44 protein-coding genes and 1 other RNA gene are annotated in these 48708 nt (G+C 68.5%); 30 read left to right on the plus strand and 15 right to left on the minus strand.

What is annotated here, in order from left to right; all coding sequences use genetic code 11:
* Positions 1-644: hypothetical protein (locus VGC18_RS04300; RefSeq protein ID WP_331094578.1), on the minus strand; the 644-nt coding region annotated here is incomplete at its 3' end.
* A 268-nt stretch (positions 645-912) separates the two neighbouring features.
* On the opposite strand from VGC18_RS04300, the gene VGC18_RS04305 reads away from it, so the two are divergent.
* Both VGC18_RS04305 and VGC18_RS04310 read left to right on the plus strand, forming a co-directional pair.
* A complete protein-coding gene (locus VGC18_RS04305) occupies positions 913-1188 on the plus strand; it encodes a hypothetical protein (RefSeq protein ID WP_331094580.1) in 276 nt (91 codons plus the stop codon).
* 104 nt (positions 1189-1292) lie between these two features.
* Positions 1293-2246 carry a sigma-70 family RNA polymerase sigma factor gene (locus tag VGC18_RS04310; RefSeq protein WP_331094582.1) on the plus strand — a complete coding sequence of 318 codons (954 nt, stop codon included), beginning with the start codon at positions 1293-1295 and terminating at the stop codon, positions 2244-2246.
* On the opposite strand, the gene VGC18_RS04315 is transcribed toward VGC18_RS04310, so the two are convergent.
* The 3 genes from VGC18_RS04315 to VGC18_RS04325 all read right to left on the minus strand — a co-directional run bounded on the left by VGC18_RS04315 (position 2243) and on the right by VGC18_RS04325 (position 5457).
* Positions 2243-2428 (minus strand): hypothetical protein, encoded by a 186-nt coding sequence (locus tag VGC18_RS04315; RefSeq protein ID WP_331094584.1) that lies wholly within the window; start codon positions 2426-2428, stop codon positions 2243-2245. The genes VGC18_RS04310 and VGC18_RS04315 overlap by 4 nt on opposite strands.
* Positions 2429-2576: 148 nt before the next feature.
* On the minus strand, positions 2577-2897 hold the full coding sequence (locus VGC18_RS04320; protein ID WP_331094586.1) for an ATP-dependent DNA ligase: 321 nt from the start codon (positions 2895-2897) through the stop codon (positions 2577-2579).
* 115 nt (positions 2898-3012) lie between these two features.
* A complete protein-coding gene (locus tag VGC18_RS04325) occupies positions 3013-5457 on the minus strand; it encodes an ATP-dependent DNA ligase (protein WP_331094588.1) in 2445 nt (814 codons plus the stop codon).
* 101 nt (positions 5458-5558) lie between these two features.
* On the opposite strand from VGC18_RS04325, the gene VGC18_RS04330 reads away from it, so the two are divergent.
* The 19 genes from VGC18_RS04330 to VGC18_RS04420 all read left to right on the plus strand — a co-directional run bounded on the left by VGC18_RS04330 (position 5559) and on the right by VGC18_RS04420 (position 22757).
* Positions 5559-6416, plus strand: a complete 858-nt coding sequence (locus VGC18_RS04330) for a Ku protein (protein ID WP_331094590.1) — start codon at positions 5559-5561, stop codon at positions 6414-6416.
* A gap of 6 nt (positions 6417-6422) precedes the next feature.
* The gene (locus tag VGC18_RS04335) at positions 6423-6689 is read left to right on the plus strand and encodes a DUF7218 family protein (protein ID WP_331094592.1); all 267 of its coding nucleotides are present in this window, start codon (positions 6423-6425) and stop codon (positions 6687-6689) included.
* A gap of 19 nt (positions 6690-6708) precedes the next feature.
* Positions 6709-7194 carry a DUF6328 family protein gene (locus tag VGC18_RS04340; protein WP_331094594.1) on the plus strand — a complete coding sequence of 162 codons (486 nt, stop codon included), beginning with the start codon at positions 6709-6711 and terminating at the stop codon, positions 7192-7194.
* 135 nt (positions 7195-7329) lie between these two features.
* On the plus strand, positions 7330-7494 hold the full coding sequence (locus tag VGC18_RS04345) for a hypothetical protein (protein WP_331094596.1): 165 nt from the start codon (positions 7330-7332) through the stop codon (positions 7492-7494).
* A gap of 160 nt (positions 7495-7654) precedes the next feature.
* Positions 7655-8584: a DMT family transporter gene (locus tag VGC18_RS04350; RefSeq protein WP_331094598.1), complete on the plus strand. Its 930-nt coding sequence runs from the start codon at positions 7655-7657 to the stop codon at positions 8582-8584.
* Positions 8577-11159, plus strand: a complete 2583-nt coding sequence (locus VGC18_RS04355) for a purine-cytosine permease family protein (RefSeq protein ID WP_331094600.1) — start codon at positions 8577-8579, stop codon at positions 11157-11159. Before VGC18_RS04350 ends, VGC18_RS04355 begins: the two co-directional genes overlap by 8 nt.
* Before the next feature lie 43 nt (positions 11160-11202).
* Positions 11203-12021 carry a Nif3-like dinuclear metal center hexameric protein gene (locus VGC18_RS04360; RefSeq protein WP_331094602.1) on the plus strand — a complete coding sequence of 273 codons (819 nt, stop codon included), beginning with the start codon at positions 11203-11205 and terminating at the stop codon, positions 12019-12021.
* Positions 12022-12042: 21 nt separating this feature from the next.
* Positions 12043-12783, plus strand: a complete 741-nt coding sequence (locus VGC18_RS04365; protein WP_331094604.1) for a zinc ribbon domain-containing protein — start codon at positions 12043-12045, stop codon at positions 12781-12783.
* Between the two features lie 41 nt (positions 12784-12824).
* Positions 12825-13231: RNase P RNA component class A (gene rnpB / locus VGC18_RS04370), an RNA gene on the plus strand.
* 71 nt (positions 13232-13302) lie between these two features.
* The gene (locus VGC18_RS04375; RefSeq protein ID WP_331094606.1) at positions 13303-13728 is read left to right on the plus strand and encodes a hypothetical protein; all 426 of its coding nucleotides are present in this window, start codon (positions 13303-13305) and stop codon (positions 13726-13728) included.
* Between the two features lie 163 nt (positions 13729-13891).
* The gene (locus tag VGC18_RS04380) at positions 13892-14716 is read left to right on the plus strand and encodes an ABC transporter ATP-binding protein (RefSeq protein ID WP_331094608.1); all 825 of its coding nucleotides are present in this window, start codon (positions 13892-13894) and stop codon (positions 14714-14716) included.
* An 11-nt stretch (positions 14717-14727) separates the two neighbouring features.
* Entirely contained in the window at positions 14728-15588 is an 861-nt protein-coding gene (locus VGC18_RS04385; protein WP_331094610.1) for an ABC transporter permease, read from the plus strand.
* 168 nt (positions 15589-15756) lie between these two features.
* Positions 15757-16866, plus strand: a complete 1110-nt coding sequence (locus tag VGC18_RS04390; RefSeq protein WP_331094612.1) for an ABC transporter substrate-binding protein — start codon at positions 15757-15759, stop codon at positions 16864-16866.
* Positions 16867-16913: 47 nt separating this feature from the next.
* Positions 16914-17978: an LLM class flavin-dependent oxidoreductase gene (locus VGC18_RS04395; RefSeq protein WP_331094614.1), complete on the plus strand. Its 1065-nt coding sequence runs from the start codon at positions 16914-16916 to the stop codon at positions 17976-17978.
* Complete coding sequence (locus VGC18_RS04400; RefSeq protein ID WP_331094616.1) at positions 17975-18634, plus strand: isochorismatase family cysteine hydrolase; 660 nt, start codon at positions 17975-17977, stop codon at positions 18632-18634. Before VGC18_RS04395 ends, VGC18_RS04400 begins: the two co-directional genes overlap by 4 nt.
* Positions 18631-19965 carry an NtaA/DmoA family FMN-dependent monooxygenase gene (locus VGC18_RS04405; protein WP_331094618.1) on the plus strand — a complete coding sequence of 445 codons (1335 nt, stop codon included), beginning with the start codon at positions 18631-18633 and terminating at the stop codon, positions 19963-19965. The genes VGC18_RS04400 and VGC18_RS04405 overlap by 4 nt, the downstream gene beginning before the upstream one ends.
* Before the next feature lies 1 nt (position 19966).
* The gene (locus VGC18_RS04410; RefSeq protein WP_331094620.1) at positions 19967-21757 is read left to right on the plus strand and encodes an MDR family MFS transporter; all 1791 of its coding nucleotides are present in this window, start codon (positions 19967-19969) and stop codon (positions 21755-21757) included.
* 20 nt (positions 21758-21777) lie between these two features.
* Positions 21778-22251 carry an NAD(P)H-dependent oxidoreductase gene (locus tag VGC18_RS04415; protein WP_331094622.1) on the plus strand — a complete coding sequence of 158 codons (474 nt, stop codon included), beginning with the start codon at positions 21778-21780 and terminating at the stop codon, positions 22249-22251.
* A gap of 5 nt (positions 22252-22256) precedes the next feature.
* Complete coding sequence (locus VGC18_RS04420) at positions 22257-22757, plus strand: flavin reductase family protein (protein WP_331094624.1); 501 nt, start codon at positions 22257-22259, stop codon at positions 22755-22757.
* A gap of 20 nt (positions 22758-22777) precedes the next feature.
* Here the strand turns inward: VGC18_RS04420 and VGC18_RS04425 are convergent, their stop codons facing one another.
* The 4 genes from VGC18_RS04425 to map form a co-directional block, all read right to left on the minus strand.
* The gene (locus VGC18_RS04425) at positions 22778-23911 is read right to left on the minus strand and encodes a hypothetical protein (RefSeq protein WP_331094626.1); all 1134 of its coding nucleotides are present in this window, start codon (positions 23909-23911) and stop codon (positions 22778-22780) included.
* A gap of 70 nt (positions 23912-23981) precedes the next feature.
* The gene (locus VGC18_RS04430) at positions 23982-24671 is read right to left on the minus strand and encodes a response regulator (RefSeq protein ID WP_331094663.1); all 690 of its coding nucleotides are present in this window, start codon (positions 24669-24671) and stop codon (positions 23982-23984) included.
* 228 nt (positions 24672-24899) lie between these two features.
* Entirely contained in the window at positions 24900-25649 is a 750-nt protein-coding gene (gene ppgK / locus VGC18_RS04435) for a polyphosphate--glucose phosphotransferase (protein ID WP_331094628.1), read from the minus strand.
* Between the two features lie 18 nt (positions 25650-25667).
* Positions 25668-26534, minus strand: a complete 867-nt coding sequence (gene map, locus VGC18_RS04440; RefSeq protein WP_331094630.1) for a type I methionyl aminopeptidase — start codon at positions 26532-26534, stop codon at positions 25668-25670.
* Positions 26535-26568: 34 nt separating this feature from the next.
* Between map and VGC18_RS04445 the strand changes: the two genes are divergently transcribed.
* Positions 26569-26739, plus strand: coding sequence for a methionine aminopeptidase (locus tag VGC18_RS04445; RefSeq protein WP_331094632.1), 171 nt, complete (start codon positions 26569-26571; stop codon positions 26737-26739).
* A 15-nt stretch (positions 26740-26754) separates the two neighbouring features.
* Here VGC18_RS04445 and panB read toward each other — a convergent pair whose 3' ends face one another.
* The gene (gene panB / locus VGC18_RS04450; RefSeq protein ID WP_331094634.1) at positions 26755-27591 is read right to left on the minus strand and encodes a 3-methyl-2-oxobutanoate hydroxymethyltransferase; all 837 of its coding nucleotides are present in this window, start codon (positions 27589-27591) and stop codon (positions 26755-26757) included.
* A 13-nt stretch (positions 27592-27604) separates the two neighbouring features.
* A complete protein-coding gene (locus VGC18_RS04455) occupies positions 27605-29380 on the minus strand; it encodes an NAD+ synthase (protein ID WP_331094636.1) in 1776 nt (591 codons plus the stop codon).
* A 69-nt stretch (positions 29381-29449) separates the two neighbouring features.
* On the opposite strand from VGC18_RS04455, the gene VGC18_RS04460 reads away from it, so the two are divergent.
* From VGC18_RS04460 to VGC18_RS04480, 5 genes are all read left to right on the plus strand, one after another.
* Positions 29450-30805, plus strand: coding sequence for a glutamine synthetase family protein (locus VGC18_RS04460; protein WP_331094638.1), 1356 nt, complete (start codon positions 29450-29452; stop codon positions 30803-30805).
* 19 nt (positions 30806-30824) lie between these two features.
* Positions 30825-33785 carry a bifunctional [glutamine synthetase] adenylyltransferase/[glutamine synthetase]-adenylyl-L-tyrosine phosphorylase gene (locus VGC18_RS04465; protein ID WP_331094640.1) on the plus strand — a complete coding sequence of 987 codons (2961 nt, stop codon included), beginning with the start codon at positions 30825-30827 and terminating at the stop codon, positions 33783-33785.
* A 508-nt stretch (positions 33786-34293) separates the two neighbouring features.
* The gene (locus VGC18_RS04470; RefSeq protein WP_331094641.1) at positions 34294-35814 is read left to right on the plus strand and encodes a glycosyltransferase family 2 protein; all 1521 of its coding nucleotides are present in this window, start codon (positions 34294-34296) and stop codon (positions 35812-35814) included.
* Positions 35801-37225 carry a glycosyl hydrolase gene (locus VGC18_RS04475; protein WP_331094643.1) on the plus strand — a complete coding sequence of 475 codons (1425 nt, stop codon included), beginning with the start codon at positions 35801-35803 and terminating at the stop codon, positions 37223-37225. Before VGC18_RS04470 ends, VGC18_RS04475 begins: the two co-directional genes overlap by 14 nt.
* 57 nt (positions 37226-37282) lie before the next feature.
* On the plus strand, positions 37283-38713 hold the full coding sequence (locus tag VGC18_RS04480; protein WP_331094645.1) for a UDP-glucose/GDP-mannose dehydrogenase family protein: 1431 nt from the start codon (positions 37283-37285) through the stop codon (positions 38711-38713).
* Positions 38714-38792: 79 nt separating this feature from the next.
* On the opposite strand, the gene glnA is transcribed toward VGC18_RS04480, so the two are convergent.
* Positions 38793-40217, minus strand: coding sequence for a type I glutamate--ammonia ligase (gene glnA, locus VGC18_RS04485; RefSeq protein ID WP_331094647.1), 1425 nt, complete (start codon positions 40215-40217; stop codon positions 38793-38795).
* 136 nt (positions 40218-40353) lie between these two features.
* On the opposite strand from glnA, the gene VGC18_RS04490 reads away from it, so the two are divergent.
* A complete protein-coding gene (locus tag VGC18_RS04490; RefSeq protein ID WP_331094649.1) occupies positions 40354-40824 on the plus strand; it encodes an RDD family protein in 471 nt (156 codons plus the stop codon).
* A gap of 65 nt (positions 40825-40889) precedes the next feature.
* Here the strand turns inward: VGC18_RS04490 and VGC18_RS04495 are convergent, their stop codons facing one another.
* Complete coding sequence (locus tag VGC18_RS04495; RefSeq protein WP_331094651.1) at positions 40890-41603, minus strand: DUF4191 domain-containing protein; 714 nt, start codon at positions 41601-41603, stop codon at positions 40890-40892.
* A 147-nt stretch (positions 41604-41750) separates the two neighbouring features.
* Between VGC18_RS04495 and VGC18_RS04500 the strand changes: the two genes are divergently transcribed.
* Positions 41751-43265 (plus strand): hypothetical protein, encoded by a 1515-nt coding sequence (locus VGC18_RS04500; RefSeq protein WP_331094653.1) that lies wholly within the window; start codon positions 41751-41753, stop codon positions 43263-43265.
* Between the two features lie 2 nt (positions 43266-43267).
* On the opposite strand, the gene sucB is transcribed toward VGC18_RS04500, so the two are convergent.
* The 3 genes from sucB to VGC18_RS04515 form a co-directional block, all read right to left on the minus strand.
* Entirely contained in the window at positions 43268-44788 is a 1521-nt protein-coding gene (gene sucB / locus VGC18_RS04505) for a 2-oxoglutarate dehydrogenase, E2 component, dihydrolipoamide succinyltransferase (RefSeq protein ID WP_331094655.1), read from the minus strand.
* A 57-nt stretch (positions 44789-44845) separates the two neighbouring features.
* Positions 44846-46219 (minus strand): dihydrolipoyl dehydrogenase, encoded by a 1374-nt coding sequence (lpdA, locus tag VGC18_RS04510; protein WP_331094657.1) that lies wholly within the window; start codon positions 46217-46219, stop codon positions 44846-44848.
* Between the two features lie 126 nt (positions 46220-46345).
* On the minus strand, positions 46346-47851 hold the full coding sequence (locus VGC18_RS04515; RefSeq protein ID WP_331094659.1) for a leucyl aminopeptidase: 1506 nt from the start codon (positions 47849-47851) through the stop codon (positions 46346-46348).
* Positions 47852-47976: 125 nt separating this feature from the next.
* Here VGC18_RS04515 and VGC18_RS04520 point away from each other — a divergent pair.
* Positions 47977-48708 (plus strand): PAC2 family protein (locus VGC18_RS04520; RefSeq protein ID WP_331094661.1); only part of this gene is annotated, 732 nt, incomplete at its 3' end.

The raw sequence follows: 48708 nt of genomic DNA on the forward strand, positions 1-48708 counted from the left end.
GTGTAGTGCCAGTGCGCCCCGTTGGCGTAGTGACTGCTCGCCCAGGGCGATGCCCAGATGGCCTGCTCGATGACCTCCGTCGGCGCCGAGGCGGCGAAGGCCGCAGCGATCGCGCGGAAGACCGAATTGCGATGGAGGTTCTCCGCCGCCATCTGCGCGGCGACCACGAGGTTCGGGTAGGTGCCGGTTCCGCCGCCGCCGCCCGAGCCCCAGCCATTGTTGAGCGGGTTGTTGCGGTTCCACCAGCTGCTGGTGCCGTTCTCCTGGCGCATCCAGCGCACCAGCACCGTGACGTTGCTGTCGGACAACGGCCAGCCGGCGGACTGGAGCACGAGCTTCGCCCAGTCGTAGTTGGTACCGCTCGCCGCCAGGGTGACCATGCCGGGTGTCGCCGAATAGCCGTCACGGTTGGTCTCGGCGGCCGCCACCTTCTCCGAGGCGGTCAGCGTCTGGGCGCGGCCGGTCGAGGAGTCCACGAGCGTGATCCTGCCCGTCGGCATCGGCGGGGCGAGGGCGAAGGTCGCGAGCAGCGCCAGCGATCCGGCGGCCGCCCCCGCGGCGAGCCGCCTGCTCGTGCGTCGTGGCGCGCTCGGCGGTCGCAGCGCCGCACGGAGGGCGACGAGGAAACGAGGAGAGTGTGTCATGAGGCGTGCTGTCCTATGCCGGCGGATCGAAGCGGCATGCCCGAAGGCGGGTCAGGGGTCGAGGATACCAGGAGGGTCTGGCCCCTCCCTGGGCGAGCGCTTGTCGTCGCGCCCCCGCATCGGCCGGGCCGCGGGACGAGCACATCACCCCCGTATGGGGGAGGACATTAGGGCGCCCGTCGTTCCCTGTCAACCCCTTGCCGGGCGGTGCCACTTCTTTTTAGCCTGGCTAAGCGACAGGACGAGACTAGTCAGTCTCGTCTCATTAATGGATCGAAGCACGGTCGAGGAGGTCGGTGTGATGGAGGAGGCAAAAACCCTGGTCGTCCGCCACGGGGGTCGGGAGTACCCGACGAGCGAGGAGATGGCTCACATCTTCCGTCGTCAGGCCGATCGTGTGATCGGGGCGGGCCAGCCCGATCTGGTGGTCCTGCGTCATCTGGCCGGTGTCGACCTGCTGTTGATCACCGGTCGTGACTGCTACACGATCTATCGCTCCCGCACGGAGGTCCACACGGACCGGCCGGTGCTCGCCAGGGGGTGACCGCGGCCTTTTAGTTGGCCGACGGTCCGCTGTCAAGGCCGTCGCCGTGAGGGAATGTCGTCCAATACGCTATCTGTAACCATTTTGGGGGTCAAAAAATGAGTATGACAACGTACGAAGCCTTTGAGGGAACCGCAGCACTCCAGAGGGGACCGGCCCAGGTATCCACCGATCCGTTGCGCGACTATCTGCAGAGGATCGGTCGCGCACCGCTCCTCACCGCGGACGAGGAGGTCGCCCTCGCCAAGCGCATCGAGATCGGCGTGCTCGCCGGCGAACGGCTCGAGACCAGCCCGGACCTCGACGGCAAGGCGAAGCGCGAACTGCAGTGGCTCGTCAGGGACGGCGAGAACGCCTACAACACCTTCATCTGCTCCAACCTCCGGCTCGTGGTGAGCATCGCGAAGCGCTATGCCGGGCGGGGCCTGCCGATTATGGATGTCATCCAGGAGGGCAACCTCGGCTTGGTTCGTGCCGTCGAGAAGTTCGACTACACGATCGGGAACAAGTTCTCCACCTACGCCACCTGGTGGATCCGGCAGTCGGTGCTGCGTGGCATCGCCGACTCCAGCCGGATCATCCGCATTCCGGTGCACACGGTGGAGAAGATGGACAAGCTCGATCGTGTGCGCCGCGACCTCGGAGCAGAGCTGGGCAGGACCCCCACCGTCGTCGAGGTGGCGGACGCGGCCCAGGTGACCGTGGAAGAGGTGCTCAAGCTCGCCAAGACGGAGCATGACACCATCTCGCTCGGCATCCAGATCGGCGACGACGGGACGACCGAACTGGGCGATCTCATCGAGGACACCGACATCCCCGAGCCTTTCGAGGCGGTTGAGCTCGATCTGCGGCACGACGACATCCGCCGCAGGCTGGATGCCCTGCCCCAGCGGGACGCGACGGTCATCCGTCTGCGCTTCGGCCTCGAGGGGCGTCCGGCGATGACCCTGGACGAGGTGGGGGAACTGTACGGGATCACGAGGGAGCGGGTCCGTCAGCTCGAGACCCGCAGCCTCAAGCGCCTGCGTTCGCCCGAGCTGCAGGCCTATCTCGCCTAGGAGTCGGTCCGCTTGCTTCTCCGGAGGTAACCGGGATGCTCCTGCTCCTCGGCGGCCTGCTCGAAGGAGACGTCATCCGGATGCTCCGGCGGGGTCTCGGAGACCTCGTCCTCCGCCGGTTCCCGTTCGCTGTCGGGCTTCGGCTGGATGTTCTCGTGGCGGTCGTCGACGTCATCGGCCATGCGCCTCGGCTCCCTCTCGCTCTACCCTCGACGATCGGTGACATCGCCCGTTCGATAGAGGCTAAGCGGCCCCGATGAGGTCATCAACCACCTTGACGCGGAGTCGGATGCATGATGCGCCGGATGCATGATGCGCGGGGGAGCGGCGTCACTCCTCGGTGGTCTTGCCCAGCGCTCCGACCTCTTCCGTCAGCTGCAGCCCCTGCGCGCTGTTCGAGGACAGGGTCAGCACCTCGAGCCACTCCCGGTTGATCTTCGGCATCCGGCCGCCGTTGTACCGGAAGACCATGGGGATCGCCGGGTCCAGCCAGATCGCGCTGCGGCCGTCCCCCACGCTCTGCTCGTCACGCCAGGAGAAGAAGAAGCTCTCCCCCCGGCGAAGCTTCAGTCCGATGACAAGCTGCAGGTGGGCGAGGACACGATCGTCGAAGATGACCTCGATGGTCGGACCGTACAGTAGCTTCCCCAACGGATTCTCCATTTTTCATCGCTCGAGAGGGATCCCTCTGCCGACGTGACGGACCGCTCATGGCGCCCGCCACGGTGTGGTGGTGCCCGGGAACGGGCATATCCGATGGTAGCCCTTACTCGGCTCTCACCTCGTCGGGGCCCTTGTCCGGTCGCCATCCCCGCCACGACGGCTGGCGCAGACGGCCCGTCGACGTCCACTCCGCGAACTCCACCTCGCCGACGAGATCGGGGGTGACCCACCGGGCATCCCTGGCATCCGATGCCGGGACGCCCGATAGGGTCGCCTTCCGGCTCGCCAGCGGGGGAAGCACCCGGTTCAGCTCCTCGAGCTGGCGGTCGCTGAAGCCGGTGCCGACCCGTCCGACATAGCGGAATCCGTCCCCGTCGGGGATGCCGAGCAGCAGCGAGCCGACGCCGGAGTCGCGCCGACCGTTGCCCGGTCGCCACCCGCCCACAACGACCTCCTGGGTGCGGTGGTGCTTGATCTTGATCCACGATCGCGAACGGCGACCGGACTCGTACCGACCGTCGCGCTGTTTGGCGACGACACCCTCCAGGCCGAGCTCCCTGCTCGTGGTGATGGCCTGTTCGAGATCGCCGGTGAAGGCCGGGGGAAGCCGCATCGGGCCGCCGGGGACCTCCTCGACGATCCGCTCGAGGGTGGCCCGACGCTCGTCGTAAGTCCGACGGATCAGCGATGCGCCATCGGTCTCGAGGACGTCGAAGACGATGAAATGCACGGGCGCGGCCGCCGCGGCCCGCGCGACATCGGCTGGGCCGGTCAGGTTCATTCGGGTCTGGAGAAGACCGAAGTCCGGGCGTCCGCGTCGATCCAGTGCGACGATCTCGCCGTCGAGGATCGCCGCGTCGACGCTCAACGCCTCCGGGATCGCGGCCAGCTCGGGATAGGTCGCCGTCATGTCCTTGTCGTTCCGGCTGGCGATCCGGACCGCCCCGTCGTTGGCGGAGACGATCGCCCGGATGCCGTCCCACTTCATCTCGAAGGTCCAGTCCTCCTCCTCCGAGATGTCCCGTGGCGAGCCGAGCGTCGCGAGCATCGGCCGGATCGTCGACACCTGCGGCCGAGGGACGCGTTTCCCGGGCGCGGTCGCTGCGGCCGCGGTCTGCGGCTTCATCAGATGGATGAGCCAGTTCTGCGCCGCCTTCCCCTCACCTCCCGTGTGGATGAGTGCGAGCCTGCGAGGTCTGCCGAGGCCGCCATCCGGTCTGCCGTGCAGCGTCACGATGATCTCGTCGTCACTCCATTTCTCCAGGTCGTAGCTGCCGGCGTCCCAGATCTCGACCTCTCCGGCACCGTATTGACCGGCCGGGATGGTGCCCTCGAAGGAGCCGTAGGCGAGCGGGTGATCCTCGGTCTGGACGGCGAGATGATTGACGGCCGGTTCCGTGGGTACTCCCTTCGGCAGCGCCCAACTGACGAGCACGCCGTCGTGTTCGAGGCGGAAATCGTAGTGCAGTCGGCTCGCGTGGTGCTTCTGGATCACGAAGGACCGTCCGTGGCCGGCGATCGCCGGTTCGGAGGGAACCGGCTCGGGGGTCTTGCTGCCGTCGCGCATGCTCCGGTACTTCTCCAGCCGATCCCGTTTCGGGGCATCGGCGAAGCCGCGCATCCGGTCCGCCGTCGGTTCGAGGGAATCCAGATGCCCCGCGATCAAGCCGGCGAGCGGGTCACCGCGCCGCTTCACCCTGCGGAGCACCTCCCGGTAGTCGAGCTGGGCGAGATCCTTGTTCGCGAGTTCCCGCCAGGTGCGTGGTGCCGCGACGGTGGGCTCGAAACGGCCGCGCAGGGAATACGGGGTGACCGTCGTCTTCGAGCCGTTGTTCTGGCTCCAGTCGAGCAGCACCTTCCCCGGACGCAGCGCCTTCTTCATGTCGCTGACGACGAGATCCGGATGGTCGGCCTCGAGTGCCCGCGCCAGCTCATGGGCGACCGCCGATACCTGCTCGGAGGTCTGCTTGCCGTCGAGCGCCGCGTACAGGTGGATGCCCTTGCTCCCGCTCGTGACGGGCATGGCCGTCAGCCCCATGTCGGTGAGGATCGCGCGGACCAGTCTCGCCACCTCCGCGCACTCGGCGAGCCCGACCCCCTCTCCGGGATCGAGGTCGAGCACCAGACGGTCGGGATTGCGCCGGATACCGGTTCGCCCGAACTGCCACTGCGGGACGTGAACCTCGAGCGTCGCGATCTGGCCCAACCAGATGAGCGTCGCGCTGTCGTTGACCAGCGGATAGTCGTTGCTGTGATCGCTGTGCTCGATGGTGCGCCGCGTGACCCACGACGGGGTCGAGTCGTCCAGATTCTTCTGGAAGAACATCTGGCCGGGCTTCTCGGGTGTACCCACCCCGTTGACCCACCTCTTGCGGGTGGCGGGCCGGTTTGCGGCATGGGGAATGAGCACCTCCGCGATCTCCGCGTAGTAGGCCAGGACATCACGTTTGGTTGTGCCCGTCGAGGGATAGAGCACCTTGTCGAGGTTGGTCAGCGAGATTCGATGGCCATCGACGGTGACGGTCTCCGACGTCGAATTCGATGCCACTGGTCCTCACTCGGGTCGTGTCAGCCTGGCCGCGAATTTACACCGAATCGAGGCGGCGTCAAGGCCGCGCCTTCCCGGGCGGTTTGTTGTGCAATGGAGGGATGCGAGCGATCTGGACGGGAGCGATCACCTTCGGTCTCGTGAATGTGCCGGTCAGGGTCTACAGCGCGACCCAGGATCACGATCTTCCGCTGCATCAGGTGCACGACAAGGACGGCGGACGAATCAAGTACCAGCGTCGCTGCGAGGTCTGCGGAAAGATCGTGGCCTACGACCACATCGACCGGGCATTCGAGGATGGAGACAAGACGGTCGTCCTCACCGAGGACGAGTTGTCCACACTCCCCGCGGAGAGAAGCCGCGAGATCGAGGTCGTCGAGTTCGTTCCGAGCGATCAGCTCGACCCGATCCGATTCGATCGGAGTTACTTCCTGGAGCCGGATTCGAAGTCGCCGAAGGCCTATGTGCTGCTCCGGCGCACCCTCGAGGAGACCGATCGCACCGCGATCGTGCACTTCTCGCTCCGGCAGAAGACCCGGCTCGGCGCGTTGCGGGTCACGGGCAAGGTGCTCGTCCTCCAGTCGCTGCTGTGGGACGACGAGGTCAGGGAGGCCGACTTCCCTTCCCTGGACGAGCCGGCCAGGGTATCGGCCAAAGAGCTGCAGATGTCGTCCTCGCTGGTCGACAGCTTCGCCGCGGACTTCGATCCGACGAAGTTCGGCGACGAGTATCAGCAGGAGCTGAGGAAGCTGATCGACGCGAAGCTCACGGAGGGCGAGGCGATCGACACGGCCGGGACCTTCGGCGAGGAGGAGGACCAGGGCGAGGGCGGTGGAGAGGTCCTCGACCTCATGGACGCGCTTCGCAAGAGCATCGAGAAGAACCGGGGCGGCGGGGCCGCCCCGAAGAAGACCACCGCGCACAGGACCGCACCACGCAAGACCGCACAGAAGGGATAACTCGTCATGCCCGGTTCGAACAATCCGTCTCTCAAGGACCCGAAACTCTACGAGGAGCTGCGCGACGACGGCGCCTCGAAGGAGAAGGCGGCCCGCATCTCCAACGCGGCGGCGAAAAAGGGACGGTCCGCCGTCGGACGCACCGGCGGCCGGTCCGGTGACTACGAGGAGTGGACCGTCACCGATCTGCGCAAGCGGGCGAAGGAGCTGGGGCTCTCCGGTTATTCGGGCAAGACCAAGTCGCAACTGATCACTCAGCTGAGGAACCACTAGACCCAGGAGCGAGGCGCCGATGGCGAGGCAGGACCCGGATGCCGACATCCAGCGGGATGGTCGACAGGAGACGGCGAACGAACGATCCGATCGCAACTGGAACGAGATCGTCCAGGAGCTACGGGTCACCCAGACCGGAACCCAGATCCTCACGGGATTCCTGCTGACGGTGGCGTTCCAGGCCCGGTTCGCGATGCTGGATCCCTTTCAAAAGGGGACCTACCTCGTCCTGGTCGGACTCGCGGTGGCGGCGACCGCGCTCGGCCTCGCGCCGGTGAGCCTGCATCGTGCGCTGTTTCGGAGGCGCGCGAAGGGGGAGGCGGTGAGAATGGCCGACCGCTTCCTGCGGGCGACGCTGACGGCCGTCGCGATCCTCGTCGTCGGTGTTGTGCTGTTCATCGTCGACGTCGTGGTGGGACGGACGGCGGGGGTCGTGGCCGGGGCCGCCACCGTCGTCGCGATCGCCTCGGTCTGGCTGCTCGTACCGCTCCGCGCCAGACGGTAGCTGGGAGCCTGGGCAGGGCCCGTACGCCCTGTCACCGGGAAATCAAGCCCCTGTCCAGGCGACACCGGGGTCCATACAGTTGTGGGGGTCCGGAGCGCGATCGCGCACCGGGCACCGACAGAAAGGCTCAAACTCGTGAATCTCCTCTTGGTCATTATTGCGATAATCGCCGTTGTCCTTCTCGTGACGGGCGGTTTCGTCCAGTCGCTCAACTTCCTCCTCTGGGTTGGAATCGTTCTCGCGATCATCGCGATCATCGTTTTCCTCGCGAGGGTCATCACGGGCCGCCGCAGCCTGTAGTCCATTTCTCGTGGTGGGGCGGTCGGCCGTTCGCCGAGCGCCCCACGGCTCGTTAAATCCCCGCGGGGCCCTCTCCGGCGGACCCCTGTCTCGCGGACCCGGTGGTCTCATGAGCAGATCGTCCCTCCGCTCGGTGCCGGTCGCCCTAGAGTCGGTGTTTATGGATGCAGGGATCACCGTCGGCGATCGGCGCACCGGGGTTCCCGCGCTGGTCGCCGCGTCCGTTCTCTGGGGCACGACGGGGACGGCGGCCAGCCTCCTCCCGCCGAGCGTGAGTCCCCTCGCCGTCGGCGCCGCGACGATGACCGTCGGCGGCCTGCTCCTCTTCGCCTTCTCCGCGAGGAGCGCCGTGCGCGCCCTGCGCGCCCGGGCATCCCGGCCGTGGCTGCTGTTGGGGGCAGTCGGCGTCGTCGTCTATCCACTGGCCTTCTACTCGGCGATGGGCCTGGCCGGCGTGGCGGTGGGGAACGTGGTCAGCCTCGGCTCCGGCCCGGTCTTCGCCGCGCTGTTCGAGTGGGTGTGGGAACGCCGTCGCCCTACCTCGTCGTGGTTCGCCTGCACGCTGGTCGCCGTGCTCGGCATCGGCCTGCTGGCCTGGTCGGGGGCGGCCGCGGATTCCTCGCGACCGGCAGGGGTGGCTCTCGGCCTGCTCGCCGGACTCTGCTACGCGTTGTACACCTACGCGTCGTCCCGGGCGATCGGCCGGGGCGGGAGCGCGCGCGGGGTGATGGGAGGTCTGTTCGGGGCCGGCGCGGTCCTGCTGGTCCCGGTGCTTCTCCTGCTCGGCGCACCGCTGCTCCAATCGTCGGCGACCGTGGCCATCGGCCTTTATCTCGCCATCGGCCCGATGTTCGTCGCCTACCTGTTCTTCGGAGTGGGTCTGAGGTCGATCCACAGCAGCAGGGCGACGACGATCACACTCATCGAGCCGATCGTCGCGACGGTGCTCGCGGTCCTCGTGGTCGGGGAGCGGCCGTCACTCGGCGGGTGGATCGGTCTCGCGCTCGTCCTCGGCGCGGTCGCTGTGGTCGCGACGGCCCGTCAGCCGGACGAATCCCCGTCGGCCCCGTATCATGTGGGGCATGGCTGACGACGACGAGGACGGTCCGTTCGGCTCGCCAAACCCCCCGACGGGCCCGCGGAGATCGACATACACGCCTCCGCCAACGGGAGCGTTTCCTCCCATTCCTCCCGTTCCCGCTGCGGAGCCGGAGGCCTACGACGACGACGATCTGGCGAATGCCCTCGCCGAAGAGGTGTTCCGGATCACCCATCCCGGTTCGCGTCCGCCGACCCCGCCGGCCGAGCCGGCGCGGTCGGCCCCCACCCCGGACGAACCGCTCCCGACCGTGCCCCTTTCTGCGCCCGAGGCCGTTCTTCCCGTCCCGCCGAAACGGCGTTCCCTGCCCGACACCGACCTGATCCGTTCGCTGGGGGAGGAGGCCGACCGCTCGAGCGATACCGGAAGCCTCATCGACAGGCTGGAGGCCGAGCTGAGGCTGCGGCAGGCCGAGGCGCGGGAGATGCAGACCTGGACCCAGTCGATGCTCGCGATCGGGAGCCCGGAGGCGCTCGCTTCCGTCGACGAGACCCGCGCCGACCCGACGACCTCGGAGGGTCCGCACCGGTTCCGCAGTTCCTTCGCGCCGCCTGAGCCGGGAGAGCTCGCACCGGCGCGATCCGGGGAGGGCGTGCCGTCTGCCGCCGAACCGCTTCCCTCCGCGGAGGGGCAGGCGCCGACACCCGACACGCAGCCGCCCGTCTACGACCTGATCGAGCCGGCCGTTCCGGAGCCCGCCGACCTCGGCGAGGTCGTCCCGCCCCTTCTGGACTCCCTGTTCCAGCCGCCGACTGCGTCCGTCGTCGAGCAGCCGCCGGCGCCACCCGAGCCGCAGACCGCCGTATCGGAGCCGGACTTCGAGGCCCTGATCGCCGGCGCGAGTGCCGGCGTGGCCATGCCGGCCGAACCGATCGACTACGTTCCCGCACCCCGGGTGGAGGGTCTCGTCGGCGCGGCCGGTCCCGTCTTCCGGGAGCCGACCGGCCTGCCCCTCGACGATGTCGACGATTTCGACGACGTCGATGAGACGGACCGCGCGCCGGAGGAATCCGTCCCGCTCGCAGACACACCGGACGCCCGCAGCGCTCTCTCCGCCGTCGCGAGCGGATCCGTCCTTCCCGACGTGCTGCCGTCTGAGGATCCCGCCGAGGTGGCGGAGCTCCGCCGGACGCCGGTATTCCGGGTGGAACGGATCGGAGCGGAGCCGACCCCGATCGACCATCGTGTCGGGAGGGCCGCCCGCCTGTTCTGGCTCTGGTTCGCGGTGAACTCCTCCGTGCTCGGCCTCGCCTTCGGCGGCGTTCTGTTCTCGCTCGGGATGAGCCTGCGGCAGACGATCGTCGCGGCCTTCGTCGGGGTCGCCCTCTCCTTCCTTCCGCTCGGCCTCGGAACCCTCGCCGGCAAGTGGAGCGGCCAGCCGACCATGATCGTCTCCCGCGCCTCGTTCGGCCTCGTCGGCAACGTGGTCCCGGCGGTGCTCGCGGTGATCTCGCGGCTGTTCTGGGGTGCGGTACTGCTCTGGCTGATCGCCGCATCCACCGCCCATATCCTCGTCGGCGCGGATCTCTCCGGCCCGCTCGACGAACGGCAGCTCATGCTCATCGTCACGGCCGCCGGTTTCCTCATCGCCCTGGCCGTCGCGGTTCTCGGTTATGGGCTGGTCGCGCGCATCCAACTCGTCCTGAGCATCGTCTCCGGCCTCCTGATCGTCGGGCTGGTGGCCATGACGTGGTCGTCGATCGACATCGGCACCGCGCTGACCGTGGGCGACGGACCGTGGATCCTCGTGGTCACCGGCGTGGTGCTGGTGTTCAGCTTCGTCGGCCTCGCCTGGGCGAGTGCGAGCTCCGACGTCGCCAGGTACCAACGCCCGGGGAGCTCCGGTGCCACCTCGATGCTGTGGGCCTCCTTCGGAAGCGCGCTGCCCGCGTTCCTGTTGATCGGCTATGGGGCCCTTCTCGCGGCATCCGATCCGACGCTGGCGGACGGCCTCGCCGGGCATCCGCTTGATGCGATGGCCGGACTGCTGCCGTCGTGGTACCCCGTTCCCCTCATCGCGGCGACCGCGCTCAGCCTCCTCTCCGGTGTTGTCCTCAGCATCTACTCCGGTGGATTCGCCCTGCGGGCGATCGGGCTCCGTCTCGGGCGCTCCTGGTCGACGGCGATCGTCGGAGTCCTGTTGTTCGCCGCCGCGATGGTCATCGGCCTCACGGTGACGGACGTCACCTCCGTCTTCCGCGACCTGGCGACGACTCTGGCCGTCCCGGTCGCGGCCTGGGCCGGGATCTTCGCCGCGGAGATGATCCTCCGACGCCGGCGATTCGATGCCGAATCGCTCCTCCACCGGGGCGGGATCTATCCCGCCGTGAGCTGGGTGAACCTCTCGATGCTTGTCGTCGCGGCTGCGGTCGGCTTCGGATTCACGAGCGCGACCGTCGGCTGGCTCGGCTGGGAGGGATACCTGTTCACCGTTCTCGGTGTCCCGCTGACCGGCCAGCTCGCGGGCACGGACCTCGGGGTGATCGTCGCCCTCGTGCTGGGGCTGCTCACCCCCTTCGTCTCCGGTCTCCCGCGGATCAGGCGTCAGGAGAGCTCGATCGGCTGAATCGGGCGGCTCGGACACCGGGCCGGAAAGTAGACTTGCCTGCATGTCTCACACCGTCGCCGACGTCAACACGGTCGTCGAACGACTCTGGCCGCTGGCCGGTGCCGAACCCTGGGACGCTCCCGGTTTCCTCTCCGGCGATCCGGCGGCGACGGTCGACTCGGTCCACCTGGCCGTCGATGCGGTCGTCGAGGTGGCCGACGAGGCCGTGGCCGCTGGGGCGGATCTCCTCGTCGTGCATCACCCGCTCCTGCTGCGCGGGGTGACGAGCGTCGCGGAGGATCGGTACAAGGGTGCGGTGCTGGCCCGGCTCATCCGCGGCGGCTGCGCGCTCATCGCCGCCCACACCAACGCCGACGTGGTCGAGACGGGGACCTCCGCCGCCCTGGCCGAGCGCCTCGGGCTGGTCGATCCGCGTCCCATCGTCCCGTCGGACGTGCCCGGCCGCGGGATCGGCAGGCAGGGGCGCCTCATGGAGCCGACCACCCTGGGCAGGCTGGCCCGCCTCCTCGGCGAGATCCTGCCCGCGACGGCATCCGGCATCCGGGTCTCCGGCGACTACGACAGCCCGGTCGCGACGATCGCCCTCTGCGGCGGCGCCGGCGACTCCCTGCTTCGCGAGCCGGCCGTGCTCGCCGCCGACGTCTACATCACCTCCGACCTGCGCCACCATCCCGCCTCGGAGTTCCGCGAGAACGCGAGGCTCGTTGGCGGCCCGGCGCTCATCGACGTCTCCCACTGGGCCAGCGAATGGCTGTGGCTGGAGACCGCGGCGGAGCAGCTCGCGGCGGCGCTTCCCGGTCTTGCCGTCACCGTCAGCGACGTACGCACGGACCCCTGGGACTTCACGATTGTCCAATAACCGAACACGAACGAGGCATCAATGGCACTGAAAGCCGCACCCGACGCTCAGGCTCACCTTCTCGAGCTGCAGGCGATCGACACCCGCCTTCAGCAACTCGACCACCGGGCGAAGATGCTGCCGGAGGTCGCCGTGTTGGCCGGCCTGTCAAGCGAGGCCGACGCCCTGCGGGTCGAGATGCTCGGCGCGACGGGCGCGGTCGAGGATGCGCGGCTCGAGCTGTCCAGGGTGGAGGCCGACGTCGCCGTCGTCGAGGCCCGCATCAAGCGGGACACCGATCGCCTGCAGGCATCCAGCTCGCTGAAGGACGTCGCGGGCCTCGAGAGCGAGCTGGCCGGGCTGAGGAAGCGCCAGCTCGACCTCGAGGAGATCGAGCTGACCGTCATGGAACGGCTCGACGTCCTCGAGGCGGCCGGCGCGGCGCTTCAGGGGCGATACGACGAGCTCCAGGCGAGGATCGCGGAGGTCACGGCCGAGCGGGACGCGGCGCTCGGCACCCTGACCGGCGAACGTGCGCACGCCGTGGCCAACCGCACGACGATCGCGAGCAAGCTGCCGGAGGACCTGCTTGCGCTCTACGAACGGCAGCGACAGCGGTACGGCACCGGTGCCTCGCTCCTGCGCGGCGGCGTCTCCAGCGCGAGCGGGGTGAAGCTCAACGCGGACGACATGGCGCAGATCCGCGCCGCGGCGCCCGACGACGTGCTGCTCTGCCCCGACAGCAGCGCCATTCTCGTCCGCACGGCGGAGTCCGGTCTCTGAACCAGCGGGGCCGCAGCCGGTGCCGTAGGCTGACATCAGAATGGGTCGGCAAGACGGTCGCGTCGATTCCCGTGCCTCTCGGGGTACGGGGGTCGCCGAGGAACGTCCGGGCTCCACAGAGCAGGGCGGTGGGTAACACCCACCCGGGGTAACCCGCGAGAAAGTGCAACAGAAAGCAGACCGCCACGGGCCTGGGCCTTCGGGTCCCGGTTCGTGGTAAGGGTGAAACGGTGGTGTAAGAGACCACCAGCGGCCCGCGTGATCGGGTCGGCTAGGTAAACCTCGCCCGGAGCAAGGTCAGACAGAAAGCGTTACGGGCGGCTCGTCCAGCTTTCGGGTAGACCGCTAGAGGTGTGCGGTAACGTACATCGTAGATAGATGGCCGTCGAGGGTGCCTCTTCTCGAAGAGACACCCAGACAGAACCCGGCGTAACAGCCGGCCCATTCCCCGGGTTCGGCGGACGACCGGGGCCTCCGACCGGAAACACGGGCGAAACGCGTCCTTCCTAGACTGAGCGCATGCCTGCGACCAACGCGCCCGCTTCTCCGGAGTGGCGGCGCTTCGCCGCCGGCTCGGTGGAACGGCGCATGCTCCTGGCGATGAGCGCCGAATGCGGAGTCGAGTTGCGTCCGCGGCCCCTTGTGCTGGGGAAGAACAGCCGCATCGAGGCGGAAGGCATCGACCTCGACGGACGGATCGTCGTCCAGCTCGTCGCGAACCAGGGGGCATACAAACCCTCGTACCGCAACAAGGTGATGGCCGATCTGTTCAAGCTGCTGTGGTTGCGCTCGAGCATCCCCAGTGCCCGCCGCGCCGTTCTCGTCGTCACCCAGGTGGTCGCGCAGGCGCTAGGCGGATGGGTCGCCGTCGCCGCGAACGACCTGGGGATCGACGTGTACGTCTTCGACGGCGACCGGGTGGAGCGACTGCCCAGCGAGAGTTAACCTGCGCGCAATCTGGACGGGCGATTTCCCGAAACATGATCCGGATAGCGTCTTCACCAAGACGCGGATTCCGCGTGGCAGACTTCGAACTCGCTACGCACGCTCTCCGCCATATAAGAGCAGGCATTCGTGCCCGCAGACGGTATGGAGGGTGTTTATGGCGATGCCAGCTGTTGAATTGAGTTCGGTCGGCAAGGTGTACGGGTACGGACCGTCGGCGATGGTCGCGCTGAACGACGTGGGGCTCTCGATCGAGCCTGGCCGTTTTGTCAGCCTCATCGGTCCGAGCGGGTGTGGCAAGTCCACCCTGCTGCGCATCGTCGCCGGCCTCGAGGCGGCCGACCGAGGCACGGTCCGTGTCCACGACGTCAGCCCGGAGGAGGCCTGCGCGGCCAAGCTCATCGGCTTCGTCCCGCAGTCCCCGGCTCTGCTGCCGTGGTTGCCGGTGCTCGGCAACGTGACCCTTCCCCAGAAGATCAATCGCGACGCGCCCAGCAGGCGCGAGCGCATCGGTCAACTGGCGGACCACGGGCGCGGCAAGACGCAGCCGGACATGATGGCGCTGCTGATCCGGGCCGGGCTCGGGGACGCGATCCACAAGCTGCCCGCCCAGCTCTCGGGCGGCATGCAACAGCGGGCCGCCATCGTCAGGGCCTTCGGCCTGCAGCCGGATGTGCTGCTCATGGACGAGCCGTTCTCCGCCCTCGACGAGTTCACCAGGGAGAGCCTGCAGGACCAGCTCCTCGACCTGTGGGACGAGCTGAAGACCACCGTGCTGTTCGTCACCCATTCCGTCTCGGAGGCGGTGCGGATGTCCGACACCGTGGTGGTGATGGCCCCCCGCCCCGGTCGCATCGTCGACCTCATCGACATCGATCTGCCGAGGCCGCGCAATCAGCGTTTGTTCGAGGAACGCCGGTTCCACGAATACGAGGATCTGATCCGGGATCGGCTGCACAGCGCCTGGCGATCCACCGATGCGGCGTGAGGGGAGACGAGATGAGTGTCGCAACCGAACGAGTCGGAGTGTCGTCGTCCGCCACCCTCGAGCCATCCGCCGAACCGTCTCGGTTCAGCCTCGGCCACCCGCGGTCGCACCTCGGCTGGGTCCGTCCCCGCATCTGGCTGCCGCTGGTCGTCATGCTGGCCGTCCTCGGCGGCCTGTGGCAGTGGGGAGCGGCGGCCATGCCGTATCTCCTCCCGCCGCTTCCGGCGATCGGCGAATCGCTGTCGACCAACATCGGTTACTACCTCGGCAACGCCGTCGTCACGCTCGGCGAGGCGGTCGCGGGGCTCGCGATCGGTTTTCTGGTCGCCTTCGGCATCGCCGTGCTCATCAGTGAGCTGCCGGTGGCCCGCCGCGCGATCATGCCGATCGCCGTTGTGCTCAACGTCACGCCCCTGGTGGCCATCGCCCCGGCCCTCGTGGTCGCCTTCGGCTTCGGCCCGCTGCCGAAGCTGATCATCACGGCCTTGATCTGCTTCTTCCCGATCCTGATCAACACCGCCGTAGGACTCCGCTCCGTTCCGCAGCAGGTGCTGCAGGTCTACAAGACCATGAACGCGAGCCGCCTGGAGATGCTTGTGCACCTGCGCATCCCCAATTCGCTTCCGTACCTCTTCGCCGCCCTACGGATCGTGTTTCCCCTGTCCATCATCGGGGCCGTGGTCGCCGAGCTGTCGGCATCCGGATCCACCGGGGGCCTCGGCACCGTCATCAGCGTCGCATCGTCGATGAACCAGCTGGCAGTCGTGTACTCCGCGATCTTCGTGCTCGCGGTCATGGGCGTGCTCCTCCTGGCCATCGTCACCCTCATCGAGCGCCGCCTGCTGCACTGGCATGAGAGCTCGACCGACTAGCCGCCCCTCGACCCGCTGACCTTCGACTCGCAGTCCCTCGGCCCGCCGATGCGGGAAGGTCTGCCGCCCGTCCTCTCCCGCTTGACGCGGTGTCTCGGCGTCCCCCGACCATCCGCGCAGAGAACACCCCTGTACCCACCACTGCACCCACCCCTGAAGGAGCGTCCCATGCAGCACCGTCTCATCACGACCGGCCTCGCCACCCTCGCCGCCGCCGTGCTCACCCTCGGCCTGGCCGCCTGCGGCTCCGGGTCCGATTCCGGGTCGAAAGACACCGGCTCGGCCATATCCTCCAAACGATGCGCGGAGAACAAGGCGGCCGGCACCATCGCCTATCTGTCCGGCTACCAGTTCCAGTCCTCCGCATCGATCCTCGAGTACATCGCGGCGAGCAAGCTCGGCTACTTCAGCGACCTCTGCCTGGATGTGCAGCTCAAGCCGGGCACGGGCGACACCGCCCAGAACACCAAGCTTCTCGCCAGCGGACAGGCGACCGTCTCCGCCATCGCGCAGCAGGACCTCATCCAGGCGAGGGCCAATGGGATCGATATCGAGGGCATCTCGTCGTATTCCAACGCCGGGCTCGACATCCTCATGACCAACCCCGACATCACCGACCTGAAGCAACTCGACGGCCAGGTCGTCGGCCACAAGGGATATGTTCCCGCCGCCGTCGAGGCGATGATGGTCAAGGAGGGCGTCGACTGGGACTCGCTGAAGCTGGTCAAGGAGGGTTACGACCCCACGGTGCTCCCGCGCAAGCAGGACGGGCTCGCCGCCCTCACCGGCTTCGTCTCCAATGAGCCCAACCAGCTGGCTGCGGCCGGTGACAAGGTCACGGTCTGGCAGCCGGTCAAGTACGGCATTCCGAGCTCGCTCGGTGCGATGGCCGTGAACCCGGCCTTCGCCAAGGCGCACCCCACGGCGGTCCAGGACGTTCTGCGTGCGGCCATCCACGCCTACGACTACTGCTCCTCGAGTGACGCCCACGTCCAGCAGTGTGTTGGCTATGCCGCGGACCTGTCCGGCGCGACCTACGACAAGAAGCTCAACGCGACGATCTGGAAGACCGAGACCACGGTGGCGAAGGACAATCCGACACCCGGCCAGCCCTTCGGCGGAATCGACGAGAACAACGTCAGCAGCCTCGTCGACATGCTGCACCAGTTCTCCATCATCCCCGCCTCGGTCACGAGCGCGAAGGCCGCCGGGTGGTTCGACAACTCGTTCGTCACGGCGATCTACGACGGCGACAAGCTCATCTGGCCCGCGCCGTGACCGCCGGACCCCGCGCATCCTCGAACCCCAACGGAAAGGCCAGCACGATGCCAGCGAAAGAATACGGAATCTTCCTGCCGATCGGCAACGGAGGATGGATGCTCTCGACGACCGCGCCGCATCCGGAGGCGACCTATGCCTGGAACCGGCGCGCGGCGGTGCGTGCAGAGGAGATCGGCCTCGACTTCATCATGTCGATGGCGAAATGGCGCGGCTTCGGGGGAGCGACCGACCACTGGGGGCGCTCCCTGGAGTCGATGACCCTGATGTCCGCACTCGCGGAGGCGACCAGTCGGGTCAAGATCTGGGCGACCATGCATGCCAACGTGCACAACCCGGCCGTCGCCGCCAAGATGTATGCCACGCTCCAGGACGTCTCCGGCGGGCGCGCGGGGATGAACATCGTCAACGGCGCCTACGCCGCTGAGTTCGAGCAGTTCGGCATCTGGGACGCCGAGCTCAGCCACGCCGACCGCTACGCGATGACCGAGCTGTGGACCGAGGCGGTGACCCGGCTGTGGAGCGAGGACTCCGTCACCATGCACACCCCGTACTTCGATCTGGTCGACTGTCAGTCCCGGCCGCACCCGGCCACACCGCCGACGATCATCAGCGCGGGAAAATCCGAGGATGCCCGGGCCTTCCAGGCTCGCTTCGCCGACGGGGCCTTCCTCGCCGGCGACAGCCTGGAGGAGATGAAGGCCCTGTCCCTGGACGTCCACGAGCGTGCCGCCGCGAACGGACGGGCCTGCAAGACCTACTCCATGCTGACGGTGGTGCAGGCGGAGACGGACGCCCTGGCCGAGAAGAAGGTCAAGGAGTGGGGTGCCGGCGTCGATCGCGAGGCCCTCGCTCTCATGCGGGCCTCATGGGGCATCCCGGCGGAGCAGGCGCGAGCCTGGGCCTCGGACGCCGTCGGCGAGGCGGCGTTCCAGACGGCCTATGTCGCCGGCTCCGCTCAGACGGTCACCGAGCACATCGAGTACATCGTCGGCGAGGCGGACCTCGACGGGCTGATGCTGATCTTCCCGGAGTACGACGAGGACATGGCGCTGTTCGGCGAGACCGTGCTGCCCGCCCTCCGCGCCCACGACGAAGCGAGTCTCCGATGACGTCGTTGAGGCAGGCGCAGCTGGCCCAGCTGGCCACCGCTGGCCGCCGGCCGGCCCTGGTCGTCGTCGACGTGCAGCACGATTTCGGCGATCCGGAGCGTCTGACCGACTACGGATTGACCGACGAGGCGCTGGCGGCGCTGGACCGGACGGTGACCCGCATCGGCGGCCTCGTCAACGCCGCGCGCCACACCGGTGTGCCCGTGGTGTGGGTGGAGCTGGGAAGCGATCCGGCACGTCCGTGGAGGTCGAGCAACTGGCTGCGCGAGGGCGACTACGACGCCCCCATGAGCGACTCGGAGCCGTGCCGCATCGGAAGCATCGGCGCCCAGTGGTACCGGATGGAGCCGGCCCTTGGGGAGCTCCGTGTGGTGAAGCGCGGCTACAGCGGCTTCCTGGGAACCGGACTCGACGAGAAGCTGCGCGCCGCCGGACACGACTGGCTGACAATCGTGGGTCTGACCAGCGAGTGCTGTGTCGACGCCACCGCTCAGGATGCGATGCAGCTGGACTGGCCGGTCGTCGTCCCCCGGGACGCCACGACGGCCTACGACCTCGCCGTCCACGAGGCTGCCCTCGTTCAGCTCGAGCTGAACGTCGCCGTGCTCTCCGATGCCGACGAGGTCGTCGACCTCTGGAAGCGGGCGGTCGCATGAGCGGGATGCATCTGGCCTACGACCTCTCCTTCACCCACACGGAGGGCCGGTGGGCGCAGCCCGGTTCCTGGGTGGGTCAAGACTTCCCGGACGTGCGGATGTACATGGAGGTGGCGCGCGTCGCCGAACGCGCCGGCGTCGACATGCTCTTCTTCGGCGACGGCTCCGGGGTGCCGAGCACCTGGCGCGGCAGCATCGATCCGGCGGTCGAGTGGGGCATCCAGTGGCCCCGGCACGACATGTCGCCGATCATCACCGCCATGTCGACGGTGACCGAGAACATCGGCTTCGGCCTGACCTACTCGTCCACCTTCATGCACCCGTTCTACGTGGCGAGGCTGCTCAACTCGCTCGATCACGTCACCGGCGGACGCATCGCGTTCAACGTCGTCGCCTCCAGCCGGGGGGCGGATGCCGCGAACTACGGATACGCGCAGCTGATCGACCACGACCTGAGGTACGAGCGGATGGAGGAGTTCATCGGCGTCTGCCGCGCGCTGTGGGACTCCGTGGCACCCGACGCGATCCTCCGCGACCGGGCCACCGGACGGTTCGCCGATCCGACCAAGGTGCGGTCGATCGACCACGCCGGCCGGTTCTTCACGGTGAAGGGACCGCTCGCCTCCGTGCCGAGCCCACAGATCCACCCCGTCATCGTCCAGGCGGGCAACTCGCCGAGGGGGATCGCCGGCTCCGCCTCCTTCGCCGACCTCGTCTTCGGCTTCGGCGGGAATCTCGGCGGCCAGCAGCGGCACCGGGCGATGCTCGATCAGGCGCTGATCGCCGAGGGAAGGGATCCCGCGCACGTCGGCATCCTGTGGGCGACCCAGATCATCGTCGGCCGCACGGATCGGGAGGCTCAGTCGCGCCGGGACGCGGTCATGGAGTTCTGGACGGATGAGGCGGTGGGCACCATGCTCTCGCACAACGCCGGCTACGACTTCTCGACCCTGCCGACGTCGTTCCGGGTCGGTGAGCTCCGCGACGAGATCGCCGCCACGGGCGCGAGCCCGGCCGGCTTCGTCGGCGCCCTCGTCGAGGAGTTCGGCGCGGAGCACAGTCTGACCCGGACCGAGTTCTTCGAGCGGGGCTTTGCGGCGGCGAGCGGGCTGGATCACACCATCGTCGGGGGACCGGACACGGTGGCCGACGCCCTCGAGGCGAATTTCGAGGCGACCGGCTCCCGCGGCGGTTACATGCTCTCCAGCCCGCTGGCGATGCCTGCGGGCCTCGCCGAGATCAGCGAGCTGCTCGTGCCGCAGTTGCGGCGGCGCGGCGCCCTCGCCCCCCGTTATCCCGGCACGACCCTGCGCGAGAACCTGGCGGTGTGAGATGGATGCGGAGAAGAGGACAACGGCGCGGGAGTGGCTCGCCCTCGGCAGCCTGTGCCTCGGGTTCTTCATGCTGCTCCTCGACAGCACCATCACCTCCGTCGCCCTGCCGGCGCTCATGTCGGGGCTGCGGACCACGCAGACGCTCGCGATCTGGGTCAACAGCGGTTATCTCGTCGCCTACGCGGTTCCCCTCCTGATCGCCGGTCGACTCGGAGACCGGTTCGGCCGCAGGCGGATCTACCTCATCGGTCTCGCGCTCTTCACGATCGGATCCCTGTTCTGTGCGCTGGCGCCGACGATCGGCCTGCTGATCGCCTGGCGGGTGCTGCAGGGAGTGGGTGCCGCCCTGATGACGCCGCAGTGCCTGACGATCATCCGCTCGCTCTTCCAACCGCCCCGGCTGGCCGTCGCCCTCGGCATCTGGGGCGCCGTCGGCGGCGCCGCGTCCGTGGCCGGCCCGCTCCTCGGCGGCTTCCTGGTCGGGGCCTGGGGCTGGCCCGCGATCTTCGCGGTGAATCTGCCCGTCGGTGTGCTGACCGTCGTCGCCGTGCTGGTGTGGGTGCCGGTCTCCGCCCGTGTCCCGGCGCGTATCCCGCTCTGGGCGATGATCGGCAACGGGGTCGGTGTCTTCGCGCTTGTGCTGGGCATCCAGGGGACGGATGCGTCCTCCGCCTCCGTCGCGGGAATGCCCCGGTGGCTGTGTGCGCTCGTCGGCGGCGGGCTCGTCGTCGCCATCGTCTGGATGCAGCGGCGGTCGCACGAGTCCGCCCTGCTGCCGGTGGTGCTGTTTCGGAGCCGGGGGTTCGTCACGGCCTCCTGGGGCGCGGCGGCGGCCGCCTTCTGCGTCGGCTCAGCGCCGATACCCCTCATGCTCGCCCTTCAGGAGGGCCGTGGGCTGGGTGTGGTCGCCTCCTCCCTCGCGATTGTGCCGATGGGACTGCTGTGCCTCGCCGCGGCGCCGCTGTCGGCCAGGCTCAACAACACCGTCGGCATCCGTGTCGTCGCCCTGATCGGGGCTGGCGCACTCGTCCTGTCGATCGGCGGAACCGCGGTCCTCGTCGCGGCCGCGGCGCCCCTGTGGTCGATCTCGGCGGTCTTCGCCCTGTTCGGCATCGCCAACTCCTTCGTGTGGTCGCCGTTCTCGATCGCGACCGTGACCACCGTTCCCCGTGACTCGATCGGAGCGGCCTCCGGCACGTTCAACGGGATGAAACAGCTGGGTGCGGTGCTGGGCAGCGCGGCCACGGCGGTGGTGCTGTCCGCGGCGACGGACGCCGCGGCTCTCGCGATGCTCGCGGCGGTCGGGCTGCTGAGCCTGCTGGCCGCGGCCTTGCTCCCCGGCCCGCCGATCGTCGGCGAGACCGAGGGCGTGGCCGACGACATCGGGGCCGGGACGATGGTCGGCACCGTGGTCGCCGGCGAAGGCGCCGGTCACGGGCTCGGCTATCCCACGGCCAACATGGCCGTCGAGCCCCGGACGGTGACGCCAGCCGACGGGGTGTACCTCGGTCGTTTCCGGCTGCAGTCCTGGCGCTCGGCGAAGCCCGCACTGGTGTCGATCGGCTCCAACGAGACCTTCGTCGGGCGGCAACGGACCGTCGAGGTGCATGTGCTCGACTTCGACGGCGACCTGTACGGACAGCGGGCCGAGCTCGTCACGGGCGAGCTGATCCGCTTGCAGCGGGCTTTTGCGAGCGTCGGCGACCTCGTCGACGCGATGAAGAAGGACGAATGCGACGCCCGAGCGCGGCTCGCACGACACGAAGAGGAACGGACGAAGGTCGCCTGATGGTCACTGCAGCAGTAATCGTGGGAAACCCCAGAACCGGCTCGCGCACGCGCGACGCCGCCGAACGACTGGCGGCCGCTCTCGGTGCGGAGGCCACCGTCGTCGAGGTCGCCGAGTTGGGCGCTGGTCTGCTCGGATTCGGCGACCCGATCGTCGCGGAGGCGGTCGCCGTCGTGCAGCGTGCGGATGTCGTGATCGCCGCGTCCCCGACGTACAAGGGCACCTACACCGGCCTGCTTAAGCTCTTCCTGGACCAGTTCGCCACCGCGACCGGACTCGGGGGCGTTGTGGGCATCCCGCTCATGCTCGGCGCGGGTCCTGGCCACGCCCTCGCCCCCGAATGGGCGCTGAAACCCGTGCTCGTGGAACTCGGGGCGGTCTGCCCCGCGCAGGGGCTCTATCAGCTCGACTCCCGGTATGCCGAGGACGACTCGCTGGCGAGATGGGTCGATCGCTGGGGCCATGCCGTGCGGGCGTCGGTTCGGGGGCGGTGAGCGCGATGTCGATCACCCGCGAGTTCACCTCGGACCCGGCCGCGATGTCGGCCGCCTTCTCCGGCTTCCCTTCCGGCGTCGCCGCCCTCGCCGCCATGGTCGCCGACGAGCCGATCGTCATGATCGCCTCCTCGTTCACCGTCGGCGTCTCCTACGAGCCGCCGATGGTGTCCTTCGCGGCGCAGAAGAGCTCCGGGACCTGGCCGATCCTCGCGACGGCTCCGGCCATCGGGGTGTCCATTCTCGGCGAGGGTCACGCGGAGACGACCCGTCAGCTCGCCTCGCGGGACAGGGGGAACCGCCTTCGCGGCGTCGGCCGGGCCGAGGCGGCGTCGGGCGCCGTCTTCCTCGAGGGATCGCCGACCTGGCTCGAATGCGCGGTGGAACACGTCTATCCGGCCGGCGATCACGACATCGTCGTGCTGCGAGTGTTGGCGATGCTCAGCGATGAGCTGCCTGCGCCGCTCGTGTGGCACGAGCGTCGGGTGAAGATGCTGCCGAGGTGAGGGGAGCGGCCCGATGCCCGTCAGCGCCCGGTCGCCGCAGGCACCCATCGCTGGCGACCGTCTCGCCACCAGACCTGACCGGAGGGCGCTTCGTCGGCGGTCCCGGTGGGGTCGGTGAGCCAGTAGGTCTCGTCGGGGTTCCAGCCGGCGATCACGCTGGCGGTCGCGTCGTCGATGACCGCGGCACGGCCAGCGGTCGACAGATACGCCGCCACGGTCAGGTGAACGGCATCGAAATCCCGCGCGACCCGTTCCCAGTCGGGGATGACCCAGTCGCCGATGCGACCGGTGACGCGGTACCAGTCGTGGCGACGCGACGCGGTGACCTCCAGCGGGTAGCTCCGGCACAGCCGCACCCAGGCCGCGGCATCCTCGATCTCGTACACGCGGGCATCCTGGGGAGCCGTCACGCGGCCGACGACGGCGCCTGCCCAGCCGAGCCCGTCCTCGACGAGCCACAGTCCGGCCGGGCCGAGCGAGCCGAGGTCGCGTGTCGTGTGCGTGAGGGCCGTCGGCGGTTTCGACCACCAGGCGCCGCTGTACGCCGCCGTCGGATCCGTCGGCCGTTCCCTGGTCGACCGGTCCTCGTCGTGCATCGTCGCCTCTGACCAGGCCGCGAGCCGCGCGGCGGCGCCCATCGCCCGGTCTTCGAGCGGCGTCCCGTCACCGCCACGGTCCTCCCAGCGGACCGCCCACTGCCGGTGCCGTGCGAGCGGCTCGGGCCACCAGCCCGCGGCGGGCGAGACGGCGATCTGCGCGGCGACCCGGGTGAGCGCCTCCTCCATGACCGGTCCGGCCGCGAGCACGTCCTCGCCGTCGGGTTCCTGCCAGTATCTGGCGGCGTCGACCACGGTCGCCAGCGCCTCCAGCAGCGTCCGCTCGTTCGGGGTGGGCAGGGGCAGGCGGCCGAGAAGGACGGCGACGTCCTCGGCGGAGTAGTGCGGACGTTCCACCTCTGGGCCTCGGGTGCCGATCAGGATCCGGGAGCGGCCGCTGCCGGGGTCGAGGTCGTATCCGGCCTCGAAGACGGCGATCGCAAACGCCCGGCCCACGTCCTGCAATTCGCCGCCGGCGCCGGCTGCAGTTCTGGCATACTCCAGGCACAGCCGCCGACCCCGCGGACCGGCCAGCAGCGTCTCGGCCGTGATCACCATCGGTGTGCCCCTTCCGCCGCGCGTCACCGCGAACGCCTCCACCCTAGGACTCCGTGCGACCCCGGTGGGGTCAGTCCGGCGAGAAGCGATATCCCATACCCGGCTCGGTCAGCAGGTGCCGCGGGTGCGAGGGCTCCGGCTCGAGCTTCTTGCGCAGCTGGCCCAGATAGAGCCGCAGATAGCCGTCCTCGTTCTCGTAGGCCTGCCCCCACACGGCGGTCAGGAGGTCGTGCTTGGTGACGAGTCGGCGCGGGTTGCGCACGAGCACCTCGAGGATGTGCCACTCGGTCGGCGTGAGCCTGACCGGTGTCACCGCCCCCGCGGCATCCGTCCTGGTCACCGTGTGCGCGGCAAGGTCCACCCTGACGTCGCCGAAGTCGACCACGGGCTGCTCCGGTTCGACGAGCGAGCGCCGGCTCAGGGCACGGATGCGCGCGAGCAGCTCGTCGATCGCGAACGGCTTGGTCACGTAGTCGTCCGCCCCGGCGTCGAGCGCGGCAACCTTGTCGATGGAATCGGAACGACCGCTGACGACGAGGATCGGCACCTCCGTCCAGCCCCGCAGTCCCTCGATGACCCGGATGCCGCCGAACCCGGGCAGGCCCAGGTCGAGCACCACGAGCTCTGGGGCGATGCGGGTGGCGACCTCCAGCGCCTCCGGCCCGGTGCGGGCCAGGTGCACCTCGTGGCCGCGGGCGGCGAGGTTGATCCGCAGCGCCTTCAGCATCTGTGCATCGTCGTCGACGAGGAGAACACGCATCATGCCCTTCTTCCTCGCCTCCGGTGACATCCCCATGGTAGGGGTGCGGACCGCCGGAGCTCTCCTAGCGCGTCGTGACCGTGAGCATGGGCACCGTTGGATACCTGCCTGCGATGGCGGGAGATATGACACCGTGCGGCGGGGAAACGGTCCCGTGGCGGGAGGCGCGCCTCCCGCCGCGGGAATGGATCTCCCGCCGCGGCAACGGAGCGGGGGCTAGCAGTCCGGCTAGCGACCGGCGGCGAGGGCGGCAGCCCCGAGGATGCCCGCGTTGTTGCGCAGCGTCGCGGGGACGATCGGGACGCTCAGCTTCAGCAGCGGGAGGAAGTCCTCGTACTCCTTCGATACGCCGCCCCCGACGATGAACAGGTCCGGGTGGAAGTACTTCTCCAGGGCGCCGTAGTATTTCTGCAGCCTCGCCGCCCAGTCCGTCCAGCTGAGGTTCTCGCGTTCCTTCGCCGAGTAGGCGGCCTTGGTCTCGTAGTCGACGCCGTCCAGCTCGAGGTGGCCGAGCTCCGCGTTGGGGATGAGCACGCCGTTGTAGATGAGTGCGGTGCCGATCCCGGTGCCCAGGGTCGTCATGATGACGAGTCCCTTCCGCTTCTCGGCGGCTCCGAACAGGGTCTCGGCGTAACCGGCGGCATCCGCGTCGTTGACGAAGCGGATGTCGGCGTCGAAGCTCCTCTGGAAGAGCTTCGCGGCGTCGAGGCCGATCCAGTTCTTCGACACGTTCGCGGCGGAGAGGGTCGTTCCCTTCACCACGACGGCGGGGAAGCACACGCCGATGGGCTCCTTCTTCTTGAGGCCGCCGAGCTTGGTGATGACCTTGCCGACGGTGTCGACGATGTCCTGCGGCTCGCCGCCCTCCGGAGTGGGGAGCTTGACCCGGTCGCTGAGCAGTTTGCCGGTCGAGACATCGACGATGGCTCCCTTGATTCCGGTGCCGCCGATGTCGATGCCTACTGCCTTGTGAGCCATGATTCCACTTCTCGGGTGTCAGGGGATGGTGAGTACTTCTGCGCCGCGCTCCGTCACGACCATCGTGTGCTCGAACTGTGCGGTGAGGCTGCGGTCCTTGGTGACGACCGTCCAGCCATCCGCCCACATCTCCCACTCGATCGAGCCGAGGGTAAGCATGGGCTCGATCGTGAACACCATGCCCGTCTCGATCGTGGTCGAGTAGGCGGGTGCGGCGTCGTAGTGCGGGATGATGAGCCCGGAATGGAAGGCCTCGCCGACGCCGTGACCGGTGAAGTCGCGCACCACCCCGTAGTCGAAGCGCTTGGCGTATGACTCGATCGCCCGTCCGATCACATTGATCTGCCGCCCGGGAGCGACGGCCTTGATGCCGCGGTTCAGGGACTCGCGGGTCCGGTCGACGAGGTCGACGGCCTCTGGCGCGGCCTCGCCGACCACGAAGGTCTGGTTGCTGTCGCCATGCACGCCGTTCTTGAAGGCCGTGACGTCGATGTTGACGATGTCGCCGTCCTCGAGCACCGTGTCATCGGGGATCCCGTGGCAGATGACCTCGTTGATGGAGCTGCACAGCGACTTGGGGAAACCCCGGTAGCCGAGGGTCGACGGGTAGGAGTCGTTCGCGATCATGTAGTCGTGGCCGATCGCATCCAGCTCGTCGGTGGTGATACCGGGACGGATGCTGGCGCCGACCAGGGCGATCGCCTCCGCCGCGATCCTGCCCGACTCCCGGATGCGCTCGACGGCCTCCTGTGCGTACACGTCCGACCCGGTGAATCTGGCCGGTTCGGCCCTGCCGACGTACTCGGGCCGGGGGATGTGCTTCGGCACCGCGCGGCGGGGGGAGACGCGACCAGGGACGAGGTGTCCGCTCGAATCCTTGGGCATAGGATCGATTTTAGTCAGCGACGGGAGCTCTCTCATGACGCAGTGGTATTACAACAACCGGACCGGCGAGGTCGAAGAGGGCAAACAGTCCCTCGCCTCCGAGCTCGACGGGCCGTTCTCGACCAGGGAAGAGGCCGCGAGGGCACCGGAGATCATCGCCGAACGCGCCCGCAAATGGGCCGAGGAAGACGCCAAGAACGACTGACTCCGCCCGGGCGGGTCAGTCCTTGTACTCGTGCTCCGGTGCCGGGTACCGCTCGGTCGTGACGTCCTCGATGTAGGCCTTCGCCGCATCCGTCAGCACACCGCTGAGGTTCGCGTATCGCTTGACGAAGGTCGGGATGCGTCCCGTCGTCAGCCCGGCCCAGTCCGTCCAGACCAGCAGCTGGCCGTCGACGTGAGGACCCGCGCCGACCCCGATCGTCGGGATGCGCAGCTCCTCGGTGACCCGCCCGGCGATGAGCGACGGGACCATCTCGAGCACAACCGCGAAGGCCCCGGCATCCTCGACCGCATGGGCGTCGGCGAGCAGCTGCTCCGCGCCGCTGCCGCGTCCCTGGATCATGTGACCGCCGAGACCGTGCTCGCTCTGCGGAGTGAAGCCGATGTGGGCCATCACGGGGATGCCGGCAGAGACGATGCGACGGATCTGCTCCGCGCTCCTCACGCCACCCTCGAGCTTGACCGCGTGGGCGTTGGTCTCCTTCATGAAGCGGAAGGCCGTGTGCAGGGCCTCGTCCGGCCCGGTCTCGTAGGAGCCGAAGGGCATGTCGGCGACGACGAAGGCACGGGACACCGCGCCGGCGACCGCCCTGGCGAGCGGGATGAGATCATCGACGCTCACCGGGAGGGTCGTGTCATAGCCGAGAACGTTGTTGCCCGCTGAGTCGCCGACCAGGAGGAAGTCGACTCCCGCCGCATCGAAGATGGACGCGGTGAGCTGGTCATAGCTCGTGAGCCCGGTGATCTTGATGCCGTTCTCTTTGGCGTTCTGGAAATGCCTGGTGCGAATGCGCTTCAGATTCGCCTGAGCTGCCGCGGCGATGGGGTCGGTCATCCCGCAAGTCTATTCACGAACGGGCGCCCCCCGCGGTGGTCTGCGCCCCCGGGAGCACGTCGAGACTCGGCCGATAGGTGATCGGGAGCCGGCGATCCCGTCCGAAGGCCATCTCGCTGATCTTCGGGCCGATCGCGCCCTGCCTGCGCTTCCATTCCGCACGGTCGACGAGCCGGGTGATGAAGTCGACCGTCTCACCGTCGAAGCCGAGGGCGATCACATCGTCCCTGCCGAGCTTGCGGGTGATGTAGGCGTCGAGGATGGCGTCGAGCACCTCGTAGTCCGGCAGCGAATCCTGGTCGGTCTGGTCCGGTCGCAGCTCCGCGCTCGGCGGCTTGGTGATCGAGTTCTCCGGAATGGGCGGCACCTCGCCGCGAGAGGCGGCGAACTGGTTGCGCCAGCGGGCGAGCTGCCAGACCAGGGTCTTCGGAACGTCCTTGATCGGGGCGAAACCGCCGGCGGAGTCCCCGTAGATCGTGGAGTAGCCGACGGCGAGCTCCGACTTGTTCCCGGTCGTCAGCACGAGATGGCCGCGCAGGTTCGACAGCCCCATGAGGATGATGCCCCGGATGCGCGCCTGCACGTTCTCCGCGGCGGTCCCGGTGAGCTTCAGCTGGCTCTCGACCGGCAGCACGAGGTCGGCGATGGGCTCGACCGAGTAGTGCAGGCCGAGCCTCTCGGCGAGGTCGTCCGCGTCGGAGCGCGAATGACCGGAGCTGTAGCGGCTCGGCATGCTGACCCCCCAGACGCGGTCCGCGCCGATCGCATCGACGGCGATGGCCGCGCAGACGGAGGAGTCGATGCCGCCGGACAGGCCGAGGATGACGGAGCCGAATCCGTTCTTCTGCACGTAGTCGCGCAGCCCGAGCACCAGCGCGTTCCACAGCTGCTCGCGGTCGTCGGGCAGGATCGCGATGTCCGGCTCGAGGGTGTCGTCGCTGGGCCGTCCGCCCTCGAGAGCGACCCTGGCGACGTGCGGAGGCAGGGGGGAGTCGGTGGCCGCGGCGACGTCGAGGTCGACCACGAGCAGGTGCTCGCGGAACTGCGGCGCCCTGGCGAGGATGACCCCCGCCGCGTCGACCACGACGCTGTCGCCGTCGAATATCAGGTCGTCCTGGCCGCCGACGATGTTCACGTAGGCGACGATCGTGCCCGTCTCGGTCGCCCTCCGGGTCACGAGCGGCAGCCGGACCTCGTCCTTGTCCCGCTCGAAGGGCGAGGCGTTGATGACAACGAGGAGGCCGGCATCCGCCTCGAGCACGCGCTCGACGGGACCGCCGTCCCTCCAGAGGTCCTCGCAGACGATGAGCGCGACATCCACGCCCTTGATCCTGAGCACAAGCAGCTCGTCGCCGGGGATGAAGATGCGGTACTCGTCGAACACGGAGTAGTTGGGCAGGTGGTGCTTGGCATAGCGGGCCTTGACGTGCCCGTGCTGGAGCACGCTCGCGCAGTTCTGGGCGATCGCGCTCGGGGCGTTGCTCGTTCCGAGCAGCCTGGGCTGGAGCGGCCCGTCCGGATGCCCGACGATGACGACCAGCTCGCCGAGGCCCTCGTCTTGCAGCCTCTTCGCCAGGTCGATCACGGCGTCGCGGCACGAGGAGAGGAAGCTCGGCCGCGAGGCCAGATCCTCGATCGGATAGCCGCTGAGCGCCATCTCGCCGACAGCGAGGATGTGTGCGCCCTGCGCGGAGGCGCGGCGGGCCGCCTCGAGAATCTGGTGGGAGTTGCCAGCGAGGTCGCCAACGACGGGGTTGGTTTGGCCGAGCGCCAAGCGGAGTCGGGGCATAGCCACTAGCCTAATAGTCGGGCCGAACCGTCACGATCGGCGGCCGCGACGACCAGGCAAGAGGAGCATATGGACAAGCAACGGGACTTCGTTCTTCGCACGATCGAAGAGCGCGGTGTCAAGTTCATCCGCCTGTGGTTCACCGACGTCATCGGCACCCTGAAATCCGTGGCCATCGCCCCGGCGGAGGTGGAGGGCGCATTCTCCGAGGGCCTCGGATTCGACGGCTCGGCGATCGAGGGACTGACCCGTTCCTACGAGGCCGACGTGCTCGCGCATCCGGATCCCGCGACCTTCCAGATCCTTCCCTGGCGGGGCGAGATCGATCCCACCGCCCGCATGTTCTGCGACATCACCACCCCGGACGGCCAGCCCGCCGTCGCCGACCCGCGGAACGTGCTCAAGCGCACACTCGCGACGGCGGCCGAGCGCGGCTTCACCTTCTACACGCACCCCGAGGTGGAGTTCTACCTGCTCAAGAGCGCCCAGTTCGGCGCCGAGGGCCCCGAGCCGGTCGACAAGGCAGGCTACTTCGACAACGTCCCCGGTGGGACCGCCCACGACTTCCGGCGCCGGTCGGTGCGGATGCTCGAAGACCTCGGGATCTCGGTCGAGTTCAGCCACCACGAGGCGGGCCCCGGCCAGAACGAGATCGATCTGCGGTACGCGGACGCCCTCACCACGGCCGACAACATCATGACCTTCCGCACCGTCGTCAAGGAGGTGGCGATCGAGCAGGGCGTGTACGCGACCTTCATGCCGAAGCCGCTGTCCGGCGAGCCCGGCTCCGGCATGCACACCCATATGTCGCTCTTCGAGGGCGACGCGAATGCCTTCTTCGACGCCGGCGGGCAGTACCAGCTCTCCAAGATCGGCCGCCAGTTCGTCGCCGGCCTGCTCCATCACGCCCCGGAGATCACCGCGGTGACGAACCAGTTCGTCAACTCGTACAAGCGGCTGTGGGGCGGGACGGCGCAGGAGAAGCTTGGCGAGGCGCCGAGCTTCGTCACCTGGGGCCACAACAACCGCTCCGCGCTCGTGCGCGTGCCGCTGTACAAGCCGGGCAAGGGTCAGGCGGCGAGGGTCGAATACCGCGCGATCGATTCCGCCGCGAACCCCTACCTGGCGTTCTCCCTGCTGCTGGCCGCCGGGCTCAAGGGCATCGAGGAGGGCTACGAGCTCCCCGCCGAGGCGGAGGACAACGTCTGGGAGCTCTCCGACGCCGAACGCCGCGCCCTCGGGTACAGCCAGCTGCCCGCCAGCCTCGATCACGCCGTCGCCCTCATGGAGGAGTCGGAGCTCGTGGCCGAGACGCTCGGCGAGCAGGTGTTCAACTACGTGCTGCTCAACAAGCGTCAGGAGTGGCGGGAGTACCGCGCCCAGGTGACGCCGTACGAGTTGAAGAGCAACCTGGAGATGTTGTAACCACGAGGTCGGCTGTGCGATGACGCGGGACGTTCTGACTCTCACCGGCCTCGCCCGGCTCGGCTTCGCCGAGCTGGACAGGACGACCGAGCTCCTGTCGGAGGCCGGGCGGGTCGTGGACGTCGAGACGATCCTGCCGCTCTTCGCCGTCGCCGCGGATCCCGACCAGGCGCTTCTGATGCTCGTCTCGCTGGTGCGCCAGTCACCGGGGGAGACGGCCGTCCTGCTCGGCGACCAGGACGCCGCGCGGCGGCTCATCGGCATCCTGGGCGTCTCGAGCGGCCTCGCCGAGTTCCTCCAGCGGCATCCGGAGGAGCTCTCCGTGCTCGCGGAGCCGATGGTCCGCCCGTCGACGGCGGACGAGTACCGGGCGGACCTCCTCGCCTCCGTCGGGGACACGGGGAAGGGCGGCGAGGAGGTCGCCTGGAACGCGCTCCGCGTGGGGTACCGTCGCCAACTCACCCGGCTGGCCGCCTACGACATCGGGCAGGCCGATCCGCTCCGCGGTCTCGACACCGTCGCTGCCGCCCTCGCCGATCTCGCCGCAGCCGCCCTCGACGCCGCCCTGCTGGTCGCCCGCCGATTCGCCGCCTTTCCCGCCGAAGAGGTGGCCGCCACGCGACTCGCGATCATCGGAATGGGCAAGGCGGGAGCCAGGGAGCTGAACTACGTGAGCGACGTCGACGTCATCTTCGTCGCGGGCGGTGCCGACGGACTGCCGGATGCCCGCGCGGTGGAGATCGCGACACGGCTGGCCATGTCGACGATGCGCGGCATCCACGATTTCGCCACGGAGCCCCCGCTCTGGGAGGTCGACGCGAACCTGCGGCCGGAGGGCAAGGACGGCGCTCTTGTGCGCACCCTCGACTCCCACCTCGCCTACTACGAGCGCTGGGCGAAGAGCTGGGAGTTCCAGGCCCTGCTCAAGGCGCGGCCGCTAGCGGGGGACCTCGAGCTCGGTGAACGGTACGTGCGCAGTGTCGCTCCCTTGGTCTGGAGCAGCGCCTCCAGACAGAACTTCGTCGAGGGTGTGCAGCGCATGCGCGAGCGGGTGACCGAGCACATCCCGAGGGACGAGGTCGACCGCCAGCTGAAGCTCGGGCCGGGCGGCCTGCGCGACGTGGAGTTCACCATCCAGCTGCTGCAGCTCGTGCACGGTCAGACCGACGACCGGGTGCGCCAGCGGGCGACCCTGCCCGCCCTCGCCGCGCTCGCCGAGCAGGGGTACATCGGCAGGGTGGAGGCGGCGGAGTTCTCCCGCGACTACCGGTTCCTGCGCCTGCTCGAGCACCGGCTGCAGCTCGCACGGCTGCGGCGCACCCATCTCATGCCGCGCGATCCCGACGCCGTGCGGGTGCTGGCCAGGGCGAGCGGTCTCGCCACCGGCGCCGACGATCTGATCGAGCAGTGGACCCGCGTCAAGCTCGAGGTGCGCGGGCTGCACGAGCGGCTGTTCTATCGCCCCCTGCTGTCGGCCGTCGCCGCCCTGCCGGACGACGGGCTGACGCTCAGCAGCGACCAGGCCATCGCCCGGCTGTCCGCGATCGGCTTCCGCGACCCGCGGGGGGCCCTCGCCCACATCGCCGCCCTGACGGCGGGCGTGTCCCGCCGCGCCGCCATCCAGAGGCATCTCCTGCCGGTGATGCTGCAGTGGTTCGCCGACGGTGCCGACCCCGACTACGGGCTGCTCGCCTTCCGCCGGCTGAGCGACGACCTGGGGGAGTCCTACTGGTTCCTCCGGATGCTCCGCGACTCCTCGGGAGCGGCGAAGCGGCTGACCAACGTGCTCTCGGGATCCCGATTCGTCGGTGTGCTGCTCGAGCGGATCCCCGAGGCCGCCGCCTGGGTTGATCACGAGGAGGAGTTGCGTCCGAGGGCCGCCTCCACCCTGCTCGAGGAGGCGACCGCCACGCTCGCCCGTCACGAGGACATCGCCGCGGCGACCCTCGCCATGCGAAGCGCTCGTCGCCGCGAGGTGCTGCGGCTGGCGATCGCGGCCATCCTCGGGCTCATCGACATCGAGGAGCTGGGACCCGCCCTGTCGGACATCACGACCGCGCTCCTGACCGGGGTGCTCAGGGCCGTCCGGCGGCCGGACGACGGCATCGAGTTCGCGATCATCGCCATGGGCCGCTACGGCGGCCGGGAGCTCGGTTTCGGCTCCGACGCGGACGTGATGTACGTCTACCGGGCGACCACCGCGAGCGGTGCAGAGGCCCAGGCGACGGCGGAGGCCATCGTCGCCGACCTGCTGCGCTACACCGAGGATCTGCGGCTGCCGCTCGATCTCGACATCGACCTTCGCCCGGAGGGCAAGAACGGCGCGGTGGTGCGCTCGCTCGACTCCTATCGTGCCTACTACGCACGCTGGTCGCTCACCTGGGAGGCCCAGGCCCTCCTGCGCGCCCGGGCGGCCGTGGGTGATCCCGGTCTCCTGGCCGACTTCGAAGCACTGGCCGACGAGGTGCGGTTCCCCGTCTCGATCGCCGAGAAGGATGTCCGCGAGGTGAAGCGGATCAAGGCCAGGGTGGAGTCGGAGCGGCTTCCCCAGGCGGCGGATCCCGCCAGGCACCTCAAGCTCGGCCGTGGCTCGCTCAGCGACGTCGAATGGTTCGTCCAGCTGATCCAGCTGCAGCACGGCGCCCGGATCCCCGCGCTGCGCACCACCTCGACCCTGAGGGCGCTCGATGCCGCGACGGCGAATGGCTTCGTCTCCGCTCCCGAGGCCGCGAAGCTGCGTGATGCCTGGATCTTCGCGTCCAGGGCCCGCTCGGCGATGACCCTGTGGACCGCCCGAACGGCCGACGTGCTGCCGACCGACCGTCAGCAGCTGGAGGGTGTCGCGCGCCTGCTCGAGTATCCGCCCGGCTCGGCGAGCCGTCTCGAGGAGGACTACCTGAGGGTCACCCGCCTGGCCAGGGCGGTCTTCGAGAGGCGCTTCTACGGTCTTGCCCTCGGCGCGGAGACGATCACCGGCTGAGGTCGCGGGAGCGTCCCGCGACGGGCCGCCGGATGGCCCGAAGGTTACGGCCGTGTAAACATTCGGACTCGCCGTTCGTCTGATTTCGGCCGTTTTTGGGTCGTCCGATGACCCCCGTTCGGGTGGGATTTTCTTGCGCCGCGACAGCTGAGTGTCCCTCGAACGGGGGTGGTGCCTCGTGCATCTTTTGACACCTCCCCGACTCCGCAACTGTTCGCTGACCGGCTCTTTTCCTGGTGCTCATTCGTTCGGCACTCCCTCGATCGTGCGGGGTCGTCGCGGGCGACCATGTCCGCCATTTGGGGGTCACGAATCGTGTCGGCAGAAGGGGGGACACCGCCGCGAGAATCTCGACTGAGCAAACATCGAGTCCCGCCGTCACGGTCGTGTTGCCGATTTCCCGGCCGGTTGCGCGCCGCATCCCGCCGTGCCAATAATCGAGCAACCCGAAGCAGAGACCAGTTCCCCAACGGCGCGGAAGCAGCACGATCGCACAATCGAGGGATCCTTGTTCATCTTCATTCTGCAACTTCGGCATGTGGTCGAAGGCCATCTCGAGATCTACACATTCGCCATCTACTCCGCCCTGATCTGGCTGCTGTGGCTGCTCAAGCTCGTGATGTCGCGCCGGTATCGGCCGTACACCGGCACCTTCACCGGGACGACGAGCGTCGTCGTCCCCGTGGTCGACGAACCGCTCGACCTGTTCAGGGACGTGCTCGGTCGCATGGTGGAACAGCGGCCGGGGGAGATCATCGTGGTCATCAACGGCGCGGTCAATGAGCCGCTCCAGGAGGTCTGCGAGGAGTTCGCGCCGCTGGTGCGCTGGGTGCACACCCCGATCCCGGGCAAGAGGAACGCGGTCAAGATCGGCACGGAGATGTCCGTCGGCGAGATCACGGTGCTGGTGGACTCGGACACCGTCTGGACGGAGAACACGCTCTCCGAGCTGGTGAGGCCGTTCGCGGACGAGAGCGTGGGCGGCGTGACCACGCGTCAGCGCATCCTGGAGCCGGAGCGCAGCTGGATCACACGGTGGGCAGACTGGCTCGAGAACTCCAGGGCCCTCTACTCGATGCCGGCGCAGAGCGTGCTCGGTCAGGTCGGCTGCCTCCCCGGTCGCACCATCGCGTTCCGCAGGTCGATCCTCATGCGGGTCATGGAGAAGTTCATGACCGAGCGGTTCATGGGGGTCTTCCTCGAGGTCAGCGACGATCGGACGCTCACCAACCTCACCCTGAAGGAGGGCTACCGCACGGTCTACCAGTTCACCTCGCTGGTCTACACGGACGCGCCCCTGCAGATCAAGAAGCTGTTCAAGCAGCAGCTGCGCTGGGCACGGGGCAGCCAGTACAACACGCTGCGGATGCTGCCCTGGATGCTCGGGCACGCGCCCGTGCTCGCGATCTTCTTCGTCATGGACATCGTGCTGCCCTTCCTGCTCGCCGGCGTGGTCGGCGGCTGGATCTACCGGGCCTTCACCGGACAGGGGTACAACTTCTACGACGCGATCCTCAAGGAGTACGGCGTCCAGAGCGGGGTCGCCCTGGTCCTCGGCCTCATGGTGGTGTCCTCGGTGCTGAGCATGGCCATCCGTCAGATCCGCCATCTCTCCGAGAAGCCCACGGACTTCTTCCGCCTGCCCGTGTTCATCATCGTCTCGACCGCGTTCCTGATGCCGGTCCGACTGATCGGGTTCTTCCGGATGGGCCACGCCAGCGGATGGGGGACCAGGGCGGGAGCGTACGGCGGGGGCGCGTCGAACGACGATCTTCTGGACGAGCTCGGCGGACACCCGCTCGTGGACGCGGGCGACGCGGCGGACGGCGCACTCCTCGTCCATCCGCCCATGGCTTCCCGTGCCCACACCTCGGCGGTGCTCGAGGCCTCCCCGCGTCGCGCCGCTCAGACCCGCATCGCGGCGCCTCTGGCGCCCAGACGGCGTCGGCTCAACCCCAAGGCGGCCTGGCCCTATGTGATCGGGCTCACCATCTTCGGTCTGGAGGCGTATTTCATTGTCAGCTACTAGCCGCACCAGAGCCTGGTGGGCGCTCACGAGCACCCGTTCCCGGCTGACCGCCCTCGGGGCCACGCTGATCGTCGCCGCGCTGGCCGCGACGAGCGTCATCGTCTGGAACTCGCCCCAGAATCCCGTCGCGACGGTGGTGAAGGCGGTCTCGCAGGTCTCCGGGAAGTCCACCGCCCAGGACAAGATCATTCGGGAGCGCAACGCCCTGCTCAGCCAGGTGGTGGCGCTGCAGAAGCAACTGGACGGACGCAAGGCGGACCTGTCCACCACGAAGGCCCAGCTCGCCGCGATCCAGCAGCAGCTCTGGACGGCGCAGGGGCAGCTGGATGCGTCCCAGAAGTCGACGGCGACCCCATCGACGGCGAAGACCGCGACCAAGAAGCCGACGACGGCCGTCGCGATCGTCTCCGCGCCGACCAAGGCGGAGATCGTCAGCCCGTCGTCACCGTACTTCGGCCTGTTCACCGAGCAGGCGCCCTTCAACTTCGCGACCTACGACGCGACGGCGGCGAAGATCGGGAGCAAACCGAATGCGGTGGGCTACTTCGGCGGGTGGGACCAGAACTACAACGGGTCCGCCGTCACCGCGGCCTGGAAGCGGGGTGCGCTGCCCATCCTCACCTGGGAGTCGCGCCCGATCGACGCGGGAAACGGAGAGGTGGATGCCTCCGACTACACGCTTCCCCAGATCATCGGGGACCCGGCGGCCGGTGTCCCCGGCAGGTACGACGCCTATCTGCATCAGTACGCGAAGGACATCGTCGCGACCGGGCTGCCCCTGGGCATCCGGCTCGATCACGAGATGAACGGGATCTGGTACCCCTGGTCGGAGACGGACGGGAGCGGCAATTCGATCAACGGCAATCGGGTCGGCGACTACGTGAAGATGTGGCAGCACGTTCACGACATCTTCCAGGAGGAGGGGGCGAACGACCTGGTGGCCTGGATCTGGGCGCCGAACATCGTGAACAACCTCCCGGCCACACACAAGACGAGCGCCTACCTCGACGGCCTCTATCCCGGCGACCAGTACGTGGACATCGTGGGGCTGTCCGGCTACCTGCGCCCGCCGTACAAGGCGGACAACACGTTCAGCTTCGACTACACCTTCGGGACGAGCCTCGCACAACTGCGACGGATCACCGCCAAACCGATCCTGCTCGCGGAGATCGGAGCCTCGGAGACCGGCGGTCACAAACCGGCCTGGATCTCCAGCGTTCTGACCGCCCTGACCCGGCCGGAGAACAGCGACATCATCGGCTTCTCCTGGTTCAACCTGGCCGTGACCACCTACACGGAGGGGGAGCTCGCCACCAACGACTGGCGCATCGAGTCGCGGCCGGACAGCCTCGCGGCGTTCGTGGCGGGGCTGACCATGCCCGGCAGCCGATTCCGGCTCATCCCCGACTGAGCCGGTCGCGATCGTCCACTGCAGCATCAGCCATCCATCGCATCATCAGGAGGACACATGAAGAAGAGCGAACAACTCCCCGAGGTCGGCACCGGCGAGCGTCCGCCCGCTCCGCCGCGCATCAGCGTGGTCGGCACCGGCTATCTGGGGGCGACGCACGCGGCCGCCATGGCGGAGATGGGCTTCGAGGTCATCGGCGTCGACACTGATCCGGCGAAGGCCAGGGCGCTCAGCGAGGGGCAGGTGCCGTTCTTCGAGCCCGGCCTGCCGGAGCTCATTCGCATGCACGTCGGGAGCGGGCGGCTGCGCTTCACGACGGACGTCGCCGAGACCACCGCATTCTCCGACGTGCACTTCATCTGCGTCGGCACGCCCCAGCAGCGCGGGAGCAATGCGGCGAACCTCGATTACGTCGAGGAGGCGACGAGGCAGGTGGCACGCAACCTGACGCATGACGGACTGATCGTGGGCAAGTCGACGGTGCCGGTGGGAACGGGCGCGCGGCTGCGGGAGCTGGTCGCCGACAGCGCCCCCCTGGGGATCGACGTCGAGCTCGTCTGGAACCCGGAGTTCCTCCGCGAGGGCAAGGCCGTCGCGGACACGCTCACGCCGGATCGGATCGTCTTCGGCGGCACCGGTCCACGCTCGGAGTCGCTGCTGCGCGAGGTCTACGCCGGCCCGATCTCGACCGGGACCCCGGTGATCGTCTGCGACCTCCCCACCGCGGAGCTCGTCAAGGTCAGCGCGAACGCGTTCCTCGCCACCAAGATCTCGTTCATCAACGCGATCGCGGAGGTCTGCGAGGCCGCGGGGGCGGACGTCACGGTGCTCGCGGATGCCCTCGGGCACGACGTGCGGATCGGCCGGCAGTTCCTGAATGCCGGCCTGGGATTCGGCGGAGGCTGTCTTCCGAAGGACATCCGGGCCCTCATCCACCGGTCGAGCGAGCTCGGTGCGAACAAGGCCGCCTCGCTGCTGCAGCAGGTGGACGAGATCAACATGTCCCAGCGTCAGCGGGTGATCGATCTGGCCATCGACGCCTGCGGGGGCTCCGTGCTGAACCGGCGGATCGGGGTGCTGGGAGCGGCGTTCAAACCGCTCACCGACGACGTGCGCGACTCCCCGGCGCTGAACGTCGCGGCGGCCCTGCACCTTCGTGGCGCGCAGGTGGTCGTGTACGACCCGGAGGCCAAGGACACCGCGAGGCGGATGTTCCCGACTCTCGTCTACGCCGACTCCCTCCGCGAGGCGGTGGCCGGCTCCGATGTCCTCCTGGTGCTCACGGAATGGAAGGAGTTCGCGTCGACCGATCCGGTCGAGATGCGCGACCTCGTGGCCTCTCCGGTCATCATCGACGCGCGCAACTGCATCGATGCCACCGCCTGGAGGGATGCCGGCTGGACGTTCACCGGCCTCGGCACCTCCCCGGCGACACCGGCTCCGATCGCCCCGCGGGCGGCTACACGGCCCGTCCTGGTCGGGGCCTGAGGCCTCGTTCGGAGGGGACACAGACGAGAAGGCCGTTTCCCGAGGGGAAACGGCCTTCTCGTCTGTCGCAGGCGGGGGATCAGACGCCGAAGTACAGCTCGTACTCGAACGGGGTCGGACGCTGTGCCGCCGGGATGATCTCCGACGAGCGCTTGTACGAGATCCAGGTCTGGATCAGGTCAGGCGTGAAGACGTTGCCGGCGGTGAGGAACTCGTTGTCGGCCTCCAGGGCGAGCAGAGCCTCCTCGAGGGAGCCGGGAACCTGGGGGATGTTCTTCGCTTCCTCGGGCGGCAGCTCGTAGAGGTCCTTGTCGACCGGCTCGTGCGGCTCGATGCGGTTCTTGATCCCGTCGAGACCGGCCATGAGCTGCGCGGCGAAGGCGAGATACGGGTTGCCGGAGGCATCCGGAGCACGGAACTCGATGCGCTTGGCCTTCGGGTTCGTTCCGGTGATGGGGATGCGGATCGAGGCGGAGCGGTTGCCGGCGGAGTAGACCAGGTTGACCGGGGCCTCGAAGCCGGGGACCAGCCGACGGTAGGAGTTGAGCGTCGGGTTGGTGAAGGCCAGCACGGCGGGGGCGTGCTTGAGCAGGCCGCCGATGTACCACCGGGCGATGTCGCTCAGCCCGCCGTATCCCTTCTCGTCATAGAAGAGGGGAGAGCCGTCGCTCCAGAGCGACTGGTGGGTGTGCATGCCAGAACCGTTGTCGCCGAAGAGCGGCTTGGGCATGAAGGTCGCGACCTTGCCCCACTCGAGGGCGGTGTTCTTGACGATGTACTTGAACTTGAGGATGTCGTCCGCCGCGTGCACCATCGTGTCGAAACGGTAGTTGATCTCGGCCTGTCCGCCGGAGCCGACCTCGTGGTGCGCCCGCTCGAGCACGAGGCCCGCGGCGATGAGCTTGAGGCTGATGTCGTCGCGCAGGTCGCCCTGCTTGTCGACGGGGCTGACCGGGAAGTAGCCGCCCTTGTACGGGGTCTTGTTGGCGAGGTTGCCGCCCTCTTCGACACGGCCGGAGTTCCAGGCGCCCTCTTCGGAGTCCACGAAGTAGGAGCTGGTGTTCTGGCGGACCTCGTAGCGCACGTCGTCGAAGATGTAGAACTCCGCCTCGGGGGCGAAGAAGGCGGTGTCGGCGATGCCGGTGGACGCGAGGTACTTCTCCGCCTTCTTGGCGATCTGGCGCGGGTCGCGGCCGTAGATCTCGCCGTTGCGGGGGTTGTAGATGTCGAAGACCATGATCAGCGTCTTCTCGGCGCGGAAGGGATCCACGTATGCGGTGGTGACATCGGGGATCAGCTGCATGTCCGACTCGTGAATCGACGCGAAACCGCGGATAGACGACCCGTCGAAGAGCTGCCCGACCGAGAAGAATTCTTCATCGACGGTTGAGGCAGGGATGTTGAAGTGCTGTTGTACACCGGGAAGATCGGTGAAACGAATATCAAGGAATTTGACGTCTTCATCCTTGATGAACTTGAGCACCTCTGAAGAATCACTGAACATGTGACGGACTCCAATGAGCTTGGTACTGGTACGGCGGCAAGCGCAGCCAGTGGCAGGCTAGACGCACGGAGTTTCGCGACGGTGTCGCTATTGTTTCCGGCATGTTACGCGCCGATGCCGGCCATAGGATTGGTGGATGCCCAGCCCTCGATCGCCCGAGCCGGGGGCAGCTCGCCCCGCCGCCGACGGCATCCGCCGTGCCTCCTCCACGGGTGCCTCGCCGGCGGACGGCTGGCCAGGGCGCCGCCTCGGCCTGCCGGAGAACGGCAGCCGGTCGGTCGGCCGTTTAGGGCGTCGTCTCGCGGCCATCGCCGTCGACTGGGCCCTCGCGGTGCTGCTCTCGGTCGCCTTCTTCCGGTACGACGGGCTCGCGACCCTCCTGATCTTCGCCGTGCTTCAGGTCGTCTTCCTTGCGCTCGCGAGCGGAAGCGTCGGTCACCTCGTGGTCGGTCTGCGCGTCGTTCCCCTTCGACCGGGGTGGATCGGGCTCTGGCGTCCCGTCGTCCGGACGGTGTTGCTGTGTCTGGCCATCCCCGCCCTGATCTGGGACCGAGACCAGCGCGGCCTGCACGACAAGGTGGCCGGGACGGTGCTCGTCAGGCGCTGAGCCGACTTCCCGGCGGATTCACGCGCGTCGGTTCAGCGTCGACATCGCATCGCTGCAGGGCCGGGTCAGCGGGGGCGGGGCGCTCTCGCGTTCATGGGGTCGATGCCCTTCGGGATCGGCAGCTGATTCTTGCCGAGCGAGCTGAGCCTGTTGCTCACCGCGTAGACCTCTGCCTTGTTGAGGGATCGCTTGAACCTGGCCATCCTGCCAGCGAGTTTGTGCAGAGGCACGGAATCCTCATCCGGCCCGACCTGGAGGAAGTTGACCGCCACATTGGGAAGGATGCGGTTGACCCTGCGGCGCTCCTCGTCGAGCATCTTCTGGGTGCGTGACCTCGGGCCCTCCCCGATGAGGACCACTCCACCGTTGCCGACGGCGCGGTAGATGGCGTCCTGCGTCTTGGGGCTCACGGCGACGGGCATCTCGCTCGCCGTCCAGCCGCGGCGCAGCGAGCTCTTCAGAACGGCGCCGACCGCGCCCGGCTGGCCCTCGATCTGCGCATACGCGGCCTTCTCGGCACGGCGGCCGAGCACGATCAGGAACAGCAGCACGCCGCCGAGCACGCCCGCGACGATCCAGAGCGCGAACCCGAGCGCCGTCCCGCCGGAGAGGAGGTAGCCGACGACGATGCCGACGAGGATCGGGGCGAAGAATGCGAGGGCCATCCACCAGATCGCCGTCGAATCCTGCCGACGGGTCATCTGGAAGACCTGGTACATCTGCTTCAGGCGGCCTGGCTCTTTTGCGGGCTTGGCGGCCGAGTTCTGGGTGCGTGCCATGTCTCAAGGATACGGCCTGGGGAGGACCGGCAGCACACCGTCCGGGTCGCCGCCGTCTCCTCCTCGACACGCTCGTTCCCGTGTCCGTTGTCCCCGAAAGCGGGGCGAAGGAGGCGAGTCTGGGCCGCTGGCCCGCACAGTGGGGGGATGGAGACGATCGGCGGCTATCGGCTGGTGCGGGAGCTCGGCGAGGGGGTGCGAGCGCGGGTCTGGCTCGGGCATTCCGGCTCGGCCGAGTCGCCCGGTCTGTCGCGCACCGCGGCGGTCAAGGTCTTCCGTTCCGAGACCTCGCTCGGCAGCATCGACGACGAGATCGAGGCCCTGGCGCGGGTGTCCTCGGAGCATGTGCTTGAACTGGTCGATCTCGCCACCGGCCACGATGGTAGGCCGGCGCTCATCCTGCCGAGATTGCAGCCGGCGGGGCTCGGGCGCCTCGTCGCTCTGCGCCCGTCGCTGCGGGCGGGGGAGGCGGTCACCGCCCTCGCTCCCATCGTCGGCGCCGTCGGGGAGTTGCATCGGGTCGGGGTGGTGCACGGGCGCATCCAGCTGCCCTCCGTGTTGCTGGGGCCGGGTGGCCGTCCGGTCCTCGCGGGCTTCGGGCGGGCCGGCGTCGTGGGAGATCTTCCGGCCGACGATCGAGCGGCGAGCCTCACTCCGGCCAGGGCGGCCGAGAACGAGAGACTGCTCGGTGACCTCCGCGATCTGGTCCACATGACCGGCGCGCTGCTCGAGCACGTTCCCCGGGAGCCAGCCGTCGTGGTTCTGCTCGACTGGCTCGAGGTGGTGGACCCAGGGGCCGCTCCGTATGGGTTCATCGACGAGCTCGTGGAGCGGTTGTTCGATCTGGCTCCGGCGCTGCCGCTGCCGGTCGGGCCGTTGCCCGTCGATTCCGACGAGGACGTCGCCGTAGGCGGATTTCGAGGGTCGGCGACCCGTCAACGCCTGATTCCCCTCCGGGAACCCGTTCCCGCTCCGCCCGACGTGCTGCGGAGGCCGCGGAGGCCACGCGGTTCACCGGGCTGGGCGGAGCGTCTGGCCGGCCACCTCGCCAGGTCGGATCCGCGTTCCGCCATCGGTGGTCGGGTCCGGCGAGCCGTCGGGTCGGTGCGCCGACCCGTGTGGATCGCCGGTGGTGCAGGAGTCGTCGCGCTCGTCGTCGGCTTCGGGATCATCCCCTCGGCACGGAATGAGCCCCCGATTTCGGTTCCCGCGCCGTCCTCCTCCGTCCGCGGGAGCGCGGCTCCGGCCGCGGCGGCGGAGCCCGCGGTCCGTTCCGACGATCCGGTCGCGGCGGCCACGGCGCTTCTCGCGATCAGGGCCGGCTGCATCGCGGCGCTGTCGGTTCCGTGCCTCGAGAGGGCGGACCAGAAGGGCTCGGCGAGCATGGACGCCGACAGCGCCGCGATCGGACGGGCCAGGTCCGGAGCTCCCCGGGGCGGACAGGCGCTTGACGGCCTGGAACCGCGACTGGTTCAGCGTCTCGGCGACTCCGCAATCCTCGAGCTCACGCCCGTCGGAGGCGCTTCGGTCGAAGGGGGACCTGCCGGCGGACCGCCAGAGAGCGGGGCCGAGGCGGAAACCGACGCATCACGCGGTCCGGCCTCGCTCCTCGTGGTGAGGGGCGAGGCCGGATGGCGGATCAGAGACGTGATTCTCGGCTGAACTCAGATGCCCAGGTTGGCCTCGAAGTTGCCCTCCTCGAGCCGGTTCTTCACCGCGACGAGGAATCGGGCCGCGTCCGCACCGTCGACGATGCGGTGATCGTACGAGAGAGCCAGGTAGACCATGGAACGGATGGCGATGGCGTCGCTGCCGTTGCTGGAGACCACAACCGGCTTCTTGGCGACGATTCCGGTGCCCAAGATCGCCGACTGCGGAAGGAACACGATCGGCGTGTCGAAGAGCGCACCACGCGAGCCCGTGTTGGTCAGCGTGAAGGTTCCGCCCGCCAGCTCGTCCGGCTTCAGCTTGTTGTCCCTGGTGCGGGCGGCGAGGTCGGCGATTTGGGCGGCGAGGCCCGCGATGTCGAGCGAGCTGGCGTCCCGAACGACGGGTGTCAGCAGCCCACGCTCGGTGTCGACCGCGATGGAGATGTTCTCGTGTGCGGGATAGACGATGGTGTCACCGTCGATCGTCGCGTTGATGATCGGGTAGGTCTTGAGCGCCTCGGCGGCGGCCAGGGCGAAGAAGGGCAGGAAGGAGAGCTTCTGGCCGGTCTTGGTCTGGAACTCGCCCTTGAAGCGGTCGCGAAGCTTCGCGACCGCCGTCACATCGACCTCGATGACCGACGTGAGCTGCGCCGAGGTCTGCATGGAGATAACGGCGCGCTCGGCGACGACCTTGCGCAGCCGCGACATCGGGACGGTCGTCCCACGCAGAGGCGAGGTCTCGACGGCGGCGGGAGCCGCGGTCGGTGCACCCTGCGCCGGCGCTTCCGCCGCACTCAGGACATCCTGTTTGCGGATGCGTCCACCGACTCCCGAACCGGAGAGGGTGGTCAGGTCGATACCCTTTTCGTGAGCGAGTTTGCGCACGAGGGGAGTGACGTAACCGGCGCTGGACACATCCGAAGGGGCGGCAGCGGGTGCGGCGGGAGTCGGTGCCGCCGGGGCGGGAGCCGCCGCTGGCGCGGGTACGGCCGCCGGGGCGGGAGCGGCCGCCGGGGCGGGAGCGGCAGCAGCGGGAGCGGGGGTCGGCGCGGGAGCGACCGCTGCAGGAGCCGGTGCGAAGGCGGGGGCCGGTGCGAAGGACGGCGTCGATGGCGCGACCTCCGCGGCGACGGCCGGGGCTGGCTCGACAGGGGCAGGGGCCGGGGCGGACGGTGCCGCCGGCGTCTGCTCCTCCGGAGCGGGCGCGTCGACGGAGGGAACCTCGGCGACGGGCTCCTCGGCAGCGGGCGCCGAGGCGGTCTCGGCGGCTGGGGCATCCGTGGGCTGACCGGCGCCCGAGCCGTCACCGATGGTGACGAGCGGGGTTCCGACCTCGACGGTCTCGTCCTCCGCCACGAGAATCGCCTCGACGACGCCGGCGATGGGCGACGGTATCTCGGTGTCGACCTTGTCGGTCGATACCTCGAGCAGCGGCTCGTCGACCTCGACGTGGTCACCCACGTTCTTCAACCAGCGGGTCACCGTGCCCTCTGTGACACTCTCGCCGAGTGCTGGGAGGTTGACGGATTCGCTCATCAGTGATGCTCCTTTAGACCAGTTCTGTATTTCTAGCTTAGTTCGGTGGTATGAAACTCACATGGCGTGCAGAGGCTTCCCCGCAAGCGCGAGGAAGGCCTCGCCGAGTGCCTCGTCCTGGGTCGGGTGAGCGTGGATGAGTGGCGCGATGTCCTCGGGGTAGGCCTCCCAGTTTACGGCCAGCTGAGCCTCGCCGATCAGCTCGCCGACGCGCGCGCCGATCATGTGCACCCCGACGACCGGGCCGTCGTTCACCCGGACGACCTTGACGGAGCCCGAGGTGCCGATGATGTGGCTCTTGCCGTTGCCCGCGAGGTTGTAGTCGTAGCTCGTGACCTTGTCGGCGCCGTACTTGGCCTGGGCCTTCGCCTCGGAGAGGCCGACGGAGGCGACCTCCGGGTCGGAGTAGGTGACCTTGGGGATGTTGGCGTCGTCGATCACGATGGGGTTGAGCCCCGCGATCTCCTCGGCGACGAAGATGCCCTGCTGGAATCCACGGTGGGCGAGCTGCAGGCCTGGCACGATGTCGCCGACGGCGTACACCCCTGGCACATTGGTGGCGAGGCGTTCGTTGGTGAGGACGAAACCGCGGTCCATGGTGATGCCGACCTCCTCGTATCCGAGGTTCGCGGTGGCCGGCCCGCGGCCGACGGCGACGAGCAGAAGCTCCGCCTCGAAGACCTGTCCGTCCTCCAGCGTGACGACAACGCCCTCGTCGTTCTGCGTGACGCTCTGGAAACGCACGCCGAGGCTGAAGTTGATCCCGCGCTTGCGGAAGGCACGCTCGAACTGCTTGCTGATCGCCTCGTCCTCGTTGGGAACGAGATGGGGCAGCGCCTCGATGATCTGCACGTCGGCGCCCCAGGACTTCCAGACGCTCGAGAACTCGACGCCGATCACTCCGCCGCCGAGGACGGCGACCTTCTTCGGCACGAAGTCGAGCTCGAGCGCCTGCTCGGAGGTGATCACCCGTCCGCCGATCTCGAGGCCGGGAAGCGACCTCGAATAGGAACCGGTCGCGAGGATGACGTTCTTCCCGATGAGGGTGGTGTCTCCCACCTGGACGGCGGTGGGGGAGACGAGACGTCCCTCTCCCTCGACGACCGTGATGCCGCGGGCCTTGATGAGCCCCTGCAGGCCCCGGTACTTGCTCGAGACGATGCCCTCGCGGTAGCTCGTGACGGCGGCGATGTCGATGCCGCCGAACGAGGCCGAGACACCGTACTTCGCGGAATCACGGGTCACGTCGGCGACCTCCGCGGAGTGCAGGAGCGCCTTGGTCGGAATGCAGCCGACATGGAGGCAGGTTCCCCCCAGCTTGCCCTTCTCGACGAGGGCCACGGAGAACCCCAGTTGGCTCGCGCGCAGTGCCGCGGCGTACCCGCCGCTTCCTGCTCCGAGGACGACGATGTCAAAGTTCTGCTCAGACAACCTAGCGGCTCCCTTGAAATAAGGATCGATGCGTGGCACCGCCGACGAAACGTAGCGGCAGGCCAGAATGATCGAATGGTGCTCTTCGCGATGCGGCCCGTTTTTATGCGGACCACAACGACCTTACTACGCGAGGGATACCTGTTCGGCCAGCGCTATCAGGGTTCTGACGAGCACGCCGGTGGCGCCCTTGCCGGTGAAACCGTATCCGCCGCCTGAGTTGCTCGCCGGCCCGGCGATGTCCAGGTGCGCCCACGGGATGCGACCGAGTCCGGGGTTTCGCTGAGAGCCGACAAACTCCCGCAGGAAAACGCCGGCGAGCAGCATTCCGGCGGCCGTGTTGCCGATCTTGGCGTTGGCGATGTCCGCGACATCCGAGTTCAGGAGCGCGCGCAGTTCCCCGGGAAGCGGCATGGGCCAGAGCAGTTCGCCGACCCGCTCGGCGGCGTCGACGACCTGGGCCACGAAGGCCTCATCGCCCATGGCGCCGGAATACCTGTCGCCGAGGGCGACCCGCTGGGCGCCGGTGAGCGTGGCGATGTCGACGATGGCATCGGGGAAGTCCTCGCTCGCCGCTGCCAGTCCGTCCGCCATGACGACCCTGCCCTCCGCATCCGTGTTGAGCACCTCCACGGTCTTGCCGCCGCGGATGCGCACCACGTCGTTCGGCCTGATCGCCGAGCCGCTCGGCATGTTCTCGGCGATGCACAGCCATCCGGTCAAGCGCACGTCGAGCCCGAGTCGCGCGGCGGCGATCACGACGGCCGCGACGGTCGCCGCTCCGGCCATGTCCTCCTTCATCCCGACCATGCTCGCCGGCTGCTTGAGGGACAGTCCGCCGCTGTCGAAGGTGATGCCCTTGCCGACGAGGGCGAGATGCCTCGTCGCCGAGGCGGGGGAGTAGTCGATCCTGACCAGGCGAGGTCCGCGGGTCGAGCCCGCGCCCATCCCGAGGATGCCGCCGAAGCCGCCGGAGCGGAGGGCCTCCTCGTCGAGGATCTCCAGGTCGACGGGCAGGTCGGAGGCCAGCTCCGCGATCGCGGCGGCGAAGGTCTCCGGGTAGAGATCCGACGGCGGCGCGTTCACGAGGTCCCTGACGCTGTGAACGGCGGTGGCGATGGTGGATGCCCGGGCGATCAGCTGGTCGTCGGTGTGCTGGTCGGTCTCGACGGAGGAGACGACGACGACGGTGCTCGCCGGGAGCTTGGTGGCCTCGAGCGAGGCCGAGCGGTAGACGGTGTAAACGTAGGCGCCCAGCGCCGCGCCCTCGAGGATGGCCGCCAGGTCCTCCTCCGTCGCCGCGGGCAGGGCCATGGCCACGACGCTGAGACCGCCGAGGCCACGGGCGGCCGTTCCCGCCGCGTAGCGCAGGGAATCCGCCGTGGCCTCCGCCACGCCGAGCCCGACGAGCGCGATGCCTCCCGCGGCGACACCGTCGCCAGGCAGGCGCAGCAGTTCGTCCCTGGCACCGGTGGCACCGATCGCGGCGAGACCCGCGCGGATGCCGTCGAAGGCGGGGTCGTCGCTCAGCAGCCGCGGGCCGAGATCCGTTGTGCCGACCCCCAGCACGAGGACGTCGGCGGACACGGATTGGGGGAGGTCTGCGCTGATGCGCAGGGCGGGGACTGTCATGCCGCCATCGTATCGGCCGCGGTTTCCCGCTCGTCGCGCGGGCGGCACTGGCTGTTCGCTCACGGCATGAAGCGAAAGCGCCGTCATCCGGGAGTGGTCGCGAACGCCGCAGTTAGAGTAAAACCATGCGCGATCCAGAAGGCCTCTACGAGTTGAACCCGGACGTCTCCGACGTTCCGGAAGGACTCCCCCTCGTCGCGGGACTGACCGGTTTCGCCGACGCCGGATCGGCCGTGAGCCAGTTGAGCGAGTACTTCGTCGATGCCCCAGGCACCGAGCTCATCGCCACCTTCGACGCCGACGAGCTCCTCGACTACCGGGCGCGCCGGCCCCTGATCACCTTCGATCAGGACCACCTGAGCGACTACCGGCCATCCCGTCTCGCGCTGTACCTGTCGACCGACGAGGTCGGCCAGCAGTTCCTGCTGTTGACCGGCTTCGAGCCGGACTTCCAGTGGGACCGCTTCACGACCGCGGTGCTGCAGCTCATCTCGAGGTTCCGCGTCAAGACCACCACCTGGGTCCACGCCATCCCGATGCCCATTCCGCACACCAGGCCGCTCGGCGTCACCGTGAGCGGCAACCGCGTGGAGCTCATCGACTCGATGTCGATCTGGAAGCCGACCACCCAGGCCCCCGCGAACGCCCTGCATCTCGTCGAGTACCGGCTCCAGGAGCTCGACCACCCGGTCGTCGGCTTTGTGCTGCTGGTGCCGCACTACCTCGCGGACACCGAATATCCGGATGCCGCCGTCAAGGGCCTCGAGGTCATCGGCGCGGCGACGGGCCTCATCTTCCCCACCGATCGGCTTCGCGATGAGGGACGCGACTTCCTCACGAAGATCGACGCGCAGGTT

The sequence above is a fragment of the Lacisediminihabitans sp. genome (assembly GCF_036404185.1).
In the GTDB taxonomy this organism is placed as follows: domain Bacteria; phylum Actinomycetota; class Actinomycetes; order Actinomycetales; family Microbacteriaceae; genus Lacisediminihabitans.

Coding starts and splice junctions, on each gene's coding strand:
- VGC18_RS04420 (WP_331094624.1), top strand. CDS start 22,257: ATGTCGATCACCCGCGAGTTCACCTCGGACCCGGCCGCGATGTCGGCC.
- VGC18_RS04350 (WP_331094598.1), top strand. CDS start 7,655: ATGGATGCAGGGATCACCGTCGGCGATCGGCGCACCGGGGTTCCCGCG.
- VGC18_RS04405 (WP_331094618.1), top strand. CDS start 18,631: ATGAGCGGGATGCATCTGGCCTACGACCTCTCCTTCACCCACACGGAG.
- VGC18_RS04445 (WP_331094632.1), top strand. CDS start 26,569: ATGACGCAGTGGTATTACAACAACCGGACCGGCGAGGTCGAAGAGGGC.
- sucB (WP_331094655.1), bottom strand. CDS start 44,788: ATGAGCGAATCCGTCAACCTCCCAGCACTCGGCGAGAGTGTCACAGAG.
- VGC18_RS04395 (WP_331094614.1), top strand. CDS start 16,914: ATGCCAGCGAAAGAATACGGAATCTTCCTGCCGATCGGCAACGGAGGA.
- VGC18_RS04460 (WP_331094638.1), top strand. CDS start 29,450: ATGGACAAGCAACGGGACTTCGTTCTTCGCACGATCGAAGAGCGCGGT.
- VGC18_RS04455 (WP_331094636.1), bottom strand. CDS start 29,380: ATGCCCCGACTCCGCTTGGCGCTCGGCCAAACCAACCCCGTCGTTGGC.
- VGC18_RS04340 (WP_331094594.1), top strand. CDS start 6,709: ATGGCGAGGCAGGACCCGGATGCCGACATCCAGCGGGATGGTCGACAG.
- VGC18_RS04365 (WP_331094604.1), top strand. CDS start 12,043: ATGGCACTGAAAGCCGCACCCGACGCTCAGGCTCACCTTCTCGAGCTG.
- VGC18_RS04400 (WP_331094616.1), top strand. CDS start 17,975: ATGACGTCGTTGAGGCAGGCGCAGCTGGCCCAGCTGGCCACCGCTGGC.
- VGC18_RS04310 (WP_331094582.1), top strand. CDS start 1,293: ATGACAACGTACGAAGCCTTTGAGGGAACCGCAGCACTCCAGAGGGGA.
- panB (WP_331094634.1), bottom strand. CDS start 27,591: ATGACCGACCCCATCGCCGCGGCAGCTCAGGCGAATCTGAAGCGCATT.
- VGC18_RS04465 (WP_331094640.1), top strand. CDS start 30,825: ATGACGCGGGACGTTCTGACTCTCACCGGCCTCGCCCGGCTCGGCTTC.
- VGC18_RS04490 (WP_331094649.1), top strand. CDS start 40,354: ATGCCCAGCCCTCGATCGCCCGAGCCGGGGGCAGCTCGCCCCGCCGCC.
- VGC18_RS04305 (WP_331094580.1), top strand. CDS start 913: ATGGATCGAAGCACGGTCGAGGAGGTCGGTGTGATGGAGGAGGCAAAA.
- VGC18_RS04315 (WP_331094584.1), bottom strand. CDS start 2,428: ATGGCCGATGACGTCGACGACCGCCACGAGAACATCCAGCCGAAGCCC.
- ppgK (WP_331094628.1), bottom strand. CDS start 25,649: ATGGCTCACAAGGCAGTAGGCATCGACATCGGCGGCACCGGAATCAAG.
- VGC18_RS04410 (WP_331094620.1), top strand. CDS start 19,967: ATGGATGCGGAGAAGAGGACAACGGCGCGGGAGTGGCTCGCCCTCGGC.
- VGC18_RS04480 (WP_331094645.1), top strand. CDS start 37,283: ATGAAGAAGAGCGAACAACTCCCCGAGGTCGGCACCGGCGAGCGTCCG.
- glnA (WP_331094647.1), bottom strand. CDS start 40,217: ATGTTCAGTGATTCTTCAGAGGTGCTCAAGTTCATCAAGGATGAAGAC.
- VGC18_RS04500 (WP_331094653.1), top strand. CDS start 41,751: ATGGAGACGATCGGCGGCTATCGGCTGGTGCGGGAGCTCGGCGAGGGG.
- VGC18_RS04335 (WP_331094592.1), top strand. CDS start 6,423: ATGCCCGGTTCGAACAATCCGTCTCTCAAGGACCCGAAACTCTACGAG.
- map (WP_331094630.1), bottom strand. CDS start 26,534: ATGCCCAAGGATTCGAGCGGACACCTCGTCCCTGGTCGCGTCTCCCCC.
- VGC18_RS04495 (WP_331094651.1), bottom strand. CDS start 41,603: ATGGCACGCACCCAGAACTCGGCCGCCAAGCCCGCAAAAGAGCCAGGC.
- VGC18_RS04515 (WP_331094659.1), bottom strand. CDS start 47,851: ATGACAGTCCCCGCCCTGCGCATCAGCGCAGACCTCCCCCAATCCGTG.
- VGC18_RS04390 (WP_331094612.1), top strand. CDS start 15,757: ATGCAGCACCGTCTCATCACGACCGGCCTCGCCACCCTCGCCGCCGCC.
- VGC18_RS04380 (WP_331094608.1), top strand. CDS start 13,892: ATGCCAGCTGTTGAATTGAGTTCGGTCGGCAAGGTGTACGGGTACGGA.
- VGC18_RS04355 (WP_331094600.1), top strand. CDS start 8,577: ATGGCTGACGACGACGAGGACGGTCCGTTCGGCTCGCCAAACCCCCCG.
- VGC18_RS04375 (WP_331094606.1), top strand. CDS start 13,303: ATGCCTGCGACCAACGCGCCCGCTTCTCCGGAGTGGCGGCGCTTCGCC.
- VGC18_RS04330 (WP_331094590.1), top strand. CDS start 5,559: ATGCGAGCGATCTGGACGGGAGCGATCACCTTCGGTCTCGTGAATGTG.
- VGC18_RS04430 (WP_331094663.1), bottom strand. CDS start 24,671: ATGCGTGTTCTCCTCGTCGACGACGATGCACAGATGCTGAAGGCGCTG.
- VGC18_RS04360 (WP_331094602.1), top strand. CDS start 11,203: ATGTCTCACACCGTCGCCGACGTCAACACGGTCGTCGAACGACTCTGG.
- VGC18_RS04385 (WP_331094610.1), top strand. CDS start 14,728: ATGAGTGTCGCAACCGAACGAGTCGGAGTGTCGTCGTCCGCCACCCTC.
- VGC18_RS04425 (WP_331094626.1), bottom strand. CDS start 23,911: ATGGTGATCACGGCCGAGACGCTGCTGGCCGGTCCGCGGGGTCGGCGG.